Origin of the sequence: Phenylobacterium sp. (assembly GCF_030651185.1) — a bacterium.
Lineage (GTDB): Bacteria > Pseudomonadota > Alphaproteobacteria > Caulobacterales > Caulobacteraceae > Phenylobacterium.
Window position 1 is genome coordinate 394,239 of record NZ_JAUSCJ010000022.1, and the last position, 55,206, is coordinate 449,444.

The following is a 55,206-nucleotide window of genomic DNA, read 5'->3' on the forward strand; positions in this document are numbered from 1 at the left end:
GCCACGAGGGCGAGACCCTGGTGGGCCGCTTCGTCGGGGCCTCGATCCAGGTGGACGACATCCAGGCGACCTATGAGGCTCTGAGCGCCAGGGGCGTAGCCTTCCTGGGGCCGCCGGAGAAGATGCCATGGGGTGGAACCTTGGCCCACTTCAAGGACCCGGCCGGCAACACGCTCACCCTGCTGCAATAGCTGGGACGCGCCGCCGCGCTTCCGTTTGGCGGCGTCACGTCCTAGTTAGGGGCGCAACACCTCGGAGCCCCCCTTGGCCGATTTCGATCTCTCCACGCCCGGCGGGCGGTTTTCCACGACCCTGAACTACCTTTGGAACGACCACGCCTATCTGCGGCTGGGCTTCTCCAACGCCCACTGGATCAGCGATGAGCTGGTGCGCACCAACCAGCCCTGGCCCTTCCAGCTCGCCGAGTGGAAGCGCCGTGGGGTCAAGACCATCATCAACCTGCGCGGCGGGTTCGACGCCAGCTTCCACGCCCTGGAAAAGGACGCCTGCCAGCGCCTGGGCCTGACCATGGTGGACTTCACCATCACCAGCCGCGAGGTCCCCAGCCGCGCCCGGGTCCACGGCGCCAAGGCGCTGTTCGAGACCATCGAATACCCGGCCCTGATGCACTGCAAGTCGGGCGCGGACCGGGCGGGGATCATGAGCGTCTTCTACATGCACTTCCGGCAGGGCAAGACGATCCGGGAGGCTCTGGAGCAGCTCTCCCTGAAGTACCTGCACATCAAACAGGGCAAGACCGGGGTGCTGGACTACACCTTCGAGCGCTACCTGGCGGAGGGCGAACCGGCCGGCCAGACCTTCCTGGAATGGGTCGACAGTCCCGCCTACGACGAGGCCAAAATAAAGGCCGATTTCCGCAGCCAGATGTGGGGCCGGCTGCTCACCGAGGGCCTGCTCAAACGGGAGTAGGTCCATGTCCACACGCCGCGCCCTGATCGGAGGCCTGATGGCCGCGCCGGCCTGGGCCCTGGCGGCGGGCAGTCCAGGCGACGTCCTGGCCCGCGCCGCCCGCGCCCAGGTGGGCGTCACCACCGATTACGATCCGGCCTATGTGCGCCTGGCCTATCCCGGCGGCGATGTCCCGCGGACCACTGGCGTCTGCTGCGACGTGGTGATCCGGGCGGCGCGCGACGCCTGGAAGGCGGACCTGCAGCGGCTGATCCACGAGGACATGACGCGCCATTTCGGCGCCTATCCCCAGGCCTGGCGCCTCGCCAAGCCCGACACCCATATCGATCACCGCCGGGTCCTGAACCTGGAGACCTATTGGGCGCGGATCGGCGCCCAGGTCTGGCGCGCCAGGGGGCCGGCGTTCGGCCAGGGCGTCCCCGGCCCGCTGGCGGCGGGCGACATCCTCACCTGGCGGCTGTCGATCGGCGATCGGCCGCATGTGGGGATCGTCGTGACCGGCGGTGACAAACCCCGCGTGGTCCACAACATCGGCCAGGGCGCGCGAGACGAGAGCCTCGCCGACCTGTGGCAGCTCAAGCCGGTCGGCCACTACCGCTGGCGGCCGACAGCCTAGTGCTGGTGGTCGTCCTTGTCGGGGTCGAGCAGCTTGTGCGCGTGGATGATGAAGTAGCGCATCAGGGCGTTGTCCACCGTCGACTGCGCCTTGGTGCGCCAGGCGGCGACCGCCTCGGCGTGGCTGGCGTATGCCCCCACCAGGTCGACCTTGGTTAGGTCGCGGAAGGTGTTGTGCTCGAGGTCTTCAAGTTCGCCGCCGATGACGAGGTGCAGGAGCTGCTTGTCGGGCATGGCTGAGGTTTCCGAAGTGAATCAACTCCTCAAGGCGATATGCCCGACACGGTTAAGGATCAATGGCGCCAAGCGTGGCGCCGCGCAGACAAGGCTCGGCTGCGACGGATTGGCCTGGTTGTAGGCGAAGGGCCGGCCCAGGTGATCGCCGCAATAGGCGCCGGCCTCGCGGGCGATCAGGTCGGCGGCGGCCAGGTCCCAGTCGCTCTTGGCGACAATGGCGATGGCCGCGTCGAAGGTCCCCGCCGCCACCAGGCACATGCGATAGGCGGTGGAGTTGCGCGCCTCGATCCGCATGGCGGGCCAGGGTTGCGGCCAGGAGGGATGCTCGAACATCCGCTGGTCGCCGATCATCCCGCAGCCGTGCACCAGGTCGCAGTCGCTGGCGCGGATGGGTTCGCCGTTCAGGAGGGCCCCCTGGCCGGCGATGGCGGTGTAGGTCTCCTCAACGTCCGGGGCGAAGACCACGCCGGCGATGGGCAGGCCGTCCTCCACCACGGCGATGGAAACGCCCCACCAGGGACGATCGCGGATGAAGGCGCGGGTGCCGTCGATGGGGTCCACCACGAACAGTCGGCGGTTGGACAGGCGCTCGGCGTTGTCGGCGGTTTCCTCCGACAGCCACCCATAGTCGGGCCGGGCAGCGCGCAGGCGTCGGGTCAGCATGGCGTCGGTGGCCAGGTCGGCGTTGGTGACCTGGGTCCTGTCGGGCTTGATCTCGACGGTCAGGCCCTCGTCGCGCATCCGCACGGCGAGCTGGCCGGCCTCCAGGGCCGCGGCGACGATCAGGTCGAGATCGGCGCCCGCATCGGTCATTTCCCGGCTATGGCCAATCCGTCCACGAGGATCGACGGCGCATTGGCCGAGCCCCGGAACTCCAGGTCCGATCCGGGGATCAGGCGGGCATAGATGTCGATCAGGTTGCCGGCCACGGTGATCTCGGCCACCGGGTAGGCCAGCACGCCACCTTCGAACCAGAAGCCGGCGCAGCCGACCGACCAGTCGCCAGTGTTGGCGTTCAGCGACGGGCCGAACATCGAGGTGATCAGCACACCGGTCCCGGCGTCGGCCATCAGTTCGGCCTGGGTCTTGGTTCCGGGCAGCAGGGTCAGATTGGTCGTGGAGACACCGGGGGGGCCCGCAAGGCCGCGCGAGGCATGGCCCGTGGTCTCCAGGCCCAACTGGCGCGCAGAAGACGAGTTCATCAGCCAGGTGGTCAGCATCCCGTCGTCGATGATGCTCCAGGCCCTGTTGGCCACGCCCTCATCGTCGAAGGGGGAGGAGCCCAGACCACGCACCTTGTGCGGGTCGTCGGTGACATTGATCCCCTTGGAGAAGATCTGCTGGCCCAGCTTGTCCTTCAGGAAGGAGTTGCCCCGCGCGATGGAGGGGCCGGAGATGGCTCCGATCAGGGGCCCGATCAACGACATGGCCAGGCGGTTCTCAAAGATCACCGGGGCGGTGGTCGAAGAAATTTTTCGCGCGCCCAGGCGGGCGGCGCCCCGGCGGCCGGCCTCTGCGCCGATGCTCTCGGGCGCAGGCAGGTCGGCCTGCCAGCGGGTGGTGCGGCCGTCATAGCCCCCTTCCATCTCGTCGCCGTCGCTGGCGATCACCGAGACGCCGATGGAATAGCTGGACGCGCGGTGGACGCCAGAGAAGCCGCCCGAGGTCACCAGGCGCCACTGGCCCGAGGAGGTTGAGGCCGAGCCGCCGTCGGAGTTGCTGATGCGCGGCATGGCGCGGCCGGCGTCCTCGGCCGCGCGGGCGCGGTCCTCGAGCTGCTCGGGGGTCGGCTCGGCGCCGTCGTACAGGTCCAGGTCGGGGAGGGGGCCGCGGGCCAGGCGCCTGGAATCGGCGAGGCCGGCATAGGGATCCTCCGGCGCCAAACGGGCCATGGCGACGGCGCGTTCCACCAACTTGGCGCGCGCGTCGGCCGAGATGTCGGAGCCCGAGACCGTGGCTTGCTGCCTGCCGACGAAGACCCGAAGCCCGAGATCGCGCGACTCCTCGCGCTCCACCTCTTCCAGCTTGCCCAGACGGACATTTATGCCAAGGGCGGCGCGCTCGGCGCCAACGGCTTCGGCGGCGTCCGCGCCGGCCTTAAGGGCGGCGGCGACGACATCGGCTAACAGGGTCTCTTCCATCCCGTGGATATGGCCGGGCGCGGGCGCGGGGGCAAGTGCGGCGGCGGCGCCTGCCGTTGATCAAGCATGACCTGGCGTATCGCTCTATGATCCCGCCTTCGTACACCTTTTCGAGTCAGAGCCCGTTCCCCCGACATGTTTGAGAAGCTTATTTCGTGGGGCGCGGTGCGCTGGCCCGACGCTATCGCCATCGCGACGCCGAGCAGGTCCCTGACCTATGGGGAGTTCGCGCGGCAAATCCGCCGTTGCATCACGGTGCTTGACGACGGGCGCTTCTGGCCCCGCAAGCGGGTGCTGGTCAATGTCGCCGACCCCATGCTGCACTGGGTGTTCACGGCTGCGTTGGAGGAACTGGGCTGCATCCCCGCCGCGGTGAACGGAGCCCGCCTGGGCCCGGGCAGCGCGGACTATCTGGGCGCGGAGATGATCATCTGCGACGCGGCCCTCGATCCCTCGGTCGGCTGGGCGCCGCAGCTGGTTGTGGACCAGGCCTGGCTGGACGCCATGGCCGCCGCGCCTGAAGCCGGCCCGACCCGCCATGTGCGGGAACAGACAGACGGCGTGCGGATCGTCGCCACCTCGGGCACCACGGGGACCAACAAGAAGATCCTGCTGACCCGCCAGTCGATGGACCTGCGTGTCATGCACACGGTGATGTCCCAGGTTTTCCTGAACCCGCGCCCCAAGCTGCTGTCGATCATGGGGCCGGGGTCCATTGCGGGATACACCCTGGGCTACTCCGTCTGGGGCGGCGGCGGCACACTCTGCTTCCACGACCCCGCGAAGGGCATCATGGAAAATCTGCGGCGGCTGGACGCCGACACCGTGGCCCTTGCGCCCTTCCACCTGCAAATCCTGCTGTCGAGCTTGCCGGAGGGGTTCAAGGCCAAGCCGGGGTTCTCGGTTTTCCTGGTCGGGGGGTCCCTGTCGAAGGTTCTCGCCGAGGAGACGCGTCGCCGGCTGACCGCCGATGTGATGGTGCTCTACGGCTCGACCGAGACCGGCGCGGTGACGCAGGGTCATATGGACATGCTCGACGGGGCGGAGGACTCCACCGGCTACGTGCGCCCGTGGGCCGAGGTGCAGATCATCGGGTCGGACGGCAGGGTGCTGCCCCACGGCGAAGTTGGCGAGGTCCGCGTCCGCAGCGACGAGCTGATCTACGGTTATCTCGACGACGAGACGCTGGACGAAAGCTGCTTTCGCGATGGCTGGTTCATGCCGCGCGACCTGGGCGTGCTGTCGGCCGGCGGCATTCTGACCATCCTGGGCCGGACAGACGACCTGATGAATATCGGCGGGGCGAAGGTGCTGCCCTCCCGCGGGGAGGCGCGGGCGTTGGAGTTTCCGGGCGTCATTGACGCGGCGATGTTCGCCGCCCCCGATGCCCAAGGCATCGATACGCCCTGGATCGCTTTTGTGGGCGCCGCGGACCTGGACGCCGCAGCCTTCATGGCGTCGATGACCGCAGCCCTGGGCCGGCCGCTGAAGTCGATGCAGATCGGCCAGATTCCGCGCAACGCCCTGGGCAAGATCGAGCGGGCGACGCTTCGCGCCCTGACGCTCGCGCAAGCGCCGGTGGAAACCTAGGCTATGGCGTAGAACAGCAGCGCCACGCCGATGAAGACATAGGCCACCCAGGACATCAGCACGCCGATCACGCGGGGGAACGAGGTCCCGCCGCTGTTGGAGAGGCCGACGGCGTGCAGGCAGCGGCCGGTAAACATCACGAAGCCGGCCAAGTGAATGGCCAGGCTCGGCGCGCTCACCAGGGCCAGGACCGCGAGCCCGCACATGGCGGCCGGAACGTATTCGGTGGCGTTGCCGAAGGCGCGGATCGCCTGGGCCAGTTCGGGGATGCCTTCGTCGCCGAGCGCCACCTTGTGCTTCTGGCGCTGGCGCACCACCAGCAGGGACAGGACCAGCAGCAGGAACATGTGCAGGCCGACCCAGAGGGCGGCGGCGTTGCCGGAGAACGAAGTTACGGCGTCCATGGTGTCACTTTCCCGCTAAGCGGCGGCAGTTGGGGTCGAAATCCGGAAAAGGGCAACCCCCGCCGCTATTTGACCGGCGCGCCGCCCCCCGGCAGACCAAGCTTCGACCACTTCTCGGTGACGAGCTTCACCGTCGCCTCGTCCATGCCAAGCTTTTGGCCCCACTCCCGATGGGTCTCGGGCGGCCATTTGTTGGTGGCGTCCAGGCCGATCTTCGACCCCAGGCCGCTCTCGGGCGAGGCGAAGTCGAGATAGTCGATGGGCGTGCCCTCGACGAGGGTGATGTCCCGGGCCGGATCCATGCGGGTCGACAGCGCCCACATCACGTCCTTCCAGTCCCGCGCGTTGATGTCGTCGTCCACGACGATCACCCACTTGGTGTACATGAACTGCCGAAGGTAGCTCCAGACCCCCATCATCACGCGCTTGGCGTGGCCGGGATAGGCCTTCTTCATCGAGACCACGGCGATGCGGTAGGAGCACCCCTCGGGCGGCAGCCAGAAGTCCACAATCTCCGGGAACTGCTGGCGCAGCAGGGGGATGAAGACCTCGTTCAGCGCCTCCCCCAGCACGCTGGGCTCGTCCGGGGGACGTCCGGTGAAGGTGGTCAGGTAGATCGGGTTCTTCCGCATGGTGATGGCGGAAACCTTGAACACCGGGAACGGCTCGACCGAGTTGTAGTAGCCGGTGTGATCGCCGTAGGGGCCCTCATCGGCATATTCGTCCAGCATTACGTGGCCTTCGATGACGATCTCGGCGTTGGCCGGGACCATCAGCGGGACGGTCTTGGCGGGGACCAGCTCGACCTTGGCGCCGCGCATCAGGCCGGCGAACTGATACTCCGACAGGGTCTCGGGCACCGGGGTCACGGCGGCCAGGATGGTGCCGGGATCGGCGCCGATCACCACGCAGGCGGGCAGGGCGTCGGGCTTGCCGGCCGCCTTCCAGCGGCGATGATGCTGAGCGCCGCCGCGATGCGCCAGCCAGCGCATGATCGTCTTGTCCTTGCCGATCACCTGCATGCGGTAGATGCCGAGGTTGTAGTCGTCCTCGCGATCCTCCGACGGGCCCTTGGTGACCACCAGCGGCCAGGTGATCAGGGGGGCCGGTTCGCCTGGCCAGCAGGTCTGGATCGGCAGCTTGTTGAGGTCGATCTGATCGCCGGTCCAGACGATCTCCTGCACCGGCGCCTTCTTCACGATGGCCGGCCGCATCGACATCACGGTCTTGGCCAGCGGCAGCATGTCCCAGGCGTCCTTGAGGCCGCGTGGCGGTTCGGGCGCGCGCAGGAAGGCCAACAGTTCCCCCACCTCGCGGAGTTCGGCGGCGGTGGTGCGTTCCTGATTGTCCAGGGTGACGCCCATGGCCACCCGTTTCACGGTGCCGAACAGATTGACCAGGCAGGGCATGCCCGAGGGTTCGCCATCGGCTCGGGTGACGTTCTCGAACAGCACCGCCGGTCCGCCGGTGGCCAGCAGGCGGCGCTGAATCTCGGTCATTTCAAGCACAGATGAGACGGGCTCGACGACGCGCACCAGTTCGCCGGCGGCTTCCAGCTTGGCGATGAAATCCCGCAGGGACCGATAGGCCATGTGCTCTCCGAAAACAGTTGGCCGGAAGCTAGGGCCGCCCCCTGCGTCTGTCACCCTTTGCGGCGCGTCGGGAGCGGGGTAAAATCAAAGCCATGAAACGTCTCGACCTCGACGATCTGTCCCCCAAGCTTGCCCAGCTGCTCACCAGCCTGGAGGAGGGCGAGGAACTGCTGCTGGTTCAGGACGGCATGGTCGCCGCCCGCCTGACCGGCGGCGCGCCGGCCCCCAAGGCCGCCGATGACGAGCCCGAGCGGCCGCCCGAGGAACAGGCCAAGGAAATCTTCGAGCAGTTCCGCTCGTTGATGGAGGACGAGTTCTAGGTCTTCGCGGCGTCGAATTCCTTGACCCACTTCTTCGGGGCGATCTCCCGCCACTTGCGGTCGAGGAAATTGCGGAACGATCCAGGGTGCAGGCTCTCGATGCGGGCCAGCACGCTGGGATAGTCCTTGTAGTGCGCGGTGATGTGGAAGGTGGCGGGCTCGGCCTCCATCAGCATCTCGCGCTCGTCCATGCTGATCCCGGTCAGGACCACGCTCTGATCCTCGCGACGCAGGCGGGTGAAGAACTTGCCGTTCACCTTGTAGGCGGGCGCGCCGTAGGACACGCCCTCCTCTGCGCCGGGAAACGACAGAATGATTTCACGCATCTCGTCGGGGGTCATGGGTCCTCCGTCTATTTGGTGGGCGAGCCGAGTTGGCGGTCTTCCGCCGAGGCTTCGATCAGGATGCCCAGGCGCTTGGTCCGGGTCGGCTGGGTCTTGGCGCTGGTCACCCGATGGACGGCGACCTTGCGGTACCAGGCGGGAAAGGCCTGGAAGCCCGCCCAGGCCTTGGCGTCGGCCTGGAACTGGGCAAGTTCGGCCTGGGTGAAGACCTCAGCGGGCTTCTCATAGGAATACTGGTTGGTCCTGGCCTTGCCGGCCTCGTAGGCCACGCGGCCGGCGGGCTCGATCAGACCCTCGGCGTCGAGCTCGGCGTAGCGCTTGAGGTTGACCTGGCTCCAGATGCCGGTGGCTTTGCGCGGCGTGAAGCGGATGCGGTAGGCCTCGTCGTTGATCCGGTGGCGCACCCCGTCGATCCAGCCATAGGCGAGCGCCTGGTCCACTGACTGCGGCCAGGTCATGGAGGGCTTGCTCGAGCCGACCTTGTAGAAGCCCACTGAGAGCTCGGTCTCGCTGGCGTGGCGCCGGGCCAGCCAGGCGCGAAAGTCGGCGGGGGTTTCGAAGAACAGCGGGTCCATCAGTAGCCCAGCGCCACCCCGTCCTTGCGCATCTCGGTCGCCGCGGCATACCGGCCGGGCCAACGCTCGATGGCCTGGTAGCCGCCATAGCCGCCCGGCTCCGGCGCCATGATCCAGCCGATCTTGGCCAGCGCCTGCTTTGTCGCCTCCGGCACGCCGGTTTCCAGGTTGAGCACGCCCACCCCCTGCTGGGCCTCGCCGGTGGGTTCGGTGGAGCCGCCGTGGTGCCAGCGGGGCGAGTCGCCGGCCTCCTGAACGCCAAGGCCGAAGTCGATCATGTTGGAGATGATCTGCGCCTGGCCCTGGGGCTGCATGTCGCCGCCCATGACCCCGAAGGACAGCCACGGCTGATCCCCCTTCGTCGCAAAGCCGGGGATGATGGTCTGGAAGGGCCGCTTGCCGGGCGCGTAGAGGTTAGGGTGGCCGTCGGTGAGGGCGAAGAGCTCGCCGCGGTCCTGGAACATGAAGCCCAGGCCGTCGGGCATCAGCCCTGAACCCATGCCGCGATAGTTGGACTGGATGATGGAGACCATCATGCCGTCGGCGTCGCTGGTGGTGAAATAGGTGGTGTCGCCTTGGCTGGGCGCCTGGCCCGGATTGACCGGGGTCAGGATGCGATCGGGGCGGATGAACTTCGCGCGCTCCTTGGCGTAGGCCTTGGAGATCAGCCACTCGGTGGGGATCTTGGCGAAGTCCGGATCGGCGTAGTAGCGGGCGCGGTCCTCGAAGGCCAGGCGCTTGGCCTCCACCCCATGGTGGATCGCGGCGGCGGACTGGAAGCCCATCGCCTTGATGTCGAATTCCTCCATGATGTTCAGGGCTTGCAGGGTGGCCAGGCCCTGGCTGTTGGGGGACAGGCCCCAGACGTCCACGCCGCGATAGTTGACCTTGTGCGGCGGGTCCCAGCGGCTGTGGTGCGCGGCCAGGTCGGCCTTGGTCATCCAGCCGCCGATGCGCTTGAAATAGCGCTCGATGCTGGCGGCGATCTCGCCCTCGTAGAAGCCGTCGCGGCCGTCCTGGGCGATCAGGCCGTAGGTGCGGGCCAGGCCTGGATTGCGGAACACCTCGCCCTCGACCGGGGTCCTGCCGCTGGGCGCCCAGACCGACTTGAAGTTCTCCACCTCCTCCAGGCCGGCGCCCGGCCTGGTGAAGTTCTTGAGGGAGCGTTCCAGGTAGTAGGCGACGTTCTGGGTGACCGGGGCGCCTTCTTCGCAGTGCGTGATGGCCGCCTTGAACAGGTCCTTCCACTTCAGCTTGCCGTAGCGCTGGTGCAGGGCCCACCAGGCGTCGACGGCGCCCGGCACACTGACCGAGACCGCGCCGTAGGAGGGGATCAGGCCGTTCTTCGATCGCGCACGCACCGTCTCCAACGACAGGCCCTTGGGGCTGCGGCCCGAGCCGTTGAGGCCCACGACCTGCTTGGTCTTCGGGTCCCACAGCATGACGAAGCAGTCGCCGCCGATCCCGCAGGCGATGGGCTCGACAAACCCCAGCACCGCATTGGCGGCGATGGCCGCGTCCACCGCCGACCCCCCGGCCTTGAGGATCTCGATGGCCGCCAGGCTGGCCAGGGGGTGGGCGGTGGCCGCGGCGCCGTGGACCCCCCAGGCGGCGCTACGGCTGGCGAAGGTGGCGCCGTCCACGCGGTCGCCGCCGCGCACGTCGGGGCGGTTGCGGTTGGGATTGTCTGAGCGCGCGTCGGCCAGGGCGCGGGTGGCCAGGGCGGCGGCGGGGAGGGCGGCGAGGAAGGTGCGGCGGCGCATGGGGGCTCCAAGACTGGACGTCGCGCACTATGGCTCAGGCGTCGGGGCCCGCGTGAAACTTTCCTCGGAAACGCCACCGAGCGTCATTCTCGTCTCAGGGAGCCGGTTGCAGGTTGAGCGCCGTCAGGGCGTCGGCGATGGGAATGAAGAAGTTCAGGCCCATGGGCGCCGACCCCTCGAACATCCCCGACACCGCGATCGCCACCACCTGGCCCTTCTCGTTCACCAGCGGCCCGCCGCTATTGCCGTGATTGATGGAGACATCGCTCTGAATCAGGCGCTGGCCCTTCTCAGTGCGCAACGCCGAGACGATGCCCTTGGTGACCGAGCCCTGCAGCTTTTCCTCCAGGGGCGCGCCGATGGCGAAGACGGTGTCCCCGACCGACGGAATCCCGGTGTGGAGGCCCAGCGGCGTGCGGCCGTTCGGGTCGGTCTTGATCAGCGCCACGTCCCGGGCGCTGTCGGTGCGGATCACATCGCCCAGGGCCTCTGTCCCGTCGGGCCAGCGCACCTTCACGAACTTGGCGGCGCCCACCACGTGCTGGTTGGTGATCACGTAACCGTCGCGGGAAACCAGGAAACCGCTGCCCATGCCATCGCCGGAGAACACGACGGGCGCGACCGCGACCGCCTGGGCGATGGAGCGGGGCGCTGTGGATGCCGCCCCCGGCAGCAGAATCTGCGGGCCCTTGGGTGGGGCGGGTGCGGAGGTCGCCGTGGGGCCGCCGGTGACCAGCGCCCGGAACTCAGGACTGATCAGCAACTGGCGGGCGTTCTCGCGGAACGCTTCCATGGTGATGCGTAACCGATTGCCGGTCTGGGATTTGCTGGTTTCATAACCGCCAACCGTCTGGATGCGGGCCACGATCTTGCGGTCCAGGGACGAATAGACCTGCCACTCGACAGTCATCAGAACGGCGCCGCTCTCCAACGAGTAGCTTTTCAAGAGGCCGCACCCGACACAGAATCGCCCCTTCATGTCGCTGATGAGCGCGCCGATTTGGAGGTCCGCCGCCGAACCCGTTCCAAACAGGTCAGCGGTGTCGGTCTCAAGTCTGAAACCACTGTCGCGGAATTCGTCGGACAGAACCCGCGCAAAGGACCCCGGCTCGAGCTCGCTCTTGCCGGCGTTCCAAACCAAGGGTGGGGCAGACAGGAATAGCTCGCTATACCGTACGGAGGCCCACTGCTGACCGTCGGGAAGCTGAATGACCACCCGCGCGAGCTTCACCGCGCGCCTCGCCTCGCCGGGAGCAAGCACCTGCATGGGAGCCGGCGGCGGCAAGGTGAAGGCCCCCACACGCTCCGCAGCCTGGGCCACACCGCCGGCCAACAAGGCCAGAACCAATCCGGCGAACACCACGCCACGCATCGTCAGCCCCCCAGCTATCCGTCAGGAATTACAGCACGCGCCAGGCACCCAATTCAATCCTCGGTAAAGACCGCCAACTCGTTCCCGCTGGGGTCGCGGAAGTGGAAGCGGCGGCCGCCGGGGAAGCTGAAGATCGGCTTGACGATCGTCCCGCCGGCGGCGCTCACCTTGGCCAGCATGGCCTCGATGTCCGTGGTGAAGATCACCACCAGGGGCGCGGCCGGAACCTCGGCCGGATCGGCCTGGAAACCGCCGTCCAGGCCGCTGTCGCCGAAGGCGGCATAGGTCGGACCATAGTCGGTGAAGGTCCAGCCGAAGGCCTGGCCGTAGAAGCTCTTGGTGGCGGGCAGGTCCGTGCCCGGCAGCTCCACATAGTCGATCTTGCCGTCTTCGCGCATTTCGGTCGCCGCTTTCTGTTCTGTATTTGTTCTTTTGTAAAAGCTCAGGCCAGGAGAGTCCAGACCGAGGTTTTCTTGACCTCCTGGTCCTCCAATTCTCGGGTGGTGGCCACCTGGTATTCGGCCAGCTTGGTGAGGCCCGAGCGCGGGAAATAGGAGCGTCCCGGATCGCCGATCAGGACGGTGGTCCCGCGCGCCCGGGCGTCGGCCAGCCAGGCCATGACGGCGTCGGCCATGGGCTTTTCGTAGCAGATGTCGCCGGCCAGGATGACGTCGGCGGCGGGGGCCGGGGCATCCAGCAGGTTGGCGTCGGTGAAGTCCACGCTGACGCCGTTGGCTAGGGCGTTCAGCGACAGCGCCGCGCCGCAGAAGCCGTCGATGTCGGCGGCCAGGACGTGGGTCGCACCGGCCTGCATGGCGGCGATCCCGACGATCCCGGAGCCGGAGGCGAAGTCCACCACCCGCTTGCCGGCGACGACCTGCGGATTGTCCAGGGTGTAGCGCGCCAGGGCCTGGCCGCCGGCCCAGGCAAAGGCCCAGAAGGGCGGGGGCAGGCCGATCTCGGCCAGGGCCTCCTCGGTCATTTTCCAGATCGGGGTGATCTCGTCGGCGAGATGCAGCTTCAGCTCCGGCGTATGGGGCGGGATCTGCAGCCGGGTGTTTTCGAGGATGAAGGCGCGGCGGCCCTCAAAGCTGGGATCGATCATCCCCCCGCTTAGAGGCTTTAAGTCGAAAACTGAATGCCTCTAGGTCGTTTGCTTGGTCGCGTCACGGGCGCCTGAACCGGCGGCCACTTCAGGCTGTCACGCTCGCGCTGTCAGCCTTGCCCGCCGCCAGCGACAAGACCTTCAGATAGCCGCCGGGTTCGATCAGCATGCCCTCGGTCACGCCCGCCTTGGCCAGGGCCCGGTGCGCGCGGGGCAGCTGGTAGCAGGGCAGGTGCATGAACATGTGATGTTCGCAGTGATAGTTCACATAGTAGGGGGCCAGCAGGGCGCGCTCGAGTAGGTTGGCCTTGGTGGTCCGGGCGTGGCGCAGGGGGTCGGGCTCGTCCTTGGCGATGCAGGCGTGCTCGGCGATGTTCCTCAGGCGGGTGATCATCGGATACCAGGTGGCCTGGGGCAGGACCCACAGCACCGGCCAGGCCCACCAGGCGCCGAAGGGGGCGCCGATCGCAGTGATCACCACGCCCCCCAGCAGCCAGCGGCGCTTGCGGCGGATCTCCTCGGTCAGGATCGGCAGCAGCGGCTCGCTGGTCTTGCGGGCCTTCAGCCGGGCGACCAGGTCGCCGAACCGCTGCTTGAAGAAGGTCTGGCCAGTCAGGTCGCGCACCAGCTTGCGGCGCAGGGACAGGCGGGTGATCGGGAAGGGCGCCGACAAGCCGAGGTCCGGATCCTCCGCCTGCTGGGCGAAGCGATGGTGGGTCAGGTGATAGGGACGGTAGCGGGCGAGGCCTCCGCCGGTCAGCCACTCGCCGGCGAAGTCGTTGATTTTGAGGTTCTTGTGCAGGGCGCCGTGGGCGGCGTCGTGCATCAGGATGGCGAGGCCCAGCTGGCGGCCGCCGATGATCATCACCGCCAGTGGCAGGGTAAGCGGCCAGATCACCACCATGGCCCCGGCCGCCAGGATCACGATCCAGGCGTGGGCGACGAGCGCCAGGCCGCGCCAGTTGGAATGGGCGGCCAGACGCGCCCACTGCTCGGGCGGGAAGTAGGTCTTGGGGTCAATGCGGGCTGCGGCGGCCATGAAGGCATTGTCCCACAAAACATCGTGACGAAACAGCGTGACCCGAGGTCACGACAGGTCTTGGGGAACAATACGGAGCGCCCTAGGTTGGCTCCAGGACTTCCCTCGGAGACCCGAATGCACCCGCCGTTCCGTCTTGCTCTGCTGGCCTTGGCCGCAACCTTGATGGCGGGGAGCGCCCAGGCGGCCAGCTTCAACTGCGAGCGGGCGCGGACGGCGGATGAACTGACCATCTGCGCGACCCTGAAGCTCAATGACCAGGATGTCCGCATGGCCCAGCTCTACGACATCGCCCAGCATCTGGTGGCCATGGGCGGGCGCGCGGCGATCCAGGACGATCAGCAGGCCTGGCTGAAGACGCGACGGGCCTGCGGCGCCGACCGCACCTGCCTGGCGCGCGCCTATACGCGGCGCATCGCCGACCTGAACAAGGTGCTGGAGCGAGTCTACAGGCAGGGCCCGTTCTAGGAGCCGTTTACGGGTCGCGCCTTCCGGGCGGCGAACCGGCTTCCACTTCGCCTGAAAGCGCTCAGATACTCGACGCGGGGCCCGACCACATGCCGGCGGCCATGGCGATCACCAGCAGCAGGCCCGCCAGGCTGTTGGACTTGAAGAGGGCGAGCGCGCCCCTGCCGTCCTTCACATCCAGCCGCGCCGCCTGCCGTGAGAGGTGGACGCCGAACAGGGCGGCGGGCGGCAGGAAGAGCGGGCCAAGACCCCCGACCCAGGCGGCGGCCAGGGCCAGGACGAAGGCCGTCACATAGAAGGCGAGCACCGCCTTAGGGGCTGAGTCGCCCAGCCGCAGTGCCGAGGACTTCACGCCAGCGAGCGCATCGTCCTCCAGGTCCTGGACCGCGTAGATTGTGTCGTAGCCGAGGGTCCAGAAGACGCCCGCGGCATAGAGCAGGACGGCTGGCCAATCGATCCGGCCGGTGGCGGCGGCATAGCCCAGCAGGGCGCCCCAGTTGAAGGTCAGGCCGAGCCAAGCCTGCGGCCACCAGGTGATCCGCTTCATGAAGGGATAGGCGGCGACGAGCGCGAGCGAGGCGACGCCGAGCGCGATGGCCACCGGGCCCATGGTCAGCAGGATGACCAGAGAGATCAGGGCGCAGGCGACCACGAAGGCCCAGGCCTGTTTGACGCTGATCTGGCCGGACGGGATCGGGCGGGCGGCGGTGCGCGCCACCTTGGCGTCGAAGTCGCGGTCGACGATGTCGTTATAGGCGCAGCCGGCCGCCCGCATCAGGGCCGCGCCGGCGAAGAACTCGGCCATCAGCAGGGCGTTCGGCCACTGGTGTTGCATGGCCCCGGCCAGCGCGATCCCCTGCCAGCCGGGCAGCATCAGCAGCCAGATGCCGGTGGGCCGGTCGAAGCGCCCCAGCTTCAGCCAGGGGCGAAGGGCTGCAGGGGCATAGCGGTCCACCCAGTTGGTGGCGGCGGCGTCGGGGAGGGGCGTCGAAGCGGTCATCTTGGCCCCTGCATAGCAGCACCGTGGCTTTCGCGCCGCAGTCAGAATTTGGCGTAACGCGGTCGCTTGACGGGCGAATCTGAGCCGCATAGCTTCCGGCCTCCAACACGCGACCGGAAAGGAGGGTCAGCAAAGATGAAAGTCACCGCACCGACCGCCCTCCGCCGACGCGCCGCCGGGTCCTCCTGCTGACCTGAGAGAATTCCCCGGCTCGCGCATCCTTTGCGCCCGCCCCAAGGAATCTCTCCCGTGTTCGCCGATCCGCGCTGGAAGCTCCAGCCGCTCCCCATTTTCCATGACGTCGATGATGCGCGCGCCGCATGCCCCGCCGTCATCGCACTCCGACGGCTCCAATGACCGCAGCTTACGACGATGAGGACGAACACCGTCCCCGCACCCTGACCAACAGCCAGGTGATCGCCTTCATGGCAGGCCACTGGATGGGCGAGCCGCGCCGGTTCGCGCTGATCGCGTGCCTGATGCTGGCCTCGACCGCCTGCGACCTTTCGATCCCCTGGGCGACCCGGGCCCTGATCGACGCGGTGGCGACGCCGACTTCGCCCAGCGACAAGGCCTGGATCGCCTGGGCCAGCCTGTCGGCCCTGTACCTGGCCTTCTACAGCCTGCGCAGTTCCATGTTCCGCCTGTCCAACGGCTACTATTCGCGGATCATGGCGCGGATGGTCACCCAGGCCTTCGGTCGCGTTCAGGCCTTTTCCGCCGACTGGCATGCCTCCAACTTCGCCGGCGCGACCGTGCGCCGCGTCAGCCGCGCCATGTGGGGCTATGACAGCGCCTCGGACGCGCTGTTGTGGATGCTGACCCCGACCCTGGTCGTGCTGTCGGGCCTGGCGATCTCCATCGGCCTGAAGTGGCCGGCGGCCGGCGTGTTCGTCGCGGTGCTGGTGATCGCCTTCGCCATCTTCAACATCGTGGTTTCGACCCACTACATCCGCCCAGCCAACCTCGCCTCCACGGCCCTGGACTCGCAGATCGGCGCCAACCTGGCCGACGCCATCGGCGGCAATCCGGTGGTGAAGGGCTTCGGCGCGGAGGCGCGCGAGGAGAAGCGCTTCAGCGATCACGTGAACACCTGGCGGGCGGCTCAGCACAAGACCTGGAACCGGTTCAACACCGTCAGCTGGGGGCAGAACCTGTTCCTGGTGGTGCTGCAGGCGGGCCTGACGGGACAGCTGGTCTATGCCTGGAGCCACGGCGACGCGACACCCGGCGACGTGGCCTTCGGCATCACCTCCTTCATCGTCATGGCCGGCTACATGCGGAACTTCAGCGAGATCACCCGCATGCTGCAGAAGGGCCTGGACGACATGGTGGACGTCGCCACCTACATGCGCACCGAGCCGCAGCTGGCCGACAGGGCCGACGCCGCGCCGTTCCGCGGCGAGCTGGGGGAGGTGGTCTTCGACCGCGTGACCTTCGGCTACGAGAACGCCGCGCGGCCGCTCTATCAGGACTTCACCCTGGTGGTGGCGCCCGGCGAACGGGTGGCCCTGGTGGGGCCGACGGGGGCCGGCAAGTCGACCTTCGTCAAGCTGCTGCAGCGGCTGTACGACGTGCAGTCGGGCCGCATCCTCATCGACGGCCAGGACATCGCCCATGTCAGCCAGGGCAGCCTTCGGCGCGCCATCGCCGTGGTGCCTCAGGACCCGGCCCTGTTCCACCGCACCATCGGCGAGAACATCAGCTACGCCCGGCCTGAGGCGACCGAAGACGAGGTGATCCTGGCCGCCAAGCGGGCCCGGGCGCACGACTTCATCGCCAGCCTGCCGAAGGGCTACCACACCCTGGTGGGCGAGCGCGGCGTGAAGCTGTCGGGGGGCGAGCGCCAGCGGGTGGCGATCGCGCGCGCCTTCCTGGCCGACGCCCCGATCCTGGTGCTGGACGAGGCGACCTCGTCCCTGGACGTGGAGACCGAGCGCCAGGTGCAGGCGGCCATGGAGGAACTGATGGTAGGGCGCACCACGGTGGTGATCGCTCACCGGCTGTCGACCATCCGCGGCGCCGACCGCATCCTGGTGTTCGAGGGCGGACAACTGGTGGAAGAGGGCCGCCATGCGGACTTGGTGGCGAAGGGCGGAGCCTATGCCCGGCTGCACGCCGTGACGGAGGCGGGCGCGTGACCGAGCACTACGAAGAGATCGACGAGTCCGCCAACCGGGTGCTGAGCAACCGCAAGGTGCTGGGCTTCGTGATGGCCTACTGGCTGCGCAGGCCCTGGCTGCTGGCCGGCACCCTGGTGGCGACCCTGGCCGGGATCGGATTCGACCTGGCCCTGCCCTGGGCCTCGGGGCGGTTGGTGGACGCCGTCGCCGCCGGCCCGTCGTCGAAGGACCTGGCCTGGGTCGCCTGGGGCCTGTTCGTGGGCGTCTATCTGGTGGGCTCCCTGATGCGAAACCTCGCGCCGCGGTTCTGGATTCCGCTGGCCGCCCGCAACATGCGCGAGATCACCGAGGAGGGATTTTCCAAGGTGCAGTCCTTCTCGGCCGACTGGCACGGCGACAACTTCTCGGGCGCCACGGTGCGCAAGCTGAGCCGCGCCATGTGGGGCTATGACGAGGTGTCCGACGCCGTGGTCATGTGGCTGGGCCCGGCGCTGGCGGTGCTGCTGGGCCTGTCGGTGATGATGATCCTGCGCTGGCCCCTGGTGGGCCTGTTCTCGCTGGCGACCGTGGTCTTCTACATCGCCTCCAACATCTTCCTGACCACCACCTTCGCCCGGCCCCTGAACCTCAAGTCCGTGGGCCTGGACAGCCGGATCGGCGGTGCGATCTCCGATTCCATCGCCTCCAACGCCACGGTGCGCGGCTTCGGGGCCGAGGACCGGGAGGCGACCCGCATCGCCGGGGTGACCGCGCTGTGGTCCACGGCGGTGCAGCGCACCTGGACCCGGTTCACCGACATCTGGCTGATCCAGAACCTGCTGCTGGTGGTGCTGCAGGCGGGGCTGACCGGCCTGTTGCTGCGGCTGTGGGCGCGGGGTGAGGCGACCGCCGGCGACGTGGCTTTCGGGGTCACCTCCTTCATGCTGATGAGCGGTTACCTGCGCAACATCGGCGACAATATCCGCATGCTGCAGAAGGGCCTAGACGACGTCGAGGACGTGGCCCGCTACCTGACGCTCGCGCCCCAGGTGGCCGATGCGCCCGGCGCCCCGGCCTTCGCCGGGGACCTGGGGGAGGTGGTCTTCGACCGCGCCACCTTCGGCTACAAGTCGGCGGAGACGGCGCTCTATCGCGACTTCTCCCTGACCATCGCGCCGGGCGAGCGGATCGCGCTGGTGGGGCCGACGGGGTCGGGCAAGTCGACCTTCGTCAAGCTGGTGCAGCGGCTCTACGACCTGGACTCCGGTCGTATCCTGATCGACGGCCAGGACGTGGCCAAGGTGACGCAGGGCTCCCTGCGGCGGGCCATCGCCGTGGTGCCGCAGGACCCGGCCCTGTTCCACCGGACCATCGGCGAGAACATCAGCTACGCGCGGCCCGGCGCCACCACCGACGAGATCGAACTGGCCGCCCGCCGCGCCCGGGCCCACGACTTCATCACCCGGCTGCCCAAGGGGTACGAGACCCTGGTGGGGGAGCGGGGGGTGAAGCTGTCGGGCGGCGAGCGGCAGCGGGTGGCGATCGCGCGCGCCTTCCTGGCCGATGCGCCGATCCTGGTGCTGGACGAGGCCACCTCATCCCTGGACGTGGAGACCGAGCGGGAGGTGCAGGCGGCCATGGAGGAGCTGATGGTGGGCCGCACCACCATCGTCATCGCCCACCGGCTGTCGACCATCCGGGGCGCCGACCGTATCCTGGTGTTCGACAACGGCCAGGTGATCGAGGAGGGCCGCCACGCCGAGCTGGTGAGCAAGGGCGGGGCCTATGCGCGGCTGCACGCGGTGACGATGGGGGCGGTTTAGGCGCCGCGTGAAGTGGTCTCGCCACCCCCCGAAACTGGTTAGGTTTCCGAACTAGTTTTGGGCCGCGGCGAGGCGCGGGGCCAGGTCGCCCTTGGGTTCGACGCGGACGGCGTTCAGGCCGAGCCAGCGCGCCATCAGCTGAAGTTCGGTCATCAACTGGCCCGGCGTCGCCGCATCGGCCCAGGGTTCGGCGTGGGCCGACTGCACCAGCAGGACGCCGGCCTTGCGGTCGGCCTTGAGGTCGACGCGGGCGGTGATGGCCTCGCCCTGCAGGAAGGGCAGGACGTAGTAGCCGTGCACCCGCTTCTCGGCCGGGGTGTAGATCTCCAGCCGCACGCGGACGCCGAAGATCCGCTCGGTCCGCTCGCGGAACCAGATCAGGTTGTCGAAGGGCGAGAGCAGGGCGCCGACGGTGATCTTGCGCGGCCGCCGGGCGGCGGGGTCGAGATAGGCCGGCGGGTCCCAGCCCTTCACGGACACCGGCAGCAGGTCGCCAGCCTCCACCAGCTCGGCGATGCGGGCCTTGGTGTCGGCCACCGGCATGCGGAAATAGTCGCGCAGGTCGCGCTCGGTGGCCACGCCCTGGGCGCGGGCGGCGATGCGCAGCAGTTGGCGCTGGGCCTCGTCCCGGGGCGGGGTGGGGGCGTCGCGGACCGACTTGGGGTGGACGTCGTCCGGCAGGCCATAGACCCGCTCGAAGGTGGTGCGCCGGGTGGCCGTGGTGATCTCGCCGGCCCAGAACAGGCACTCCATGGCCCGCTTGCCCTCGCTCCAGCCCCACCAGCCGCCGCGCCCCTTCTCGCCGATCTCCAGCTCGCCGGCCGAGATGGCGCCGCGGGCGTGGATTTCGGCCAGGGCCTTGTCGATGAAGGGGCGGTTCTCGCGCAGGAAGCGGGCGACGCCTTTCCAGAGGCCGACGCCTTCGCGGGCGTCGTCCATCCGCCAGCGCATCAGGGGCTGCAGGGCGTGGGGGGCGAGCGAGGCCTCATGCATCCAGTACTCGAACAGCACCGGCTTCCGGCCCCAGGCGATCTCCTCCAGCAGCGGCCGGGGATAGGCGCCAAGCCTGGAGAACAGCGGCAGGTAGTGGGTGCGGCTGACCACATTGACCGAGTCGATCTGCAGCAGGCCCAGCCGGTCGATGGTCTTGACCAGGTGGCGCTTGCCGGGATCGGCCGGGCGGCGGTCGGCGAAGCCCTGGGCGGCGAGCGCGATCCGCCGCGCCTCCTGGGCGGTGAGGGTCTGCGTCATGCCGTCCGTCAGCGTTCCAGGCGTCCGTCGGTGAGGGCCTCGATCTCAAAGGGGAAGACCACCTTGGGATCGGGATCCTTGATCTTCTTGGCGATGTCCTTGGGCGCCATGGCGTTGACCAGGTAGCGCAGGACGTTCAGCCGGCCTTCGGTCTTGTCGTCGTTGCGGACGCAGACCCAGGGGCTGCGCGGGGCGTGGGTGCGTTTCAGCATCTCGTCGCGGGCATTGGTGTAGTCGTCCCACTTCGATTGCGCGGCGGCGTCGAGCGGGCTCGACTTGAGCACCTTCAGGGGATCGGTCCGGCGTTCCTCGAGGCGCTTGGCCTGCTCCTTCTTGGAGACGTCCAGCCACAGCTTCACCAGGGTGACGCCGCTTTCCACCAGCATGGCCTCGAAGGTGGTCACGTCGCGCAGGAAGCTCTCATGCTCTTCCGGCGTGCAGAAGCCCATCACCGGCTCGACGCCGCCCCGGTTGTACCAGGAGCGGTTGAAGATCACGACTTCGCCGGCAGCCGGCAGGTATCCGACATAGCGCTGGAAGTACCACTGGCTGCGTTCGCGGTCGGAGGGCTTGGGCAGGGCGATGACCCGGGTGGCGCGCACCGAGAGGTGCTCGATGACCCGCCGGATCGTGCCGTCCTTGCCCGCCGCGTCGCGGCCCTCGAAGATGATCAGCACCTTGGCGCCGCTCTCCATGGCCCGCTGCTGGCTGCGCACCAGGGCGAGCTGGGCCTGTTCGAGATCGTTGAGGTCGTCAGACTTATCGGATTTGGACATGGGACGAGCCTAGTCCGTATGGCGGGGGGCGCGCCAGGGGGGTCGAAAGTGGGAACCCGCGCCACCTATCCGGGGCGTCAGCTCCGACCCGTCAAGTCGTGCGTGTCCCCACTTTCCGGTGCGGACGGCTCCGTCCCGCCTGCTGCCCCGATCAGCACCAACTGGCTTGTTCGGTCTGGCGCGCGCGCAGAAGTTCGTGGATGTTGGCGTCGAGGATCCTGAAGCCGACGTTGCCAAACAGCTTCTGCCGACCCTCATTGAGCACGAAGCTTGGGCTGCCCTGGATTCCCATGGCGGCGGCGTCCTGGTAGTCCGAGGCCAGGGACGCGAAGGCGGATCCGTCATCAATCAGGGCCTCGATGTGGGCGATGTCGACGCCGCAGCTTCGGGCGACCGCGCACTGGACCTCCCACCTTGCGATATCCTGCGCCTCCTCGAAAAACGCCTTGCGCAGTCCGCGGACGGTCCTCTGGTAGGTTTGCGGCGCGCAACCCCCTGAGCCCTCGTCCAGTTGTACCGCCTTTGCGAACAGATGTGGGCCTGTGGATGAGGCGGGCCGCGCGGTCAGCCAGATGTCCGGGTTCACCCGGACCTCAGGATAGTCTGAGGCGGCGTGCCGCAGATGTTCATTGAAGCCCGCGTATCCGCCACTGTCGCCCCAGCCGTCGGCGATCTTGCGGGCGGTGTCGCCGAACACCGAGCAGAACCGGTATTCGAACCGGACCTGTTCGCCGTAGGTCGCCATCGCCGCGTCCACGCGAAGCTCCGAAATATGCGCCCAAAGGCACAGCAGATCGGAGAAATAGACAATCGGCACCCGTTTCACGCTCGATCTCCCAGCCGCCAACTCCTCGATTACCCGCAAGACGGTTGCGCGGTGGAATATCCCATGAACCGCTGCCCGACGGAGCTTCGTCTGAATCAGGCGGAGACTTCGCCGGTCACGGCATGCCGCAGAGGCTTTTGTCGGCCATGACGCGCTGCTCGGGGGTCAGGACCCGGTAGAGGCCCACGACCGCCGTCCGGGACTTGTGGAGCGCCTTGAGGTGCGCCTTCATCATCGTTTCGTGGTGTGCGAGGCGTTCGGGGAGCGGCTTGGCCATCATCATCGCCATCATGCCGTCGCCGGCCGGCTTGGCGTCGGACTTCATAGGCATCGGCATGGTCATGCCGGCGGACATTGGGTGGGGATCGGCCTTCGCCGCCTCCGCAAAGGTGTTCCACGCTCCGAGCTGCCGGTCGGTGATGTTGAGCTCGGCCTTCAGACCTGACAGACGCGGCTCGGACAGGCCCATGCAATGCATAGGCGCCATCTCCATCATGCCCCCCTTCATCCCGCCTTTGGCCATCATGCCGCCCTTCGCGGCGGGCGTGGCGGGCGCGGCGGGCGTGGCTGGCGCGGCGGCCCGGTCAGGCGCGTGGCTGTGGTCGTGGGGTGGCGCAGGCTGTTCGGCGGCGTAGGCCGGGGCGCCCAACCCGAGGGCGGCGGCGAGCAGCAGGGACTTGAAGGACATGGGCATGGCGTTTGGCTTTCTGGATCAGGCAGATCCGTTCAGCGCAGTATTCACCGACCTGTCCCCGGCATCCTTGATCTGCCACAAACACGGCGCCCCTCGTTAGGTTCCGGTCCCGGCCGATTGTCCGCTCCCCCCTGAACGCCCGTCGGAGGGTCTGCTATCCAGCACCGAGCCGGAACGTCTGCTTCCGGGCGTCGATCTTCAGGCAGGTTCCGACCCATCTGGGACGTTGGGGACGTTAGCAGACTTGCACGGATTATTTCTCAGCCGCGCGCTGCGAATGGAAAAAGTCGATTTTCCAGCTCCCGTCCTGACGAACCAGTACGGCGGACTCTAGCCAGCGGACAGGTCGGACGTCAGGTGGGATACCGGCGCTGCCCACGTTCTCCCATGCGGACCATGCCACTTCGCAGCGGAGCTTTGTGTCTAATGGGCCTACCGACCAATTGAGTTGCACGCCTCGAGAGTGAGCATCCCGCACTACGTTTACTAATTCGGTCCCGGCGAAACGCTTGCCAACATCGAATGAGTAAAACGAAGCGGTAGTCAGGCGCTGGAACGCGACCTTATCTTCCTTCTGAAGCGCATCGAAAAAGGCGTGGACGGTCTGCTCGATTTCGCCACTAGCCCCGGGCGGGGCGGAGCAGCTGGACTGACGGGCATGAGCGCACCCCGTAAGCATGACGGCCGATACGAACGCGAGAGAATAGGTGAGCGCCTTCATACCCGAAAATTAGGCTCATTCTTCCTTGGGTCAATGTGCGCTTCCCACCCTTCTCGGAAGTCGGGAGGGTCTGCTATCGGGCATGTTCCTGCTGCTGTCCCACTAGGAGCCCCCGCCCATGTGCAACGAGAACCAGCAGCGGGTGAAGCGCGGCCTGAACGACGACGCCTTCTCCCAGATCAAAGTCCCCCTCACCTGGACCGACCCGGAGCCCAACGAAAGTGGGGACGCACACGACTTGTGTGGGGCGTCAGGTTCGGCCGGTTAAGTCTTGAGGCCCCCACTGTCGGCGTCCGGGTCTAGACCACCGGCAGCGGTTCCATGCCCAGGGCTCGCCGGAAAGTGTTGTGGTAGTGGTGCAGGGGCGGCTCGTTGCGGCCAAACAGCAGCTGGTCCTGCAGGCCGGCGGCCAGGGCGCGCTGGGTGGTCTCGGCGGTGGCGTAGTCTTCGGCGGCCACCACGGCGGTGAAGCCCTCGGCGAACAGCATGGCCATCCCCGGATTTTCCGCCAGAATCTGACGGTCGAAATAATAGCTGATCTGCGAGATGGAGCGGCCGGGGTTCTCCGGGTCGGGATAGACGCGCACCACGGCGATGCGCTTGTTGCCGACGTTCACCACCACATTGGGGAACAGGAAATAGACCGGGAAGCCGCCCTGCTCGATGGTCCAGTCGGCCTCGGGCTGGCCCCGCAGCTCGTCGATCCCCTTCAGGCAGAGCACCATGCGGTGGTTGCGCTGGTAGGAGCGGTAGGACAGCACGTCGCCGTGGAAGTTGTTGGCCAGGGTGTCCTTGTGCAGGCGCTTGAAGTGATAGGTTTCGCCGAAGGTGTCGGTGGCGAGTTTCCAGTTCAGCTTCATGTCCAGGGTCTGTTCGTGCGCCAGGACATAGCGGCCCCAGTCCCAGTGCTGGAGATCGTCGGCGACGCCCTGGAAGAGGGCGTCGGGGTCGATCGTCCCCTTCGGATCGGGATGGACCAGCAGGAAGCCGAACCGCTCGGCGGCCGGCAGTTCGATCAGGCCCAGGCAGCTCTTGTCGATGGTTCCGAACTGTTCCTCCTGCGGCACGCCGATCAGGGCGCCCGTGGCGTCATAGGTCCAGGCGTGGAAGGGGCAGGAGAACCGCGACTTCAGGCCCCGGCGCGCCTGTTCCACCATCGGCCCGCGATGGCGGCAGGAGTTGAGGAAGGCGCGAACCTGGCCCGCCTTGTCCCGGGTCAGCAGGATCGGGATGCCGAGGTCGTTGCAGGTGATGAAGCTGCCCGGCTCGGGCAGGTCGGCGGTCATGCCGACGATCTGCGGATGGCCCCGGAAGAAGGTCTCCCATTCGCGTTGGGCAAGGTCGGGACAGGTGTAGGTGCTGGCGGGACAGGACATCACCCCGCCGGCGTCGGCGTTCACGCCCGCGTCGAGCTGGGTCATCAGTTCGCGCAGGACTTCGATCTGGACGGCGGGTTTCATGTCGAGGCTACCTCGGTGGGGATGGCGGCGCTGAGGACGCGGAAGGTGGTGGCGATCTGGTCGCGGCGGGCCTGGAGGGGCTGGGCGCGGCGGCTGGAGACCCGCAGGCCCTGGTTGACCAGCATCAGGAAGGCGGCCAACTCGTCGGCCTGGGCCGGCGGGCATCCGGCGTCCCGCAGGCAGGCCTCGAACCCGGCCTGAACCTCGCCCAGCCGGGTCGCGGCGTGGGCGCTGAGCCCGTCATCGACGTCGGCCATTTCCAGCACGGTGTTCACCAGCAGGCAGCCCCACTCCGGCTGACCGCCCGGCGGGTCGACGACACTGCGGTCGAAGAACTGGCGCAGGGCCTCCAGGGGCGGCTGGGCGGCGCGGGCGCGGGCCAGGATCTGCAGGGTGCGGGCGGCGAACAGGTCCAGGCATTCGGCCATCAGGCCGCGCTTGTCGCCGAAGGCGGCGTAGAGGCTGCTGCGGCTGATCGCCATTGCGGTGAGCAGGTCGGGCAGGGAAGCGGCCTGATAGCCCTGGCGCCAGAACACCCGCATCGCCCGGTCGAGGGCGGCGTCGCGGTCGAATTCCAGAGGGCGGGCCATGTGGACATTCTGGATCAATCAGTCCAGAACGCAAGGGTGTTTGCGTATCAGAGGGGGCGGGAGGATGGTCTGGACCCGACCTGCCTGCCACGCCAAACACGGCAAGCCTGACTGTCTTGTGAACCCGAAAGACGCGAATGACGCCCAAGCCGAACCCGGACGCCCGCCTTCGGTGCCAATGCGGGGCCGTGGAATTCAGGGTCTCCGGCCCGCCGATCCTGGGCGCGGCCTGCCATTGCAGCGACTGCCGGGCGGCGGCGGCTCAGCTTGAAGGCCTCAAGGGCGCCGGCGACCTGCGCGATGCGGAGGGGGGGACGCCCTGCATCCTCTTCCGCAAGGACCAGGTGGTGTGTGTGAAAGGCCAGGACCAGCTGCGCGACCATCGGCTCTCTCCCGAGGCGCCGACCCGCCGGGTGATCGCCTCGTGCTGCGACACCCCGATGTTCCTGGACTTCGAGAAGGGCCACTGGTTCTCGGTGTACCGCGCCCGGCTGGGGCCAGAGGCGCCGCCGCTGCAGATGCGGATCAAGACCGGCGCGACCCGGCCCGCGGGTCCCCTGCCCAGCTTCGCCGGCTATCCGCCAAGGTTCATGTTCAAACTGATGGCCGCTCGTCTGGCGATGATGATCGGCCGCTGATCGCTGGCGGGAGCGGCAGATGTCCGACCTTGAAATCACCCTGGCCCAGCCGCACGAGCGGGCGGCGCTCGAGAACCTGATGCAGCTCTATGTCCACGACTTCTCGGAGCAGTGGTCGGACCAGGCGCGCGGGGAGGTGGGGGCGGATGGTCGATTCGAGGCCTATCCGCTGGACGCCTATTGGGCTGAGCCGGAGCGTGTCCCGCTGCTGATCCGGCGCGGCGGCCATCTGGCGGGCTTCGCCTTGCTGAACACCCACAGCCATTCGGGCCGGGCGATCGACCGCAGCGTCGCGGAGTTCTTCATCCTGCGGAAGCACCGGCGCGGTGGGGTCGGCCTGGCCGCGGCCCGGGCGATCCTCGCCCGCTATCCGGGGCTCTGGGAGGCGGCGGTGGCGCGGCGCAACACCGGGGCCCTGCCGTTCTGGCGCAAGGTCGCGGCGGCCTATGCGGAGGTCGAGGAGATCGACGTGGTCAGCGAGGACTGGAACGGCCCGGTGCTGCGCTTCCGGGTCTAGGCCGGCAAGCGCGCGGTTTTCAAAGCGGCGTCTGGCGGCCTAGAACCCTCCCATGATCCGCCTCTTCGTGCCCCACGATCTCGCCGCCACCCTCGCCCTGCCGCTGGACGACGGGCAGAGCCGCTATCTGGCCGCGGTGATGCGCCAGGTCGTGGGCGACGAGCTGCTGGTGTTCAACGGCCGCGACGGGGAGTGGCGGGCCAGCATCATCGAGACCGGCAAGCGCCGGGTGATTCTGCGGGCCGACCGGCTGGAGCGGCCGCAGGCGTTTGGTCCAGACCTCGACCTGGTGATCGCGGTGGTCAAGCGCGGGCGGCTGGAGACCATCGTCGAGAAGGCGGCCGAACTGGGGGCGCGCCGGGTGCGGCCGGTGCTGACCGAGCGGACCAACGCCGACCGGGTGCGGGTGGACCGGCTGCAGGCCATCGCCGTGGAGGCCGCCGAGCAGACCGGCCGCCTGGACGTGCCCGAAATCCTGGAACCGGTGAAGCTGGCCAGGCTGCTGAAGGACTGGAGCGGCCGTCGGCTGCTGTTCTGCGACGAGGCCGGCGACGCCAAGCCGGTGATCGAGGCGCTTTCCGATGTGGCTTCCGCGCCATGGGGCATCCTGATCGGGCCCGAAGGCGGGTTCTCTCCGGCCGAGCGCGAAGGCTTGCGCAGCCTCGATTTCACGGTCCCGGCGACGCTCGGCCCCCGGATCCTGCGGGCCGACACCGCGGCCATCAGCGCCATGACCCTGTGGCAAGCGACCCTGGGGGACTGGCGAACCTCTTGAGCTTTGAAGAATTGCGCCCACCTGAGTGAACGGCGTAAAGATCGCCGCCGCTTCGGGATCGATGCCCGTTGGGCGTGTTTGTGTGGGTTGGGGAGATACATATGGCCGACGTCCTGGGCGACGACCGACCCCTCACGTTCGAGGATCTGGTCCACTGGTTCGAAGAAGGCGAGAAGCCGGCCGACCAATGGCGGGTGGGCGCCGAGCACGAGAAGTTCGTGTTCCGCCTGGGGAGCCACGAGCCGGTCGCCTATGACGGTCCCAAGGGCATCAAGGCGCTGCTGGACGGCCTGACCCGCTTTGGCTGGAAGGGCGTCTATGAGGGCGAGCACATCATCGCCCTGGAACGCGGCAAGGCCAATGTGAGCCTGGAGCCCGGCGGCCAGTTCGAGCTTTCCGGCGCGCCGCTGGAGACCATGCACGACATCTGCGAGGAGACCGGGACCCACCTGCAGGAGGTCAAGGTCGTGGCCGACGAGCTGGGCCTGGGGTTCCTGGGCCTTGGCCACACGCCGATCTGGAAGCGTGACGAGGTGCCGGTCATGCCCAAGGGCCGCTACAAGATCATGCGGGAATACATGCCCAAGGTCGGCGGTCTGGGCCTGGACATGATGTTCCGCACCTGCACGGTGCAGGCCAATCTCGACTTCGGCTCCGAGGCCGACATGATCGCCAAGTTCCGGGTGAGCCTGGCGCTGCAGCCGATCGTGACAGCCCTGTTCGCCAATTCGCCCTTCGTGGAGGGCAAGCCGTCGGGCTGGCTTTCCAGCCGCGCCCGCATCTGGACCGACACCGATCCCGACCGCACCGGCATGCTGGGCTTCGTCTTCGAGGACGGGTTCACCTACGAGACCTATGCCCGCTATGCGATGAACGTGCCGATGTACTTCGCCAAGCGCGACGGCAAGTACATCGACCTGGCCGGCAAATCCTTCGTCAAGTTCATGGCCGGCGAGCTGCCGGAGATGCCGGGCCAGCGTCCGAGCCTCAAGGACTGGGCCGACCACACCACCACCCTGTTCCCGGAAGTGCGCCTGAAGCAGTACCTGGAGATGCGCGGCGCCGACGCCGGGCCCTGGGGCCGGCTCTGCGCCCTTCCGGCCCTGTGGACGGGGATCTTCTACGACCAGGCGGCCCTGGCCGCGGCCTGGGACCTCTGCAAGGACTGGTCGGTGGACGACCACGAGCGCCTGCGCGCCGACGTCGCCCGCATCGGCCTGAAGGCGCAGGTCAATGGCCGCAGCGTGCAGGACGTCGCTCGCGACATGGTGGCGATCGCGCGAGCGGGCCTGAAGAACCGCAACCGCCTGAACGGCGGCATGATCGACGAGACTGGCTATCTCACCGAACTGGAAGAGATCGCCGACAGCGGCGTGACCCCGGCCGAACGGCTGCTGGAGCTGTACAACGGCCCCTGGGCCGGCGACGCCAGCAAGGTGTTCGAGGCGTTCGCTTACTAGCAGCGCGCACCTTTCTCCCCTTGCGGGCGTAAACAACCCCCGTCATCCCGGGCGACCCACAGGGGAGACCCGGGACCCAGGGGGATTGAATGCGGCCCCTGGGTCCCGGCTCTCCGCTTCGCTGCGGCCGGGATGACGGTTGAATTCTAGCGCTTCGCGCGGTCCCCCTCCCCCGTGAACAGGGGAGGAAAGGTGGGCCGGCGCTAAACTCGCTCCGCCCCTGGCCCATCATCGGTGTTGGCCGGCCAGTGGTCCTTCTGGCTGGCGCCGGAGCCTGAGTCGGTGTGCTGGACCGCCTCGTCGATGGCGCGGCGTTTGGTGTGGACGTGAGTCGGGTCGACGGCGTCGTCGTCCACCGCGTAGATTTCGAACCTGTCGGGATAGAAGGCCAGCCGTCCGCGGATCTGCTCCATGGCCGGGAAGGGCTCCTCATAGGTCCAGACGCCGTTCTCGGCGAAGTCCCCGTCCATCAGCACCGTGTAATAGGCCGCGTCGCCCTTGTAGGGGCAGTGGGTCGTGCGGTCGGTGCGGGAGAAGTACTCCATGGAGACGTCCTCGCGCGGGAAGTAGATGGCCGGCTTGTAGGCGGCCTCCTTCAGAACCACCGCGTCGCCCGAATCGGCGATGACGTGGCCGGCGAACTTCACCCGCCAGCGGCCTTCGCCGGGGCTGATGGTGATGGGGTGGTCGGGACCGGGAATTTTCATGGGATGCGCCTCCTTGAGCAGACTCAACGCCTGAGATGGGGGCCTGGGTCCAGGGGCGCCATGGAGGGGGTGGCCGCTTGCTTGTGCTGACGAGTTCGCCGTGATCTTCTCGCGCCAAACAAGCCCGGCGGGGGTGAAACAACCCCGATAGCTGCCGGCCTCCCAAGGATTGGAAGACCGACTTCATGTTGAACCTCGTTGTCATGCTCGGGATCGTCGTCACGTTGGTGACCGGCCTGCCCGTGCTCCTCCAGCTGCTCAGGAACCACCCACGCGGGCTGATCATCCTGTTCTTCGCCGAGATGTGGGAGCGCTTCTCCTATTACGGGATGCGCGGCATCCTGATCTTCTACCTGACCCAGCACCTGCTGTTCGACCAGGCCACGGCCTCGGCGCAGTATGGGTCCTATACCGCCCTGGTCTATCTGCTGCCGCTGCTGGGCGGCCTGCTGGCCGACCGCTATCTGGGCACTCGCAAGGCCGTGGCCTTCGGCGCCCTGCTGCTGGTGGCCGGTCACGGGATGATGGCCTATGAGGGCAAGCCCGCCACCCAGAACCTGGTCTATGCGGGCCAGAGCTACGAGGTGGCCGCCACCGGCCGCGTCGACACCCGTCAGGCGCACCTGATCGTCGCCGGCAAGCCCTATGAGTTCGGGCCGGCCGAGGGCGGCGGCCTGGAGATCAAGGGCCTCGGCGACGCCGGCCCGCTGCCGCAGGTCCTGCCCAAGGACAGCTTCAAGATGGAGACCACCCAGGACCAGAGCGGCGTGAACGCCTTCTACCTGGCGGTCTCCCTGATCATCATGGGGGTGGGTTTCCTGAAGCCCAACATCTCCACCATCGTCGGACAGCTCTATCCGCAGGGCGATCCGCGGCGGGATTCCGGCTTCACGCTCTACTATTACGGCATCAATCTCGGCGCCTTCTGGGCCTCGATCCTGTGTGGCCTGCTTGGCCAGACGGTGGGCTGGTGGGCGGGCTTTGGCCTGGCCGGCGTCGGCATGGCCGCGGGCTTCGTGGTCTTCGTGCTGGGCAAGAAGCATCTGGAGGGCAAGGGCGAGCCGCCGAACCCCGAACTGCTGGCCAAGCCCGTCCTGGGGCCCATCAACCGCGAATGGCTGATCTACGGCGCCTCCATCCTCGGCGTGGGCCTGGTCTGGCTGCTGGTGCCGCACAATGACATCGTGGGCCTGGCGCTCTCGGTCTCCATCGTCGCCTCCCTGGCGGCGATCGGCTGGATCTTGATCTTCGCCTGCAAGACCTGGGTGGAGCGTCAGCGGATGATGCTGGCGGTGATCCTGATCTTCGGGGCGGTGGTGTTCTTCACCCTGTTCGAACAGGCCGGCACCTCGCTGAACCTGTTCGCCTCCACCAATGTCGACATGACCATCACCCGCCAAGCGGTGACCTTCCTCGGCATCCCCATCGGGACGCCCGAGCAGATCGCGGCCATCGGCCTGAACCCGGCCAGCGACTTCTTCATCGACTCCACCATCGGGGCGGCCCAGACCCAGTCGTTCAACGCCGGCTTTATTCTGATCTTCGCCCCGATCTTCGCGGCGCTGTGGGCCTATCTGGCCCGCAGAAACCTCGACCTGAACCCGACCATGAAGTTCGGCTTGGGCCTGCTACAGGTGGGCTTCGGCTTCCTGGTGGTGGTCTGGGGCGCGGGGCTGGCCGACAACAGCTTCCGGGTGCCGCTGATGCTGCTGGGCTTCCTCTACCTGCTGCACACCACCGGCGAGCTCTTCCTGTCGCCCGTGGGTCTGTCGGAAATCACCAAGCTGTCGCTGCCCTCGGTGGTCAGCTTCATGATGGCGGTGTGGTTCCTGTCCTCCTCCATCGCCCAGTTCGTCGGCGGCAAGATCGCTGGCCTGATGGGCACCGAGAGCATCGGCGGCCAGGTTCTCGATCCGCAGGCGGCCTTCGTGGCCTCGATGGACGGCTTCACCAAGCTTGGCTGGGCCGGCGTCGGGTGCGGGGTGTTCTTCGTGCTGATCAGCTTCCTGGTCCGCGGCTGGGCGCACGGGGTCGAAGCCTCGGCCAAGCCGGAACTGTAGGCCCGATCTCCAAACATGACGAAGGCCGGACGCCCGGGCGTCCGGCCTTTTTCATGTCCGCGCCGTGTCAGAAGGTCTTGCGGATCCGCAGTAGGAGGGTGCGGCCAAACTGGATGTCGCTGTCGTCGATGTAGGCGATGGGGGAGGTGTTGCGCGGGCCGCCATAGCCCGTGTCGATGTGTCGGAAGCCACGCTCCGTGGCGTTGCCGAGTTCCGTGCGCACGGTCAGGTCCGGCCTGGGTTTCCACTCGGCGAAGACAATCACATAGGTCTTGAGCTTGTCGGTGTAGATCTCGTCGAACCGGTAGGAGGTCTGGCGCCAGGCGCCGTAGACGTCGACCCCCCAGCTGGTGCGGTACTGCGGCAGGTCATGGGTGAAGTGGGCCTCCCATTCCAGGGGGCGCAGGTTGGAAATCTCCCGGTCCTCGTGGGTGGTGGGGTCCTCGACCTCCGAGCGGCGCCAGGTGGATTCGCCGCGCAGCTGGGCGCCCTTCAGGATGGCGTCCAGGGGCAGGGTGGCGTTGAGGATCAATTCGTCCTTGGTCCCGTCGCCGATATTGCTGGGGGCGTCGAAATAGGCGCCGCCGGCGAAGATAGGCGCCCGGTCGATGACGTCGGTGAGCTTGGAGTGGCGTACGGTCAGCACGACGGCGCCCTTGGTCCAGAAGCGGCGCTCGATGGCGGCTTCGGTAACCCAGGCCTGTTCCGGCGAGAGGTCGGGGTTGCCCACCGCCAGGCCGCCGCGGTTGGGGGAAGAGTCGGCCACGAAGTCGGCGAAGTCGAGTTGGCCCACCATCCGCTCGTAGCGGAAGCGGACCTGGGTCTTGGCGTCGGGCGCCCAGGTGGCGGCGAAGCGCGGCTTGGCGAAATAGAGGGTCTTCTCGAGGCTGACGTCGCCCCCGGAAGACAGGTCCGTGCCTTCATATCGCAGCCCACCCTCAAGGGTCAGGCTGGCGAAGGGCTTCCAGACGGCCTTGCCGAACACCTCGCCACGCTTCTCGGTCACCTTCACGTCGGCGGCGGGCAGGTCCACGGGGACGCCGTTGGCGAGGATGTCAGTCTCGCTCTCCAGGATGTTCAGGGCGCCCTCGCCGCCGGCCTCGAAGGATAGGCTGTCGCTCTGGCGGAACTTCAGCACGGCCCGGCCGATGGTCTCGCTGGTCTTCTGATCGAGGAAGAAGTCGGAGTTGGAGCCGGTCGAGCGGAAGGGCGACACGATGTCATGGCCGGCCAGCTTCTGCAGGCCCACCAGCTCCAGGTTTGTCCTGGCGCCTAGGCCCCGCTCGTAGCGGCCGCCGAACTCGGCCTGGTACTCGTCGTCGCTGTAGTGGCGGGACTCCAGGGCCGGCGCCGGGAAGCGTATCCAGTCCAGTTGATTGTAGTCGTACCAGTTCCAGAAGCCCCGGACGTTGACCCGCAGCTTGCCGCCGGCGAAAGGGGTCTCGTAGGCCGCTGTGCCGACCCAGGCTGCGCCCGCGCCGTGGCTGTCGATCTCCGAAAGGATGAGGGGCGTCCCGTTCGCCGCCAGACGGGTATGCGGGCCAGGCCCTGCGCCATCGTCCAGGCCCTGGCCGTAACGCAAGCTGCCTTCCCATGAGCCCGGGCCCGCCTGCCCGGACCCCTCCAGGCGTACGCCCCAGCGGTTACGGCCGTCGTCTATGACATGGTTGTTGGCCATCTGGATCAGTCCCTGGAAGCCCGATCCCTTCACCTTGACCACATTGGCCAGGATCGACTTGCCCTGCATGTCGATGCCCGGCGCGCCGCCGCGGATCAGCTCGACGTGGTCCACCTGGGCGGCGGGGATGCGGCGCAGGATTTCCTCGATGTCGTCGGTCTTGGAGGTGGGCCGCGCGCCATCGATCAGGACGTTGGCGGCCGCGCCCTCAAAGCCGCGCACGTCGTCGCCGCCGTCGATGGAGAAGCCGGGCAGGCGCTGGACCATGTCGAGGGCGGTGGAGGGCCGCTGCTCGGCGAAATAGGCCGGCGGATAGCTGATCACGCCCTGGGTAGTGGGCTGGGCCTGCGCCAGGGCGAGGGTCGGGACCGCGGCCGCGAGGACGGCGGCCAAGCTCAAGGCATGTATCATGTGACGGCTCCCCAAGTGCCCGCGCAAGTGGCCTGCGCCCAGGGAGTCACGCCAATTAAATGCCCGTAACCTGGATTAAATCGCCGAAAGGTTCGCGGGCCCGCGAGAACTACGCCTGTAATTCACGAGGAAATTACAATCGTAGTCTGCAATGTCAACCGGCGTTGTGTGAATTCGCCGGCATCCTGGCGAGCGTCAGACGCTGGTGCCGCCCACGGTGAGGCCGGTGATCTTCAGCGAGGGCTGGCCGACGCCGACCGGCACGCTCTGGCCCGACTTGCCGCACACGCCGACGCCGGGGTCGAAATCGAAGTCGTTGCCGATCATGGTGACGCGGGTGAGCGCCGAGGGACCGTCGCCGATCAGGGTGGCGCCCTTCACCGGGCTGGTGATCTTGCCGTCCTCGATCAGGTAGGCCTCGGTGCATTGGAAGACGAACTTGCCATTGGTGATGTCCACCTGCCCGCCGCCGAAGTTGGCGCAGTAGAGGCCGCGCTTGGTGGCCTCGATCATCTCGGCGCGCGGGGTGTCGGTCTTGCCGTTGTCCATGCCGGTATTGGTCATCCGCGGCATCGGCATGTGGGCGTAGGACTGGCGGCGTCCGTTGCCGCCGGCCTTCATGCCCATCAGCCGGGCGCTCATGCGGTCGTGCATGTAGCCCACCAGGATGCCGTCCTCGATCAGCACGGTGCGTTCGGTGGGCGTACCCTCGTCGTCGACGGTGAGCGAGCCGCGGCGGCCCGGCAGGGAGCCGTCGTCGAAGACCGTGACGCCGCGGGCGGCCACCTGCTCGCCGATGCGGCCAGCGAAGGCCGAGGTGCCCTTGCGGTTGAAGTCGCCCTCCAGGCCGTGGCCGACGGCCTCGTGCAGCAAGATGCCGTTCCAGCCGGCGCCCAGGACGACATCCATCTCGCCGGCGGGGCAGGGGACGGCGTCGAGGTTGGTCAGGGCCTGGCGCAGGGCTTCCTCGGCCTGCTCCTGCCAGTTGGCGGCGCTGATCCAGTTCTCGAAGCCCGCGCGGCCGCCGGCGCCGGTGAAGCCGTTCTCGCGGCGGCCGTCCTTTTCCACCGTGACCTGGACATTGATGCGCGAGAGCGGGCGCACGTCGCGGATCAGCCGGCCATCGGCCCGCAGGATCTCCACCGTGCGGCGCTCGCCCGACATCGAGGCCATGACCTGGACCACGCGGGGGTCGCGGGCCCGGCACCAGGCATCGATCTCCTGCAGCAGGGCGACCTTCTCGGAGAAGGCGGGAGAGGCGGTGGGATCATCCTCGCCGTAGAGCTTGGTGTTGGTGGCGCGCGGGGCTTCATCGGACCCGGAGACACCGGCATAGCCGCGTTTGGCCAGGGAGGCCGAGGCCGCCGCCCGGCGGATCGAGGCCTCGGAGATCTCGCTGGAGTGGGAGTAGCCGGCGGTCTCGCCCGCCACCACCCGCAGGCCGAAGCCCTCCGACGAATCATAGGCCGCCGATTTCAGCCGCCCGTCGTCGAACAGGAACGATTCGCTCTCGGAGCGCTCGACGAACAACTCCCCATCGTCGGCGCCCTGCAGCGCGTCTCCCAGGATTTCGCGCGCCCGTTCGGGGGACACGCCGGCGGAATCCAGGATCGAGGGAGCGGGGGAGTGGGCGTTCATGAGCGCATTGCCTTGACTGACTTGGCTTCAGAGATAGGGGCTCGCGGGGCGATCGTCACCCCAAACCGCGCCTGCGCGCCATTCCGGGGCCCTTGCGGGGCCAGGCGCCCATTCGCCGAACGGCGGTCGCGGCCAGGTGCGTCACATCGTCCGAAGGTCGCAGGCCCAGACGGAAATCAAGCCTTCGTGCGGGGGGGCGTCACCCCAGCCGGCGACGGCCGTCAAACCCGGCCTTGATTCGCCTCAATCATCCTTGGCAAGGCCACGGCGAGCGCGTATGCACCCCGTCGAAGGGCCGGGCCGCGTGAGTTTGCGGGGCGCGTTCCTCTATGACGGCGGGCGGGGGCGATCGTTTCGGCGAGGCGCGGCCGGCCAAGCAGACCGAGGGGACATGAAGTCGAGGTTTCAAGGTATGCGAGCGCTGGCGGCAGGCGCCGCTGCGGGCGCAATGACAGCGTTCTGGGGCGCCAGCGCCCTGGCGGCTGAGGAGCTCGTGGGCCAGCCCACGCCCGGCGCGATCAATCTGCAGCCGGGGGTCACCCCGCTGCGGGCTGACGCCATCTTCTTCCACGACATCATCCTGCTGCCGATCATCACGGCGATCTGCCTGTTCGTGCTGGGCCTGCTGATCTGGATCGTGGTGCGCTACAACAAGCGTTCCAACCCGATCCCGGCGAAGTGGAGCCACAACACGCCGATCGAGATCATCTGGACCGTGCTGCCGGTCCTGATCCTGATGTTCATCTCGATCTTCTCTTTCAAGCTGCTGTTCGCCTACCACGACATGCCCAAGCCCTACATGACCGTGAAGGCCACGGGCTATCAGTGGTACTGGGGCTATGAGTACCCCGACCAGAAGATCGGCGAATTCGTCTCCAACATCCTTCCCGAGGACGAGGCCAAGGCCAAGAAGGTCCCGTACCTGCTGGCCTCCACCGAGCCCCTGGTGGTCCCGGTCAACCAGGTGGTCCGCGTGCTGGTCACCGGCGCCGACGTGATCCACGCCTTCGCGGTTCCGTCCTTCGGCGTGATCACCGACGCGGTTCCGGGCCGGGTCAACGAGACCTGGTTCAAGGCCGATCGCCCGGGCATCTATTACGGCCAGTGCCGCGAGCTGTGCGGCGTCGATCACGCCTTCATGCCGATCGAGGTCCACGTCCTGAGCCAGGTTGATTTCGACGCCTGGGTCGCCAGCAAGGGCGGCTCGGCCGTCGGCGCCGCGCCTGCCGCGGCCCCGGCCGCTGCGGACGCCGCGGTTCCGGTCTCGGCCACCGCGCCGGCCCCCGCCTCGCCGACCAATCCCGCCGCGCCGGCTCCGGCCGCGGCGACGCCGACTTCCACGCCGCCCGCGCCCGCTCCGGCGCCGGCCGCGCAATGATCTAGGACACGCGTACGATGGCAAACGCCGCCGCTCACGATCATCACGACGATCACGACCAGCACATTCCCGGGTTCTTCACCCGCTGGTTCCTGTCGACGAACCACAAGGACATCGGCACGCTCTACCTGATCTTCGCCATCATGGCGGGTCTGGTGGGCGGCGCTCTCTCGGGTCTGATCCGCTGGGAGCTGTTCGAGCCGGGGATCCAGGTCTTCCGTCCGGGCTCGCTGCTGGACAGTCTCGGCGTCGTCGAGGCCTCCAAGCACGGCTACAACGCCGTGGTCACCGCCCACGCCCTGATCATGATCTTCTTCATGGTCATGCCCGCCATGATCGGCGGCTTCGGCAACTGGTTCGTGCCGCTGATGATCGGTGCGCCGGACATGGCCTTCCCGCGGATGAACAACATCTCCTTCTGGCTGCTGGTGGCGGCCTGGGTGATGCTGCTGGTCTCGATGTTCGTCGACGGCGGCCCGGGCAAGGGCTTCGGCGGCGGCTGGACCCTGTATCCGCCGCTCTCCACCACGGGCCACACCGGTCCGGCCATGGATTGCGCCATTCTCTCGGTCCACCTGGCCGGCGCCAGCTCCATCCTCGGCGCCATCAACTTCATCACCACGATCTTCAACATGCGCGCGCCGGGCATGACCCTGCACCGCATGCCGCTGTTCGTCTGGTCGATCCTGGTGACGGTGTTCCTGCTGCTGCTCTCGCTGCCTGTCCTGGCCGGCGCGATCACCATGCTGCTGACCGACCGCAACTTTAACACCCACTTCTTCGACGCCGCCGGCGGCGGCGACCCGGTCATGTACCAGCACCTGTTCTGGTTCTTCGGGCACCCGGAAGTGTACATCCTGATCCTGCCGGCCTTCGGCATGATCAGCCACATCGTCTCGACCTTCTCCAAGAAGCCCGTCTTCGGTTACCTCGCCATGGCCTACGCCATGGTGGCCATCGGCTTCATCGGCTTCGTCGTGTGGGCCCACCACATGTACACCGTGGGGATGACCATCAATCTGCGCGCCTACTTCGTGGCCGCCACCATGGTCATCGCCGTGCCGACCGGGGTGAAGGTGTTCTCCTGGATCGCCACGATGTGGGGCGGCTCCATCGACTTCAAGACGCCCATGCTCTGGGCGATGGGCTTCATCTTCCTGTTCACCGTCGGCGGCGTCACCGGCGTGGTGCTGGCCAATGCGGGCGTCGACTACAGCCTGCACGACACCTATTACGTCGTGGCCCACTTCCACTACGTGCTGAGCCTCGGCGCCGTGTTCGGCATCTTCGCGGGCTTCTACTACTGGTTCGAGAAGATCTGGGGCGTGAAGTACCGCGAGTGGCTGGGCGCCACCCACTTCTGGATCACCTTCGTGGGCGTGAACCTGATCTTCTTCCCGCAGCACTTCCTCGGCCTGCAGGGCATGCCCCGCCGGTACGTGGACTATCCCGAGGCCTTCACCCTCTGGAACCAGGTTTCCTCCATCGGCTACGCCGTCACGGCGTTCGGTGTGCTGGTCTTCCTGGTGCTGCTCGCTGAAGCCGCCATCTCGCGCCGCAAGGGTGAGGCCAATCCCTGGGGCGAAGGCGCCACGACGCTGGAGTGGACCCTGTCCTCGCCGCCGCCGTTCCACCAGTTCAGCGAACTGCCGGTGATCAAGCCCGACGCGCACTGAGGCGCCGCGCTCACCAAAGACTTCAGAGGGGCGCGGGCTGGAACGATCCGGCGCGCGCCCTTCGACGTATGAGAGTAGAACCATGACGATGTCGTCAGCCCTTCCCACGAGCCGCGCCCCCGCGCGCTGGCAGGATTTCCTGCAACTGCTCAAGCCGCGCGTGATGTCGCTGGTGGTGTTCACCGCCATCACCGGCATGGTGTGCGCGGAAGCCCCGATCAATCCGATCCTGGGGGCCATCGCCATCCTCTGCATCGCCGTCGGCGCCGGGGCCTCGGCCTCGCTGAACATGTGGTTCGACGCCGACATAGACGCCAAGATGCGGCGTACCCGTGGCCGCCCGGTGCCGGCCGGGCGGGTGCAGGGCGCCGACGCCCTGGCGCTGGGGATCGTGCTGTCGATGTTCTCCATCATGCTGCTGGGCATGACCGTGAACTGGCTGGCGGCCGGCCTGCTGGCCTTCACCATTGTCTTCTACGCCGTGGTCTACACGATGTGGCTGAAGCGCTCGACGCCGCAGAACATCGTCATCGGCGGCCTGGCCGGCGCCCTGCCGCCGGTCATCGGCTGGGCCGCGGCCACCGGCACGGTCCCGTTCAACGCCTGGCTGCTGTGCGCCATCATCTTCATGTGGACCCCGCCCCACTTCTGGGCGCTCTCGCTCTACACCAGCGAGGACTACGAAAAGGCCGGCGTGCCGATGATGCCGGTGGTGGCCGGCGCCAAGTCGACCCGCAAGCAGATCCTTATCTACAGCCTGCTGTTCACGCCGCTCTGCCTGGTCCCGGCCTTCACCGGCCTGGGGGGCATGACCTATCTGGCGGTGGCCGCCGGCGGGGGCCTGATCTTCCTGGTCCTGGCCTGGCGGGTATTCAAGAGCCGGGCCGGTGACGCCGCCGATCCGCGCCAGGACGACGGCCTCTATGACGTGAAGGCGGCGGCCAAGGACGCGCGCAACCTGTTCGCCTTCTCGATCCTCTACCTGACCCTGCTTTTCGCCACCCTGCTGGCCGAGCATCTCCTCGACCTGCCCGTCTTCGGAGGTTTTTGATGAGCGACCCGCAGAACGAAGGTCCGGTCGACGCCAAGGCGCGCCGCGGCCGCAACATCGCCCTGGCGCTTGGCCTGGCGCTGTTCATGGTGCTGGTCTTCGTGGTCACCATCGTGCGCCTGGGCGCCAGCACCGCCAATGGCTAAGCCGCAGCTTTCCCCCCAGGCCCGTCGCAACCGCAACCTGGGCGCCATCTGCGCCATCGGGTTCCTCGGCATGGTGGGCGCGGCCTACGCCTCGGTCCCGCTCTACAAGGCCTTCTGCCAGCTCACTGGCTTCGACGGCGTGGTGCGCAAGGCCGAGGCCGCCCCCGACACCGTCCTGGACCGCCAGCTGCTGATCCGCTTCGACACCAATGTCCGGGCGCTGCCCTGGACCTTCAAGGCCGAGCAGACCAGCCAGAGCGTGCGAATCGGCGAGACCGGGCTGGCCTATTTCAAGGTCACCAATAACGGCTCGGCGCCGATGACCGGCCGGGCCATGTACAATGTCGTGCCGGAGTCGGCCGGCGCCTATTTCCAGAAGCTGGAATGCTTCTGCTTCTCCGACCAGACCATCGCGGCCGGAGAAACCATCGAGTTTCCCGTGGTTTACTTCGTCGACCCGAAATACGCCGACGATTTCGAGACCAAGGGCAAGCCCGAGGTGACGCTGTCCTACACCTTCTTCCCGTCCGTCGACGCGGAGAAGGCGAGCCGGCGCGCCGATGCATCGCAGGCCAAGGTTCCTTCGGCCCTTGGCGGACACACCAACGCGGGGCTATAGCCTCCGCCAATGCCTTTGCTTCCGTGAAGCAAGGGCGGCGATTAAAGTTAGAACGTGACGGGCGCCGAAACCGGTTCCCACTTTCGGCTGTCACGTTCTAGGACGGTTGTGGGACGCGGAGAGGCGCCCACGGCTTTGAGATTTGAGAGGGGTTAGGACCGACTATGTCTGCCGGCGACGTCAAGCACGACTACCATCTGGTGAATCCCAGCCCCTGGCCCCTCGTCGGGTCCATCTCCGCGACGGTGATGGCGCTGGGCGGCGTGATCTGGATGAAGGGCCTGTTCGGCCTTCCCGAGGGCACGCCGTGGGTCTTCTACGCGGGCTTCGCCGGCGTGCTCTACACCATGCTCGGCTGGTGGATGGACGTGGTGAAGGAAGCCAATGCCGGCGACCACACCCCGGTCGTGGCCATCGGGCTGCGCTACGGCATGATCATGTTCATCGCTTCGGAAGTGATGTTCTTCGTGGCCTGGTTCTGGATCTTCTTCGAGATGGCCCTGTTCCACGAGGCGCGCACGCTGTCCTCCATCGAGGAAGTCCGCACCGCCTGGGCCACCTGGCCGCCGGCCGGCGTCGAGCTGGTCCCGGCCTGGAACCTGCCCCTGGTCAACACCCTGACCCTGCTGCTCTCGGGCACCACCGTCACCTGGAGCCACCACGCCCTGCAGACCGGCGACCGTAAGGGCGCGAAGATTGGCCTGGCCCTGACCATCGTGCTGGGCGCGATCTTCACCGCCATCCAGGCCTACGAGTACCACCACATCCTGGAGCATAAGTACTTCTTCAGCGAAGCGGCCACCAACGCCGGCCTCTACGGCTCCTCCTTCTTCATGGCCACGGGCTTCCACGGCTTCCACGTGCTGATCGGCACCATCTTCCTCGCGGTCTGCCTGATCCGCATGATGGGCACGGGCCTCACCCCCAAGCAGCACTTCGGCTTCGAGGCCGCCGCCTGGTACTGGCACTTCGTGGACGTGGTCTGGCTGTTCCTGTTCGCCTTCATCTACGTCGTGTTCGGCGGAGCGGCGGGCGCCCACTAATCCGATGAGTAGTCACAATCCGCTGCTGGCGGGGCTTGCGGGCCGCTGTCCCAACTGCGGAGAAGGACCTCTCTTCTCGGGCTTCCTGAAGGTGGCCGCACGCTGCGAGGCGTGCGGCTACGATCTGGCCAAGGCCGACTCCGGCGATGGGCCCGCGGTCTTCGTGATCCTGATCGCCGGGTTCCTCGCCTGCTTCGGCGCGCTCTACACCCAGTTCGCCTTCGATCCGCCGATCTGGCTGACGATGGTGATCTGGCTGCCCATCACCCTCTTCCTCTGTCTGGGCCTGCTGCGTCCCTTCAAGGGCGTGATGCTGGCCGCGCAGTTCGCCAACAAGGCCTCCGAGGCGCGGCATGACGGCGAGCACTGACACACCCTCCCGCAAGGCCTTTCCCCTCGGCCTGACCATCCCCACTCTCATCGCGGCCGCCATCCTGGTCTGGCTGGGCGCCTGGCAGATGCAGCGCCTGGCCTGGAAGAGCGACCTGCTGGCGCGCGTCGCGGCCCTGCAGGCCGCCCCGGCCCGTCCGCTTGGCCCCGTCCTCGACAGCCTGGCCGATGGCGGGCAGGGCGATTTCATCCGGGTGACGGTGGACTGTCCGGGCCTCGGCGCGGCCCCCTATCTCGAGCTCTATTCGGTTCGCGAGAGCGGCGCCGGCCTGCGGCTGATCTCGGCCTGCGCGGTGCGGAGCGCCCGGTACCGCACCATCCTGGTGGACCGCGGGTTCGTCGCCGACATCATTTCGGTGCGGCCGCCGGTGAACTCCGACGACAAGACCCCGGTCGCCCTGGTGGGGGTGCTGCGCGCGCCGGACAAGGCGACCTTCGTGACCCCGCCCAACGACCTTGAAGGCAATCACTGGTACTCGCGCGATATCCCCGCCATGGCCGCGCGCCTGAATGCGCCTAGCCCCGCGCCGATCATCCTGGCGGCGGAGACCAGCTCCAACCCCGGCTGGCAGGCCCTGAAGCCCGAGCCGCTCCCGGCGGAAATCCCCAACCGCCATCTCGAATACGCCCTGACCTGGTTCGGCCTTGCGGGGGCCTTGGTCGCCGTCTATGCCGCCATGCTCTGGCGATGGTGGAAGGCTTGATGCGGTACGTTTCTACGCGGGGGCAGTCGCCCTCGGTCGGCTTTGTCGATGCGATCCTGGCGGGCCTGGCGCCCGACGGCGGCCTCTATGTTCCGGAGGAATGGCCGAGCCTGACCCACAGCGAGCTCGCCGCCTTCGCCGGCAAGCCCTATGCCCATGTGGCCACCGAGATTCTGACCCGCTTCGTCGGCGACGAGATTCCGCGGGAGACCCTGGCCGAGATGTGCGCCGAGGCCTACGGCACCTTCACCCACGCCGCCGTGGTGCCGGTGAAGCAGCTCTATCCGGGCGGGTTCATGGCCGAGCTGTTTCATGGCCCGAGTCTGGCCTTCAAAGATGTTGCGATGCAGCTGCTGGCCCGGCTGAGCGACCACGTGCTGTCGGCCCAGAACCGCACCCAGACCATCCTCTGCGCCACCTCGGGCGACACCGGCGGGGCGGCGGTGGAGGCCTTCCGCGGCCGCGCCAACACCCGCATCGTGGCCATGTTCCCGGACGGCCGCATCAGCGAGGTGCAGCGCCGCTTCATGACCACGGCGGCCGAGGACAACGTCCGCTGCGTGGCGGTCTCGGGCACCTTCGACGACTGCCAGGCGATCCTGAAGAACGCGCTGGGCGATCAGAGCCTGAAGCAGTCGGTGGGCCTGTCGGCGGTAAACTCCATCAACTTCGCCCGCATCGTCGCCCAGGCGGTCTACTACTTCACCAGCGCCGTCGCGCTGGGCGCGCCGCACCGACCGGTGGCCTTCGCCGTGCCGTCGGGCAATTTCGGCGACGGCTTCGCGGGCTTCATGGCCAAGCGCATGGGCCTGCCGATCTCCAAGATCATCGTGGCCACCAACTCCAACGACATCCTGGCGCGCGCCTTCCAGGACGGCCGCTACAGCCGCGGCGCGGTGGCCCAGACCCAGTCGCCGGCCATGGACATCCAGTCGGCCTCCAATTTCGAGCGGCTGTACTACGAGGCCGTCCGCCGCGACGGCGTCGAGACCGCGCGGGCCTTCAAGGCCTTCGGCGACACCGGGGTGATCGACATCCCGCCGGGCGCCCTGGCCATGATGCGCGAGACCTTCGTGGGCGTGACGATCAACGAGCGCGAGACCAGCGGCTCCATCGTCGCCACCCTGAACGAGACCGGCGAGCTGATCGATCCGCACACCGCCGTGGGCATGGCCGCTTTCCGCCGGGCCCGTGAGATCACCGATCCCATCGTGGTGCTGTCGACGGCCCACGCCGCCAAGTTCCCGGAAGCCGTCAGCGCCGCCTGCGGCGAGACCCCGGTGATGCCGCGCAGCGCCCAGAACCTGGCGGGCAAGCCGGAGCGCTTCGACCGGCTGCCGGCCGACGCCGAAACCATCAAGGCCTACGTTCAGGCCTTCGCGGAAAGCTGATCCTGGCCACCCTGCACACCCTCTCCAACGGCGTCCGCGTCGTCTGCGACCCGGTCCCGGGACTTGAAACCGTGGCCCTGTCCGTCGTCGCCGGCCGCGGCGCGCGGTTCGAGGACGAGGCCCGGTCGGGCTGGTCGCACCTTCTTGAGCACATGGTGTTCAAGGGGGCCGGAGATCGCTCGGCCCGGGAGATCGTCGAGGTGGTGGAGGCCCAGGGCGGCTCCATCAACGCGGCCACCGGCTATGAGCGCACCAGCTTCCAGATCCGCGCCCTGGCCGGCGGCCTCGACCTTGGCTCGGCGGTGCTGGCCGACCTGATCCAGCGGCCGGCGATCGAGCCCACCGATCTCACCCGCGAGAAACAGGTGGTGGGGCAGGAGATCGCCGAGGCCACCGACACTCCCGACGACGTGGTGTTCGAGATGGCCCAGGGCGCGGCCTTCCGCGACCAGGCGCTGGGCCGGTCGATCCTCGGCACCGACGCCTCCATCGCGCCCGCCACCCAGGAGACTCTCGCCGACTGGCGCGCGGCGCTCTACGCCCCGGAGACCCTGATCTTCTCGGCCTCGGGCGCGGTCACCGAGGACGAGGTGCTGAAGCTCGCCGAGCGCGACTTCGGCGGGGCGGTCGGCAAGCCGATCACCGACGCCGCGCCGGGCGTCTTCACCGGCGGGACGCAGACGGTGTCGAAGTCGCTGGAGCAGGCCAACCTGGTCTTCCTGCTGCCCGCCGTCGGCGTTCGCCATGACGACTATTTCGCTCTGCGGCTGTTCGCCGAGATCCTCGGCGGCGGCATGGCCTCGCGGCTGTTCCAGGAGGCCCGCGAGAAGCGCGGCCTGGCCTATGCCGTGGACGCCTATTCCGAGACCTATGCCGACACCGGCGTACTCGGCGTGTTCGCCGGCTGCGCGGCCAAGGACGCCGCGGAACTGGCCAAGGTGGCGGCCGGCGAAATCCAGGGCCTGGCCCAGGGCGTCGAACCCGCTGAACTGGCCCGCGCCAAGGCCCAACTGAAGGCCGGTCTGTTCATGGCGCGCGAGTCGCTGCAGTCGCGCACCGAGCAGGCCGCCGGCCAGGTGCTGCTGTTTGGCCGCCTGCTGTCCACCGCCGAGATCGCCGAGCAGATCGACGCCGTCGAGGCGGGTGACCTGGCGCGGCTGGGCGCGTCGCTGCTGGCGCCCGGCAAGGCCGCCGTCAGCGTGCTGGGACCCAAGGCGGCCTTGAAGGCGGCCGATGCATTCCAGAAGGCGCTGTTCGGGTAGCAATACCTAGGTCATCCCGGGCGACCGCAGGGAGACCCGGGACCCAGGGGGTTTGAACGCGGCCCCTGCCTCCCGGCTGTCCGCTTCGCTGCGACCGGGATGACGTGGGGGGCATCCCCCCACTTGACGCCCCCCGCTCCAAGTCCGACCCTCCCCCCATGGCCCTGCTGGACTGGATCGCGCCGGAAAGCGGCCTACGCGTCGAGGGCGAGGGGGTCTTCCTGCGGCCGGCCCGCAACGCCGACTTCGAGGAATGGCGTGAACTGCGGTCGGCCTCGCGGGATTTCCTGCAACCGTGGGAGCCAACCTGGCCGGTCGATGATCTGAGCCGCGCGGCGTTCCGACGCAGACTGACCGCCTATGCCCGTGATCGCGAGGCGGGTTGCGCCTATCCCTTCTTCGTTTTCCGCTCGAGCGACGAAGCCCTGACCGGCGGCATCACGCTGTCCAACGTCCGCCGGGGCGTCGCCCAGATGGGCTCGGTGGGCTACTGGTGCGGTCAAGCCTTTGCCCGGCAAGGACAAACCCTGGCCGCCGTGCGGGCGCTGACCCTATTTTCCTTCCGCACGCTGGCCCTCCATCGCCTGGAGGCCGCCTGCCTTCCCACCAACGAACCCAGCCGGAAACTGCTCAACCGTGCCGGGTTTGGCGAGGAAGGATATGCGAAGGCTTATTTGAAAATTAACGGCGTTTGGCGAGATCATGTCCTGTTCGGGCTTGTCTCGCCGCTTCGCGCGGCGCTGGAGCCTGATCAGGGAGTGTCGGTCTAGCCGGCGCGTGGCCAGAGTTAAGTCGAGGCGATGCCGAACGACCGTTGGATCTGGGACGCCACGACGACGCTTGAGGCGTTGGGCGCCGCCGACGTGGCCCTCTGGCTATGGGAGCCGGAACGCGACCGGCTGCGCATCACCGGCGCGTCGCGCGCCCTGGGCCTTGGCCCCCTTGCCCCTGAATGTTCGTCGGCCGCCATGCGCGCGCTGGCCATGCCCCAGGACCGGGCCCTGGCTGAAGACGTGCTGCGCGTGCAGGAGCCGGGCAGCGAGATCGCCGTACGCCTGCGGATGCGCTCGGGTGGCATCTGCATCTGGCGCGGTGTCTGGCTGGAGGAAGGGCTTCGCGCCGCCGGCGTCGTGGCGCCGGAGACCAAGTTCGCCGCCTCCGACGTCGACAAGCTGACCGGCCTGCTGGACCGCAAGAGTTTCATCGCCCAGGCCCGCGAGCGCCTGCAGACCCCGGGCCTCCACGAACTGGTGGTGGCCGACCTCGACCGTCTGCGCCGCCTGAACGAGGCCCTGGGCCACGAGCGCGCAGACCTGGTGCTGGCGGCGCTGGGCTCACGCATGGCCGCGGCCTTCCCGCCCGGCGTGCTGATGGCCCGGATCGGCGAAGACGAGTTCGCCCTGCTGACCCCTATCCGCGCCATCAGTGCGGCCGAGACCCTGCGCAAGGCCCTGGAGCAGCCCCTGCGGGTGGCCGGCTTCGATATCCACCCCACCCTCTCCATCGGCGCCGTCGAGGCCATGGGCGGCGACGAGGCGCCCGAGGCCGCCGAACTGCTGCGCCGGGCTGAGTTGGCGGTGGAATCGGCCAAGAGCAACGGCCGGGGCGGCGGGGCCGCCTATGGCCGCACCATGGAGACCGACGGCCTCTCGCGCCTGGCCCTGGAGAGCGACCTGCGCGGCGCCATCGGGCGCGGCGAACTGACGGCTTATTACCAGCCGATCGTGCGCCTCTCGACCGGGGCGCTGTCGGGCTTCGAGGCCCTGGTGCGCTGGAAGCACCCGCGCCTTGGCCTGCTGACCCCCGATCAGTTCCTGCCGCTCTGCGACGAGATGGGGCTGATGAGCGAGCTGGGCGCCCTGATGATGCGCCAGGCCGCCGAGCAACTGGCCGTCTGGCGCCGCGACCACCGGGCCGCCGGCGACCTGACCGTGGCGGTCAACCTTTCCACCGGCGAGATCGACCGGCCCGACCTGGTGTCCGACGTCATGCGCATCCGCCGCGACACCGGCCTTCCGCCGGGCGCGCTGAAGCTGGAGGTCACCGAGGGCGACGTCATGCGCGACCCCGACCGGGCCGCGGTGATCCTGGGCAACCTGCGCGAGGCCGGGGCGGCCCTGGCGCTGGACGACTTCGGCACCGGCTTCTCGTCGCTCAGCTACCTGACGCGGCTACCCTTCGACACCCTGAAGATCGACCGCTACTTCGTGCGCACCATGGCCACCAACGAGGGTTCGGCGAAGATCGTCACCTCGGTGGTGAAACTGGGCCAGGACCTGGACTTGGAAGTCGTCGCCGAGGGCGTGGAGAACGCCCAGATGGCCAAGGCCCTGCTGGCGGTGGGCTGCGACTACGGCCAGGGCTTCGGCTACGCGCCGGCCCTGTCGCCGCAGGAGGCCGAGGTCTATCTCAATGAAAGCTATGTCGACGGCGCGGCGCCGGTGAAGGCGCGGGGCTGATCCCCGAGTGTCATCCCGGTTTCGCGCAGCGAAGACCGGGACCCATACTCATTGATCTTTCCGGCACGCCCCGTGCGTCTGGGTCCCGGACAAGTGCTACGCGCTCTCCGGGATGACACCTTTGGTGCGCGCTACGCCCGGCCCGCCTCCGCCGTCAGCAGGCTCGCATCGACGCCCAGCTTGGCCAGGGCCTTGGTCCATTTTCGGTCGTGGTCGGGGTCGAAGATCAGGCCTTCGTCGGCGGGACAGGTGAGCCAGACGTTTTCGCGGATCTCATATTCCAGTTGGCCTGCCCCCCAGCCGGCGTAGCCGAGCGCCAGCAGGGCGCGGCGCGGGTGATTCTCGGCGCCCATGGCCTCCAGGGCCTCGCGGGTGGGGGTGAGCGCGACGCCGCCGCCCAACTCGATGCTGTGGTCGCCGGCGCTGTAGTCGTCGGTGTGGACCACGAAGCCGCGCTCGCGCTGCACGGGCCCGCCGATCAGCACCAGGTCGGGCGGGATCTCGATCTGCGCCTTCACGTCGAGGCGTTTCAGCAGGTCGGGCACGGTCAGGCCCTCGACGGGCCGGTTCACGGCGATGCCCATGGCGTGGGTCTCGTCGTGGGCGCAGACCAGCACCAGGGCGCGCTCGAAGCGCGGGTCGCCGATGCCGGGCATGGCGATCAAGAGCTGGCCGCAAAGGAAGGTGGCGTCGTCCATCTTCCCTAGTTTGAAGGCGAACGCGGCGCTTTCAAGTCTCGACCCCAGAAGTTCTGCGTTGAACGCCGCCCTGGCGGGTTTATCTGGTTTCCAACGCCATCACGGGAGAGAGACCATGACCATCAAAGTCGGCGACAAGCTGCCCAGCGCCAACCTCATCGCCGGAACCGCCGAAGGTCCCAAGCCCACCACCACCGACGAGATTTTCGGCGGCAAGAAGGTGGCCTTCTTCGCCGTCCCCGGCGCCTTCACCCCCACCTGCTCGGCCAAGCACGTGCCCGGCTACAAGGACCTGGCGGGCGACATCAAGGGCAAGGGCGTTGACGCCATCGTCTGCCTGTCGGTGAACGACGCCTTCGTCATGAAGGCCTGGGGTGAGAACCAGGGCGTGCTGGACACCATCCAGATGATCGCCGACCCGGCCGGCGACTTCACCAAGGCCGTGGGCCTGGACATGGACGGCTCCAAGTTCGGCCTGGGCCTGCGTTCGCAGCGCTATTCGATGATCGTCGAGGACGGCGTGGTGAAGGAGCTCAACGTCGAGGCGCCCGGCGAATTCAAGGTCTCGGCCGCCGACTACCTGCTGGCCCAGCTCTAGACCGACTTCGGGAACGGCCGGCTCAGGAATTTCGAGCCGGCCAGACCGTAGCGCCAGGGGGTCTGCACCCCCTTGGTGAGGCCGATCCGTGGGCCCACCACGATCTGCCAATCCTGCATCGAAGGTTCCAGGGCGAAGGGCGGTTTGTCCAGCGGCGCCTCGTCGTGCTCACGGGAGATGGCCAGGGCCTGGCACAGGCGTCCCGGCCCGGCGCAGAGCAGGCGCGCGGCTTCGGCACCGCGCCGTTCACGCATCAGATCGAGGCCGCTCATCGGCTCCAGGGCGCGGATCAGCACCGCGCTGCCCGGCGTGTCGCCGCAGACGAAATTCAGGCACCAGTGCAGGCCGTAGGCGCGGTAGACATAGGCTCGGCCGATGGGACCGAACATGGCGGCGTTGCGCGGCGTCGGGCCATTGAAGGCGTGGCTGGCGGGGTCCTCGTGGTGATAGGCCTCGGTCTCCACGATGCGGCCGCCGACCCCGTCCACGGTGAGGATCGTGCCGATCAGGTCCCGCGCCACGGCCGCGGGATGCCGCGCGAACAGCTTGACGCCGGGTTCGCTTGGGTCCGAACTGGGGACAAGAAAAGAACTCATCAGGGAAGAACGCCATGCCTTATGTTGAGGGCCAGACCATCCACGACGCCGACAGTCATGTCATGGAGCTTCCCGGGGCCATCCTCCCCTATGTGGAGGCCAAGCACCGCGACGAATTCGCCGCCAAGACCGCCAAGAAGAACACCCTCGTCGAATGGTCGGCCAAGGCCCAGGCCCTGCACGACGACCCGGAGTTCCGCGCGGGCGACGAAGCCAACCTGCTGCTGCGCAAGAACTTCCAGGCGATGGGGTCGTTCCGCAACGCCGACCGGCCCAAGGCGCTGGACCTGCTGGGCTTCACCAGCCAGCTGGTCTTCACCACCGCCGCGCTCGGAAACTACGGGCTGGAGGAGATGGGCGAGGTGGAGCTCGCCGTCGCCGGCGCCCGGGCCCACAACCGGATGATGACCGACTTCTGCGCGGTGGACCGCCGCCTGCTGGCCACCGGCTATGTCACGCTCGTCGATCTCGACCGGGCCGCCGACATCGCCCGCGAGGCCATCGAGATGGGCTGCAAGGGTCTGATCATCCCCTCGCGCCACCCGCCGCACCATTCCCCCAGCCACAGCGGCCTCGATCGCCTGTGGGCGGTGGCCCAGGAGGCCGGCGTGCCGATCCTGTTCCACGTCGGCGGCGAGGAGAAGATGCACGAGGCCTATCTGGAGAACGGCGGGGCCCGCGTGCTGGACTTCCACGGCGGGGCGGAGAACTTCACCTCGCTGACCTTCATGGCGATCCCGCTGTCGGTCTGGCAGAGCCTGTCGGCCCTGGTGATCGACGGGGTGTTCGACCGCTTCCCGAACCTGAAATTCGGGGCCATCGAGCTGGGGGCCTCGTGGCTGCCCAGCCTGATGCGGTTCATGGACTCAGGCGCCGCGGCCTTCGGCAAGGAGGAGCGGCTGCAGAAGCTTTCAGGGAAACCCAGCGAAATCCTGCGCCGCCAACTGCGGGTGACCCCCTATCCGCACGAGGACACCGCCTGGATCATCGCCAATTCGGGCCCGGAGATGTGCCTGTTCTCCTCGGACTTCCCGCACATCGAGGGCGGCCGCAATCCGCTGAAACGGTTCAACGATGCGCTGGAGGGCGCCTCGGACGCCGCCAAGCGTGGCTTCTACCGCGACAACTTCATCGACCTGATGGGCAAGGGACTCGACCCCAGCCTGCGCGATCACCCGGCGCTGATGGCCGCGGAGTAGGCCGAGGCCGCGGGCTCCGCTAGGCTGGCGTAACCAATCCTCCCGGCCCTGCGTACCTGAGACGACACGTGGACCAGACCGAAGCACGACTGCGGGCCTTGATGCTCGCCGGCCTGGCCGGCGACGCCGCGGCGCATCGCGCTCTGCTGGCCGAGCTGGGCCGGCTGCTGCGGCGCTACTATGCGCGGCGGCTGGGCTTCGGAGCGCCGGAGGCCGAAGACCTCGTCCAGGAAACCTTGATCGCCGTGCATACCCGTCGCGCCACCTATGATCCGCAGCAGCCCTTCACCGCCTGGGCCTATGCGATCGCGCGCTACAAGATGATCGACCATCTGCGGCGAATGAAGGTGCGGCCCTCTTCGCCCCTGGAGGAGGCCGGCGACCTGTTCACCGACGGCGGCGCCGAGGACCTGGTGGTCAAGCGCGATCTCGACCGCGTGCTGGCGCAGGTCTCGGCCCGCACCGGCGCCCTGATCCGCGACGTGAAGGTCGAGGGGCTGTCGACCCGCGAGGCCGCCGAGAAGCATGGTCTGTCAGAGACCGCGGTGAAGGTCGCCGTCCATCGCGGCCTGAAGGCGCTGACCTCCAAGTTCGGAGGCGGCCGTGAAGACTGACGACCTGATCGAAAAGCTGTCGGCTGGGCTGGAGCCCGCGTCCCCTTGGTGGGTGACGCGGCGCATCCTGATCGGCCTCGGTTGCGGGGCCTTGTTCTCGGCCCTGCTGATGATCGTCTGGCTGGGGGTGCGGCCCGATCTGATGGACGCCATGACCGGGACGATGTTCTGGATGAAGTTCGGCTACACCCTGGCCTGCTCGGCGGTGCTGGTCGCGGCCCTGATCCGGGTGGCGCGGCCGGGCGGATCGATGGGCTCGCTGGCCTGGGCCCTGGCGGCGCCCTTCGCCCTGGTGGGGGGCATGGCGCTGTGGCGGCTGGCCAACGCCGAGCCGGTCATCCGCTATGGGATGCTGATGGGGGATTCCGCCGAGGTCTGTCCCTGGCGGATCGCCGTCCTCAGCCTTCCGATCTTCGCGGGCGCGGTCTGGGCGCTGCGGGGACTGGCCCCCACGCGACTGGTGCTATCGGGCTTCGTGGCCGGCGGCTGCGCCGGGGCCATGGGCGCCTGGATCTACGCCTTCCACTGCAACGAGAGCGCCGCGGCCTTCGTGGCCCTCTGGTACACGGCGGGTATGGCTGTGGTGGCGTTGCTGGGGGCGCTGGCGGGGCGGCGGTTGCTGCGGTGGTGAGCCAACTCGCCCCCCGTTGACCCTCCCACGGCGACGCCGTAGCCTCGCCGCATGTCAACCATTGCGTGACCCTGACGCCGTGCTCCGCACGGTGTCGCCAGCCTCCATCGCGGACCGCGCAAGCGGCCGCATTGCTGCGTCATGCCCGTTGAAGGACTTCCCCATTGAAAACCAGCCCACCGTCTGGCGTGGAGCGCCTGCGCATTGAGCCCGAGCGTCCCGGTGACGCGAACGAGATCAGCCAACTCACGACCACGGCCTTCGCGCCGATGCCGTTCAGCGACGGCGACGAGGCCCGCGTCATTGACGACCTGCGCGCGGCCGGGGCCCTGACCATCTCCCTTGTCGCGGTCACCGCCGAGGGCGAGCTGGTTGGCCATATCGCCTTCTCTGGTGTCCGTATCGACGGCCAACCAGGCGACTGGTACGGGCTCGGGCCGGTCTCGGTCGCGCCGCCGATGCAAGGGCAAGGGGTCGGCAGCGCCCTGATCGCCAACGGATTGGATCGCCTGAGAGGCTTGGACGCCGCGGGATGTGTTCTGCTGGGAAACCCGGACTACTACCGCCGCTTCGGGTTTCTGAGCGACCCCACGCTCACCTATCAGGGCCAACCCAATCGGTACTTCCAGCAGCTCGCCCTGAAGGGCCCGCCCGCGAGAGGGGACGCCAGCTTCCATCCCGCGTTCGATCCGCCCTGATGGGTCTCGCCGGATCGTGAGTCCGCCCTAGCCGCCCAGGGCATGCGCGCTGACCGCCTCATAGTCGGCCGCGCCTTCCATGACCCCTTCGGCCAGGCCCGGCGCCTGGGCCAGGACCTGGGCTGAGTAGACGCGGGCCAGGGCGGCCTTGCTGGCCGACCAGTCGTCAGTGGCGTCCACGAGGGCGAGGGCCTGGAGGCCCAGCATCCAGCCGCCCAGCACATCGCCGGCCAGCTTCAGATAGGGCGTGGCGCCCGACAGGGCGTTGGGGCCCTTGTTGGCGAGGATCCAGTCGGTGGCGCGTTCCAGGGCCGCGACGCCGGCCTCCAGACGGGCGCCGACGGTCTCGAGACCGGGCATGCCGGACAGCGCGTTCGCGGTCTCGTGCATCTCGGCGGCCAGGGCGTCCATGACGCCGCCGTTCTCCATCGGCGCCTTGCGGCCCACCAGGTCGATGGCCTGGATGCCATTGGTGCCCTCGTAGATCGGGGCGATGCGGGCGTCGCGATAGTGCTGCGCCGCGCCGGTCTCCTCGATGAAGCCCATGCCGCCGTGGATCTGCACCCCCATGGAGGCGACCTCCACGCCGATATCGGTGGACCAGGCCTTGGCGATGGGGGTGAAGAGTTCGGCGCGGGCCTTGGCCACGGCGCGGGCGGCCTCATTGGGCGCCAGCCGGGCCACGTCGTTCAGCACGCCGGTGGACAGGCAGATGGCGCGGGCGGCCTCGATCTTGGCCTTCATCAGCAGCAGGGAGCGGCGGATGTCCGGGTGGCCGTAGATGGCGCCGTCGGACGTCCAGGCGGCGCGGCCCTGCTTGCGTTCCTGTGCGAAGGCCAGGGCCTGCTGGAAGGCGCGCTCGGCGATGGCCACGCCCTGGACGCCCACCTGCAGGCGGGCGGCGTTCATCATGACGAACATGTGGGCGATGCCATTGTTGAGCTCCCCCACCAGCTCGGCCTGGGCGCCTTCGAACAGCATGACGCAGGTGGGCGAGCCGTGAATGCCCAGCTTGTGCTCGATGGAGCCGGCCCGCAGGTCGTTGGGATCGCCGAGGTTCCCCTCGTCGTCCACCAGCCGCTTGGTGGCCAGGAACAGGCTGATGCCCTTCACCCCCGCAGGCGCGTCGGGCAGGCGGGCCAGGACCAGGTGGCAGATGTTGTCGGCGGCGTCGTGGTCGCCCCAGGTGATGTAGATCTTCTGGCCGTGCAGGCGGTAGCCGCCCTGGCCGTCGGGCTCGGCCCGGGTGGTGACGGCGGCGAGGTCGGAGCCCGCCTGCGGCTCGGTGAGGTTCATGGTGCCGGTCCACTCGCCGGAGACCAGCTTGGGCAGGACCAGACGCTTCTGCCGCTCGGTGCCGTGCAGGGCCAGGGCCTCGATGGCGCCCTGGGTCAGCATCGGGCAGAGGCCGAAGGCCATGTTGGCGGCGTGGACCATCTCGAAGACCGCCAGGCCGAGCGCGCCGGTCAGCCCCTGGCCGCCATATTCCGGATCGGCCGACAGGGCGTTCCAGCCGCCGGCCACAAAGGCCTGATAGGCGGCGGCGAAGCCCGGCGCGGCGGTCACCTTGCCGTTGGCGTACTTGGCGCCCTGCGTGTCTCCCGTGCGGTTGAGGGGGGCGAGCTCGCTCTCAACGAAGGCGCCGGCGGCCTCCAGCACGGCGACAACGGTGTCCTCGTCCAGGTCGGGGAAGGCCTCCCCCATCAGGGCCGAGTGACCCACCGTCTTGAGGGCGAAGGCGAGGTCGCGGACCGGGGCGCGGAAGGTCATGGGCGGCTCCTGAGAAGTACGGTGGGTGTCTACCCCGATGCCCTGGGGTGCGCCAAGGCGGAGGTGTCACGGCTTCGTGAGGCCCGCGCCGCTTTTCAGCCGCGCTCGGCTCGGACCATCCTCTGGGCTGGCAAGGAAAACGCGATGATCCCGGTGACGCCTTCGATCTGCTGTTCGAGGTGGGGTTCGTGAAGACCCAGGATCGCTACAGAACCCCCGCCATCGTCCTGCACTGGCTGATCGCCGCGGCGATCCTGTTCCAGATGCAGCTGCCCTGGCGCTTCCACGGCCTGAAGACGCCGGAAGCCTTCGCGCTGATCCAGCTCCACAAGTCGGTGGGGATCACCATCCTGGTGCTCAGCCTGGCGAGGCTCGGCTGGCGCCTGGCCAACCCGCCGCCGCCGGAGCCGGAGACCCTGGCGCCCTGGGAGCGGTGGCTGTCGCAGACCGTCCACTGGGGCCTCTACGTCCTGATGATCGGCATGCCGATCACCGGCTGGATCATGGTCTCCACCAGCAAGACCGGCATTCCGACGGTGCTGTGGGGCGCGATCCCCTGGCCGCACGCGCCGGGCTTCGCCGCGATGGCGTCTGCGGGCCGCGAGGTCTGGAACGGCGTCGCCCAGGAGACCCACGAACTGCTGGGCTGGGGCTTCTACCT

At 68.1% G+C, this 55,206-nt stretch carries 56 protein-coding genes (2 of these 56 running past the window's edge); 31 read left to right on the top strand and 25 right to left on the bottom strand.

The features are described 5' to 3' along the window. The 3 genes from Q7J39_RS10795 to Q7J39_RS10805 all read left to right on the top strand — a co-directional run. Positions 1-191, top strand: the 3' portion of a protein-coding gene (locus Q7J39_RS10795) for a VOC family protein (protein WP_304824193.1). It extends 154 nt beyond the left edge of the window; the window shows 191 of its 345 coding nt (coding positions 155-345); the start codon falls outside the window, past its left edge; the stop codon is at positions 189-191. Positions 192-264: 73 nt separating this feature from the next. Further along, a complete protein-coding gene (locus Q7J39_RS10800; RefSeq protein ID WP_304824196.1) occupies positions 265-930 on the top strand; it encodes a beta-lactamase hydrolase domain-containing protein in 666 nt (221 codons plus the stop codon). 4 nt (positions 931-934) lie between these two features. Beyond that, positions 935-1,546, top strand: coding sequence for a DUF1287 domain-containing protein (locus Q7J39_RS10805; RefSeq protein ID WP_304824199.1), 612 nt, complete (start codon positions 935-937; stop codon positions 1,544-1,546). Here Q7J39_RS10805 and Q7J39_RS10810 read toward each other — a convergent pair. From Q7J39_RS10810 to Q7J39_RS10820, 3 genes are read right to left on the bottom strand one after another with little or no spacing between them, the layout of a single operon-like run. After that, positions 1,543-1,779, bottom strand: a complete 237-nt coding sequence (locus Q7J39_RS10810; protein WP_304824202.1) for a DUF4170 domain-containing protein — start codon at positions 1,777-1,779, stop codon at positions 1,543-1,545. The two genes, Q7J39_RS10805 and Q7J39_RS10810, sit on opposite strands and share 4 nt — an antisense overlap. Positions 1,780-1,800: 21 nt before the next feature. Then, complete coding sequence (locus Q7J39_RS10815; RefSeq protein ID WP_304824205.1) at positions 1,801-2,595, bottom strand: 3'(2'),5'-bisphosphate nucleotidase CysQ; 795 nt, start codon at positions 2,593-2,595, stop codon at positions 1,801-1,803. Beyond that, positions 2,592-3,923 carry a TldD/PmbA family protein gene (locus Q7J39_RS10820; RefSeq protein WP_304824208.1) on the bottom strand — a complete coding sequence of 444 codons (1,332 nt, stop codon included), beginning with the start codon at positions 3,921-3,923 and terminating at the stop codon, positions 2,592-2,594. Before Q7J39_RS10820 ends, Q7J39_RS10815 begins: the two co-directional genes overlap by 4 nt. A 135-nt stretch (positions 3,924-4,058) precedes the next feature. On the opposite strand from Q7J39_RS10820, the gene Q7J39_RS10825 reads away from it, so the two are divergent. Further along, positions 4,059-5,513 (top strand): class I adenylate-forming enzyme family protein, encoded by a 1,455-nt coding sequence (locus tag Q7J39_RS10825; RefSeq protein WP_304824211.1) that lies wholly within the window; start codon positions 4,059-4,061, stop codon positions 5,511-5,513. On the opposite strand, the gene Q7J39_RS10830 is transcribed toward Q7J39_RS10825, so the two are convergent. Next, positions 5,510-5,917, bottom strand: coding sequence for an MAPEG family protein (locus tag Q7J39_RS10830; protein WP_304824214.1), 408 nt, complete (start codon positions 5,915-5,917; stop codon positions 5,510-5,512). The genes Q7J39_RS10825 and Q7J39_RS10830 overlap by 4 nt on opposite strands. 65 nt (positions 5,918-5,982) lie before the next feature. Then, the gene (locus Q7J39_RS10835; protein ID WP_304824217.1) at positions 5,983-7,509 is read right to left on the bottom strand and encodes a UbiD family decarboxylase; all 1,527 of its coding nucleotides are present in this window, start codon (positions 7,507-7,509) and stop codon (positions 5,983-5,985) included. A 92-nt stretch (positions 7,510-7,601) separates the two neighbouring features. Here Q7J39_RS10835 and Q7J39_RS10840 point away from each other — a divergent pair, with 92 nt between their 5' ends. Beyond that, a complete protein-coding gene (locus Q7J39_RS10840) occupies positions 7,602-7,829 on the top strand; it encodes a hypothetical protein (RefSeq protein ID WP_304824220.1) in 228 nt (75 codons plus the stop codon). On the opposite strand, the gene Q7J39_RS10845 is transcribed toward Q7J39_RS10840, so the two are convergent. The 7 genes from Q7J39_RS10845 to Q7J39_RS10875 form a co-directional block, all read right to left on the bottom strand. Next, positions 7,826-8,170: an MmcQ/YjbR family DNA-binding protein gene (locus Q7J39_RS10845; RefSeq protein ID WP_304824223.1), complete on the bottom strand. Its 345-nt coding sequence runs from the start codon at positions 8,168-8,170 to the stop codon at positions 7,826-7,828. The genes Q7J39_RS10840 and Q7J39_RS10845 overlap by 4 nt on opposite strands. 11 nt (positions 8,171-8,181) lie before the next feature. After that, entirely contained in the window at positions 8,182-8,748 is a 567-nt protein-coding gene (locus Q7J39_RS10850; RefSeq protein ID WP_304824226.1) for a YdeI family protein, read from the bottom strand. After that, positions 8,748-10,511, bottom strand: coding sequence for a gamma-glutamyltransferase (gene ggt / locus Q7J39_RS10855; RefSeq protein ID WP_304824229.1), 1,764 nt, complete (start codon positions 10,509-10,511; stop codon positions 8,748-8,750). The genes Q7J39_RS10850 and ggt overlap by 1 nt, the downstream gene beginning before the upstream one ends. Before the next feature lie 94 nt (positions 10,512-10,605). Then, a complete protein-coding gene (locus tag Q7J39_RS10860; protein ID WP_304824233.1) occupies positions 10,606-11,421 on the bottom strand; it encodes a S1C family serine protease in 816 nt (271 codons plus the stop codon). A 515-nt stretch (positions 11,422-11,936) separates the two neighbouring features. Next, the gene (locus tag Q7J39_RS10865; protein WP_304824236.1) at positions 11,937-12,281 is read right to left on the bottom strand and encodes a VOC family protein; all 345 of its coding nucleotides are present in this window, start codon (positions 12,279-12,281) and stop codon (positions 11,937-11,939) included. 44 nt (positions 12,282-12,325) lie between these two features. Further along, the gene (locus Q7J39_RS10870; protein ID WP_304824239.1) at positions 12,326-12,988 is read right to left on the bottom strand and encodes a methyltransferase; all 663 of its coding nucleotides are present in this window, start codon (positions 12,986-12,988) and stop codon (positions 12,326-12,328) included. A gap of 88 nt (positions 12,989-13,076) precedes the next feature. Next, entirely contained in the window at positions 13,077-14,027 is a 951-nt protein-coding gene (locus Q7J39_RS10875) for a fatty acid desaturase family protein (protein WP_304824242.1), read from the bottom strand. Between the two features lie 117 nt (positions 14,028-14,144). Here Q7J39_RS10875 and Q7J39_RS10880 point away from each other — a divergent pair, with 117 nt between their 5' ends. After that, positions 14,145-14,495, top strand: a complete 351-nt coding sequence (locus Q7J39_RS10880) for a lysozyme inhibitor LprI family protein (protein WP_304824245.1) — start codon at positions 14,145-14,147, stop codon at positions 14,493-14,495. 61 nt (positions 14,496-14,556) lie between these two features. Here Q7J39_RS10880 and ubiA read toward each other — a convergent pair whose 3' ends face one another. Next, the gene (ubiA, locus tag Q7J39_RS10885) at positions 14,557-15,495 is read right to left on the bottom strand and encodes a 4-hydroxybenzoate octaprenyltransferase (protein WP_304824248.1); all 939 of its coding nucleotides are present in this window, start codon (positions 15,493-15,495) and stop codon (positions 14,557-14,559) included. Positions 15,496-15,848: 353 nt separating this feature from the next. Between ubiA and Q7J39_RS10890 the strand changes: the two genes are divergently transcribed. Further along, positions 15,849-17,636: an ABC transporter ATP-binding protein gene (locus Q7J39_RS10890; protein ID WP_304824252.1), complete on the top strand. Its 1,788-nt coding sequence runs from the start codon at positions 15,849-15,851 to the stop codon at positions 17,634-17,636. Beyond that, positions 17,633-19,420 (top strand): ABC transporter ATP-binding protein, encoded by a 1,788-nt coding sequence (locus Q7J39_RS10895; protein WP_304824256.1) that lies wholly within the window; start codon positions 17,633-17,635, stop codon positions 19,418-19,420. Before Q7J39_RS10890 ends, Q7J39_RS10895 begins: the two co-directional genes overlap by 4 nt. A gap of 51 nt (positions 19,421-19,471) precedes the next feature. Here Q7J39_RS10895 and Q7J39_RS10900 read toward each other — a convergent pair whose 3' ends face one another. The 6 genes from Q7J39_RS10900 to Q7J39_RS10925 form a co-directional block, all read right to left on the bottom strand. Continuing rightward, positions 19,472-20,671, bottom strand: a complete 1,200-nt coding sequence (locus tag Q7J39_RS10900; RefSeq protein ID WP_304824259.1) for a winged helix-turn-helix domain-containing protein — start codon at positions 20,669-20,671, stop codon at positions 19,472-19,474. Between the two features lie 8 nt (positions 20,672-20,679). Next, the gene (gene ppk2, locus Q7J39_RS10905) at positions 20,680-21,447 is read right to left on the bottom strand and encodes a polyphosphate kinase 2 (protein ID WP_304824262.1); all 768 of its coding nucleotides are present in this window, start codon (positions 21,445-21,447) and stop codon (positions 20,680-20,682) included. Positions 21,448-21,598: 151 nt separating this feature from the next. After that, positions 21,599-22,312: a DsbA family protein gene (locus Q7J39_RS10910; protein WP_304824265.1), complete on the bottom strand. Its 714-nt coding sequence runs from the start codon at positions 22,310-22,312 to the stop codon at positions 21,599-21,601. Between the two features lie 76 nt (positions 22,313-22,388). Further along, positions 22,389-22,967 (bottom strand): Spy/CpxP family protein refolding chaperone, encoded by a 579-nt coding sequence (locus Q7J39_RS10915; protein WP_304824268.1) that lies wholly within the window; start codon positions 22,965-22,967, stop codon positions 22,389-22,391. A gap of 1,020 nt (positions 22,968-23,987) precedes the next feature. Further along, positions 23,988-25,148: an aromatic ring-hydroxylating dioxygenase subunit alpha gene (locus Q7J39_RS10920; RefSeq protein WP_304824269.1), complete on the bottom strand. Its 1,161-nt coding sequence runs from the start codon at positions 25,146-25,148 to the stop codon at positions 23,988-23,990. Further along, entirely contained in the window at positions 25,145-25,738 is a 594-nt protein-coding gene (locus tag Q7J39_RS10925) for a TetR/AcrR family transcriptional regulator (RefSeq protein WP_304824272.1), read from the bottom strand. Before Q7J39_RS10925 ends, Q7J39_RS10920 begins: the two co-directional genes overlap by 4 nt. Before the next feature lie 137 nt (positions 25,739-25,875). Here Q7J39_RS10925 and Q7J39_RS10930 point away from each other — a divergent pair, with 137 nt between their 5' ends. The 4 genes from Q7J39_RS10930 (at position 25,876) to Q7J39_RS10945 (ending at position 29,128) form a co-directional block, all read left to right on the top strand. After that, on the top strand, positions 25,876-26,376 hold the full coding sequence (locus Q7J39_RS10930; protein ID WP_304824275.1) for a GFA family protein: 501 nt from the start codon (positions 25,876-25,878) through the stop codon (positions 26,374-26,376). 19 nt (positions 26,377-26,395) lie between these two features. Continuing rightward, positions 26,396-26,893 (top strand): GNAT family N-acetyltransferase, encoded by a 498-nt coding sequence (locus Q7J39_RS10935; protein WP_304824277.1) that lies wholly within the window; start codon positions 26,396-26,398, stop codon positions 26,891-26,893. Positions 26,894-26,945: 52 nt separating this feature from the next. Further along, a complete protein-coding gene (locus Q7J39_RS10940; RefSeq protein WP_304824280.1) occupies positions 26,946-27,668 on the top strand; it encodes a 16S rRNA (uracil(1498)-N(3))-methyltransferase in 723 nt (240 codons plus the stop codon). Positions 27,669-27,769: 101 nt separating this feature from the next. Further along, entirely contained in the window at positions 27,770-29,128 is a 1,359-nt protein-coding gene (locus tag Q7J39_RS10945) for a glutamate--cysteine ligase (RefSeq protein WP_304824283.1), read from the top strand. A 203-nt stretch (positions 29,129-29,331) separates the two neighbouring features. On the opposite strand, the gene Q7J39_RS10950 is transcribed toward Q7J39_RS10945, so the two are convergent. Continuing rightward, positions 29,332-29,835, bottom strand: a complete 504-nt coding sequence (locus tag Q7J39_RS10950; RefSeq protein ID WP_304824286.1) for a DUF427 domain-containing protein — start codon at positions 29,833-29,835, stop codon at positions 29,332-29,334. A gap of 188 nt (positions 29,836-30,023) precedes the next feature. Between Q7J39_RS10950 and Q7J39_RS10955 the strand changes: the two genes are divergently transcribed. Then, the gene (locus tag Q7J39_RS10955) at positions 30,024-31,895 is read left to right on the top strand and encodes a peptide MFS transporter (protein ID WP_304825029.1); all 1,872 of its coding nucleotides are present in this window, start codon (positions 30,024-30,026) and stop codon (positions 31,893-31,895) included. 67 nt (positions 31,896-31,962) lie between these two features. Here Q7J39_RS10955 and Q7J39_RS10960 read toward each other — a convergent pair whose 3' ends face one another. Both Q7J39_RS10960 and tldD read right to left on the bottom strand, forming a co-directional pair. Continuing rightward, a complete protein-coding gene (locus tag Q7J39_RS10960; protein WP_304824289.1) occupies positions 31,963-33,984 on the bottom strand; it encodes a TonB-dependent siderophore receptor in 2,022 nt (673 codons plus the stop codon). Positions 33,985-34,179: 195 nt separating this feature from the next. Further along, positions 34,180-35,622, bottom strand: coding sequence for a metalloprotease TldD (tldD, locus tag Q7J39_RS10965; protein ID WP_304824292.1), 1,443 nt, complete (start codon positions 35,620-35,622; stop codon positions 34,180-34,182). Between the two features lie 391 nt (positions 35,623-36,013). Here tldD and coxB point away from each other — a divergent pair, with 391 nt between their 5' ends. From coxB to Q7J39_RS11025, 12 genes are all read left to right on the top strand, one after another. Beyond that, complete coding sequence (gene coxB / locus Q7J39_RS10970; RefSeq protein WP_304824295.1) at positions 36,014-37,000, top strand: cytochrome c oxidase subunit II; 987 nt, start codon at positions 36,014-36,016, stop codon at positions 36,998-37,000. Between the two features lie 17 nt (positions 37,001-37,017). Then, complete coding sequence (gene ctaD, locus Q7J39_RS10975; RefSeq protein ID WP_304824299.1) at positions 37,018-38,676, top strand: cytochrome c oxidase subunit I; 1,659 nt, start codon at positions 37,018-37,020, stop codon at positions 38,674-38,676. Positions 38,677-38,758: 82 nt separating this feature from the next. Next, positions 38,759-39,727, top strand: a complete 969-nt coding sequence (gene cyoE / locus Q7J39_RS10980) for a heme o synthase (RefSeq protein WP_304824302.1) — start codon at positions 38,759-38,761, stop codon at positions 39,725-39,727. After that, positions 39,727-39,873, top strand: coding sequence for a hypothetical protein (locus Q7J39_RS10985; protein WP_293493910.1), 147 nt, complete (start codon positions 39,727-39,729; stop codon positions 39,871-39,873). The genes cyoE and Q7J39_RS10985 overlap by 1 nt, the downstream gene beginning before the upstream one ends. Next, positions 39,866-40,492 (top strand): cytochrome c oxidase assembly protein, encoded by a 627-nt coding sequence (locus tag Q7J39_RS10990; protein ID WP_304824307.1) that lies wholly within the window; start codon positions 39,866-39,868, stop codon positions 40,490-40,492. The genes Q7J39_RS10985 and Q7J39_RS10990 overlap by 8 nt, the downstream gene beginning before the upstream one ends. 164 nt (positions 40,493-40,656) lie before the next feature. Beyond that, positions 40,657-41,535 (top strand): cytochrome c oxidase subunit 3, encoded by an 879-nt coding sequence (locus Q7J39_RS10995; protein ID WP_304824311.1) that lies wholly within the window; start codon positions 40,657-40,659, stop codon positions 41,533-41,535. 4 nt (positions 41,536-41,539) lie between these two features. Continuing rightward, entirely contained in the window at positions 41,540-41,905 is a 366-nt protein-coding gene (locus Q7J39_RS11000) for a DUF983 domain-containing protein (protein WP_304824314.1), read from the top strand. Beyond that, positions 41,889-42,629 carry an SURF1 family protein gene (locus tag Q7J39_RS11005; protein WP_304824317.1) on the top strand — a complete coding sequence of 247 codons (741 nt, stop codon included), beginning with the start codon at positions 41,889-41,891 and terminating at the stop codon, positions 42,627-42,629. Before Q7J39_RS11000 ends, Q7J39_RS11005 begins: the two co-directional genes overlap by 17 nt. After that, positions 42,629-44,020: a threonine synthase gene (gene thrC / locus Q7J39_RS11010; RefSeq protein WP_304824320.1), complete on the top strand. Its 1,392-nt coding sequence runs from the start codon at positions 42,629-42,631 to the stop codon at positions 44,018-44,020. Before Q7J39_RS11005 ends, thrC begins: the two co-directional genes overlap by 1 nt. Then, the gene (locus Q7J39_RS11015) at positions 44,020-45,282 is read left to right on the top strand and encodes a pitrilysin family protein (protein ID WP_304825032.1); all 1,263 of its coding nucleotides are present in this window, start codon (positions 44,020-44,022) and stop codon (positions 45,280-45,282) included. The genes thrC and Q7J39_RS11015 overlap by 1 nt, the downstream gene beginning before the upstream one ends. Before the next feature lie 158 nt (positions 45,283-45,440). Then, entirely contained in the window at positions 45,441-46,052 is a 612-nt protein-coding gene (locus tag Q7J39_RS11020) for a GNAT family N-acetyltransferase (protein WP_304824324.1), read from the top strand. Between the two features lie 30 nt (positions 46,053-46,082). Next, positions 46,083-47,741, top strand: a complete 1,659-nt coding sequence (locus Q7J39_RS11025; protein ID WP_304824327.1) for a bifunctional diguanylate cyclase/phosphodiesterase — start codon at positions 46,083-46,085, stop codon at positions 47,739-47,741. Positions 47,742-47,872: 131 nt separating this feature from the next. On the opposite strand, the gene Q7J39_RS11030 is transcribed toward Q7J39_RS11025, so the two are convergent. Next, complete coding sequence (locus Q7J39_RS11030) at positions 47,873-48,439, bottom strand: YqgE/AlgH family protein (RefSeq protein WP_304824330.1); 567 nt, start codon at positions 48,437-48,439, stop codon at positions 47,873-47,875. A 115-nt stretch (positions 48,440-48,554) separates the two neighbouring features. Here Q7J39_RS11030 and Q7J39_RS11035 point away from each other — a divergent pair, with 115 nt between their 5' ends. Beyond that, complete coding sequence (locus Q7J39_RS11035) at positions 48,555-49,037, top strand: peroxiredoxin (RefSeq protein WP_304824334.1); 483 nt, start codon at positions 48,555-48,557, stop codon at positions 49,035-49,037. Here Q7J39_RS11035 and Q7J39_RS11040 read toward each other — a convergent pair. After that, the gene (locus tag Q7J39_RS11040) at positions 49,034-49,633 is read right to left on the bottom strand and encodes a DNA-3-methyladenine glycosylase (RefSeq protein WP_304824337.1); all 600 of its coding nucleotides are present in this window, start codon (positions 49,631-49,633) and stop codon (positions 49,034-49,036) included. The genes Q7J39_RS11035 and Q7J39_RS11040 overlap by 4 nt on opposite strands. A gap of 14 nt (positions 49,634-49,647) precedes the next feature. Here Q7J39_RS11040 and Q7J39_RS11045 point away from each other — a divergent pair, with 14 nt between their 5' ends. The 4 genes from Q7J39_RS11045 (at position 49,648) to Q7J39_RS11060 (ending at position 52,775) form a co-directional block, all read left to right on the top strand. Next, on the top strand, positions 49,648-50,832 hold the full coding sequence (locus Q7J39_RS11045) for an amidohydrolase family protein (protein ID WP_304824339.1): 1,185 nt from the start codon (positions 49,648-49,650) through the stop codon (positions 50,830-50,832). 68 nt (positions 50,833-50,900) lie between these two features. Next, the gene (locus Q7J39_RS11050) at positions 50,901-51,446 is read left to right on the top strand and encodes a sigma-70 family RNA polymerase sigma factor (protein WP_304824342.1); all 546 of its coding nucleotides are present in this window, start codon (positions 50,901-50,903) and stop codon (positions 51,444-51,446) included. Further along, a complete protein-coding gene (locus tag Q7J39_RS11055; protein ID WP_304824345.1) occupies positions 51,436-52,077 on the top strand; it encodes a DUF1109 domain-containing protein in 642 nt (213 codons plus the stop codon). The genes Q7J39_RS11050 and Q7J39_RS11055 overlap by 11 nt, the downstream gene beginning before the upstream one ends. A 188-nt stretch (positions 52,078-52,265) precedes the next feature. Further along, positions 52,266-52,775, top strand: a complete 510-nt coding sequence (locus Q7J39_RS11060) for a GNAT family N-acetyltransferase (protein ID WP_304824348.1) — start codon at positions 52,266-52,268, stop codon at positions 52,773-52,775. Between the two features lie 27 nt (positions 52,776-52,802). Here the strand turns inward: Q7J39_RS11060 and Q7J39_RS11065 are convergent, their stop codons facing one another. Beyond that, positions 52,803-54,545: an acyl-CoA dehydrogenase gene (locus Q7J39_RS11065; RefSeq protein ID WP_304824351.1), complete on the bottom strand. Its 1,743-nt coding sequence runs from the start codon at positions 54,543-54,545 to the stop codon at positions 52,803-52,805. Positions 54,546-54,733: 188 nt separating this feature from the next. Between Q7J39_RS11065 and Q7J39_RS11070 the strand changes: the two genes are divergently transcribed. Continuing rightward, positions 54,734-55,206, top strand: the beginning of a protein-coding gene (locus Q7J39_RS11070) for a YceI family protein (RefSeq protein WP_304824355.1). Its footprint extends 790 nt past the window's final position; 473 of the gene's 1,263 nt are visible here — the first part of the coding sequence; the start codon lies at positions 54,734-54,736; its stop codon lies off the right edge, out of view.

Coding starts and splice junctions, on each gene's coding strand:
- Q7J39_RS10865 (WP_304824236.1), bottom strand. CDS start 12,281: ATGCGCGAAGACGGCAAGATCGACTATGTGGAGCTGCCGGGCACGGAC.
- Q7J39_RS10835 (WP_304824217.1), bottom strand. CDS start 7,509: ATGGCCTATCGGTCCCTGCGGGATTTCATCGCCAAGCTGGAAGCCGCC.
- Q7J39_RS10900 (WP_304824259.1), bottom strand. CDS start 20,671: ATGACGCAGACCCTCACCGCCCAGGAGGCGCGGCGGATCGCGCTCGCC.
- Q7J39_RS10960 (WP_304824289.1), bottom strand. CDS start 33,984: ATGATACATGCCTTGAGCTTGGCCGCCGTCCTCGCGGCCGCGGTCCCG.
- Q7J39_RS10875 (WP_304824242.1), bottom strand. CDS start 14,027: ATGGCCGCCGCAGCCCGCATTGACCCCAAGACCTACTTCCCGCCCGAG.
- Q7J39_RS10925 (WP_304824272.1), bottom strand. CDS start 25,738: ATGGCCCGCCCTCTGGAATTCGACCGCGACGCCGCCCTCGACCGGGCG.
- Q7J39_RS11045 (WP_304824339.1), top strand. CDS start 49,648: ATGCCTTATGTTGAGGGCCAGACCATCCACGACGCCGACAGTCATGTC.
- Q7J39_RS11035 (WP_304824334.1), top strand. CDS start 48,555: ATGACCATCAAAGTCGGCGACAAGCTGCCCAGCGCCAACCTCATCGCC.
- Q7J39_RS10815 (WP_304824205.1), bottom strand. CDS start 2,595: ATGACCGATGCGGGCGCCGATCTCGACCTGATCGTCGCCGCGGCCCTG.
- Q7J39_RS10825 (WP_304824211.1), top strand. CDS start 4,059: ATGTTTGAGAAGCTTATTTCGTGGGGCGCGGTGCGCTGGCCCGACGCT.
- Q7J39_RS10935 (WP_304824277.1), top strand. CDS start 26,396: ATGTCCGACCTTGAAATCACCCTGGCCCAGCCGCACGAGCGGGCGGCG.
- Q7J39_RS11065 (WP_304824351.1), bottom strand. CDS start 54,545: ATGACCTTCCGCGCCCCGGTCCGCGACCTCGCCTTCGCCCTCAAGACG.
- Q7J39_RS10890 (WP_304824252.1), top strand. CDS start 15,849: ATGACCGCAGCTTACGACGATGAGGACGAACACCGTCCCCGCACCCTG.
- Q7J39_RS10860 (WP_304824233.1), bottom strand. CDS start 11,421: ATGACTGTCGAGTGGCAGGTCTATTCGTCCCTGGACCGCAAGATCGTG.
- Q7J39_RS10870 (WP_304824239.1), bottom strand. CDS start 12,988: ATGATCGATCCCAGCTTTGAGGGCCGCCGCGCCTTCATCCTCGAAAAC.
- ctaD (WP_304824299.1), top strand. CDS start 37,018: ATGGCAAACGCCGCCGCTCACGATCATCACGACGATCACGACCAGCAC.
- Q7J39_RS10830 (WP_304824214.1), bottom strand. CDS start 5,917: ATGGACGCCGTAACTTCGTTCTCCGGCAACGCCGCCGCCCTCTGGGTC.
- Q7J39_RS10810 (WP_304824202.1), bottom strand. CDS start 1,779: ATGCCCGACAAGCAGCTCCTGCACCTCGTCATCGGCGGCGAACTTGAA.
- Q7J39_RS11030 (WP_304824330.1), bottom strand. CDS start 48,439: ATGGACGACGCCACCTTCCTTTGCGGCCAGCTCTTGATCGCCATGCCC.
- Q7J39_RS11000 (WP_304824314.1), top strand. CDS start 41,540: ATGAGTAGTCACAATCCGCTGCTGGCGGGGCTTGCGGGCCGCTGTCCC.
- Q7J39_RS11005 (WP_304824317.1), top strand. CDS start 41,889: ATGACGGCGAGCACTGACACACCCTCCCGCAAGGCCTTTCCCCTCGGC.
- Q7J39_RS10995 (WP_304824311.1), top strand. CDS start 40,657: ATGTCTGCCGGCGACGTCAAGCACGACTACCATCTGGTGAATCCCAGC.
- Q7J39_RS10930 (WP_304824275.1), top strand. CDS start 25,876: ATGACGCCCAAGCCGAACCCGGACGCCCGCCTTCGGTGCCAATGCGGG.
- Q7J39_RS10850 (WP_304824226.1), bottom strand. CDS start 8,748: ATGGACCCGCTGTTCTTCGAAACCCCCGCCGACTTTCGCGCCTGGCTG.
- thrC (WP_304824320.1), top strand. CDS start 42,629: ATGCGGTACGTTTCTACGCGGGGGCAGTCGCCCTCGGTCGGCTTTGTC.
- Q7J39_RS10845 (WP_304824223.1), bottom strand. CDS start 8,170: ATGACCCCCGACGAGATGCGTGAAATCATTCTGTCGTTTCCCGGCGCA.
- ubiA (WP_304824248.1), bottom strand. CDS start 15,495: ATGACCGCTTCGACGCCCCTCCCCGACGCCGCCGCCACCAACTGGGTG.
- Q7J39_RS10940 (WP_304824280.1), top strand. CDS start 26,946: ATGATCCGCCTCTTCGTGCCCCACGATCTCGCCGCCACCCTCGCCCTG.
- Q7J39_RS10985 (WP_293493910.1), top strand. CDS start 39,727: ATGAGCGACCCGCAGAACGAAGGTCCGGTCGACGCCAAGGCGCGCCGC.
- Q7J39_RS11025 (WP_304824327.1), top strand. CDS start 46,083: ATGCCGAACGACCGTTGGATCTGGGACGCCACGACGACGCTTGAGGCG.
- tldD (WP_304824292.1), bottom strand. CDS start 35,622: ATGAACGCCCACTCCCCCGCTCCCTCGATCCTGGATTCCGCCGGCGTG.
- Q7J39_RS11040 (WP_304824337.1), bottom strand. CDS start 49,633: ATGAGTTCTTTTCTTGTCCCCAGTTCGGACCCAAGCGAACCCGGCGTC.
- coxB (WP_304824295.1), top strand. CDS start 36,014: ATGAAGTCGAGGTTTCAAGGTATGCGAGCGCTGGCGGCAGGCGCCGCT.
- Q7J39_RS11020 (WP_304824324.1), top strand. CDS start 45,441: ATGGCCCTGCTGGACTGGATCGCGCCGGAAAGCGGCCTACGCGTCGAG.
- Q7J39_RS10920 (WP_304824269.1), bottom strand. CDS start 25,148: ATGAAACCCGCCGTCCAGATCGAAGTCCTGCGCGAACTGATGACCCAG.
- ppk2 (WP_304824262.1), bottom strand. CDS start 21,447: ATGTCCAAATCCGATAAGTCTGACGACCTCAACGATCTCGAACAGGCC.
- Q7J39_RS10805 (WP_304824199.1), top strand. CDS start 935: ATGTCCACACGCCGCGCCCTGATCGGAGGCCTGATGGCCGCGCCGGCC.
- Q7J39_RS10945 (WP_304824283.1), top strand. CDS start 27,770: ATGGCCGACGTCCTGGGCGACGACCGACCCCTCACGTTCGAGGATCTG.
- Q7J39_RS10950 (WP_304824286.1), bottom strand. CDS start 29,835: ATGAAAATTCCCGGTCCCGACCACCCCATCACCATCAGCCCCGGCGAA.
- ggt (WP_304824229.1), bottom strand. CDS start 10,511: ATGCGCCGCCGCACCTTCCTCGCCGCCCTCCCCGCCGCCGCCCTGGCC.
- Q7J39_RS10915 (WP_304824268.1), bottom strand. CDS start 22,967: ATGCCCATGTCCTTCAAGTCCCTGCTGCTCGCCGCCGCCCTCGGGTTG.
- Q7J39_RS10840 (WP_304824220.1), top strand. CDS start 7,602: ATGAAACGTCTCGACCTCGACGATCTGTCCCCCAAGCTTGCCCAGCTG.
- Q7J39_RS10820 (WP_304824208.1), bottom strand. CDS start 3,923: ATGGAAGAGACCCTGTTAGCCGATGTCGTCGCCGCCGCCCTTAAGGCC.
- Q7J39_RS10880 (WP_304824245.1), top strand. CDS start 14,145: ATGCACCCGCCGTTCCGTCTTGCTCTGCTGGCCTTGGCCGCAACCTTG.
- cyoE (WP_304824302.1), top strand. CDS start 38,759: ATGACGATGTCGTCAGCCCTTCCCACGAGCCGCGCCCCCGCGCGCTGG.
- Q7J39_RS10990 (WP_304824307.1), top strand. CDS start 39,866: ATGGCTAAGCCGCAGCTTTCCCCCCAGGCCCGTCGCAACCGCAACCTG.